At 72.0% G+C, this 56,619-nt stretch carries 50 protein-coding genes (1 of these 50 only partly in view); 21 read left to right on the top strand and 29 right to left on the bottom strand.

Annotation, left to right across the window (positions count from 1 at the left end):
- Positions 1-7, bottom strand: the beginning of a protein-coding gene (locus tag ACYF6T_RS32895) for a glycoside hydrolase family 18 protein (RefSeq protein WP_461701084.1). 1,088 nt of this gene lie to the left of the window's left edge; 7 of the gene's 1,095 nt are visible here — the first part of the coding sequence; its start codon is at positions 5-7; the stop codon falls past the left edge of the window.
- 64 nt (positions 8-71) lie between these two features.
- On the opposite strand from ACYF6T_RS32895, the gene ACYF6T_RS32890 reads away from it, so the two are divergent.
- A complete protein-coding gene (locus ACYF6T_RS32890; RefSeq protein ID WP_461701082.1) occupies positions 72-1,859 on the top strand; it encodes a hypothetical protein in 1,788 nt (595 codons plus the stop codon).
- On the opposite strand, the gene ACYF6T_RS32885 is transcribed toward ACYF6T_RS32890, so the two are convergent.
- The 8 genes from ACYF6T_RS32885 to ACYF6T_RS32850 all read right to left on the bottom strand — a co-directional run bounded on the left by ACYF6T_RS32885 (position 1,822) and on the right by ACYF6T_RS32850 (position 12,353).
- Positions 1,822-4,509, bottom strand: coding sequence for a SpoIIE family protein phosphatase (locus ACYF6T_RS32885; protein WP_461701081.1), 2,688 nt, complete (start codon positions 4,507-4,509; stop codon positions 1,822-1,824). The genes ACYF6T_RS32890 and ACYF6T_RS32885 overlap by 38 nt on opposite strands.
- Positions 4,510-4,812: 303 nt before the next feature.
- Complete coding sequence (locus ACYF6T_RS32880; protein ID WP_461701079.1) at positions 4,813-5,244, bottom strand: ATP-binding protein; 432 nt, start codon at positions 5,242-5,244, stop codon at positions 4,813-4,815.
- Positions 5,245-5,291: 47 nt separating this feature from the next.
- Positions 5,292-5,711, bottom strand: a complete 420-nt coding sequence (locus ACYF6T_RS32875) for a (deoxy)nucleoside triphosphate pyrophosphohydrolase (RefSeq protein WP_461701077.1) — start codon at positions 5,709-5,711, stop codon at positions 5,292-5,294.
- Between the two features lie 24 nt (positions 5,712-5,735).
- The gene (locus ACYF6T_RS32870; RefSeq protein WP_461701075.1) at positions 5,736-5,936 is read right to left on the bottom strand and encodes an SPOR domain-containing protein; all 201 of its coding nucleotides are present in this window, start codon (positions 5,934-5,936) and stop codon (positions 5,736-5,738) included.
- 329 nt (positions 5,937-6,265) lie between these two features.
- A complete protein-coding gene (locus ACYF6T_RS32865) occupies positions 6,266-7,018 on the bottom strand; it encodes a GntR family transcriptional regulator (protein ID WP_461701073.1) in 753 nt (250 codons plus the stop codon).
- A gap of 157 nt (positions 7,019-7,175) precedes the next feature.
- On the bottom strand, positions 7,176-8,345 hold the full coding sequence (locus ACYF6T_RS32860) for a DUF4190 domain-containing protein (RefSeq protein ID WP_461701071.1): 1,170 nt from the start codon (positions 8,343-8,345) through the stop codon (positions 7,176-7,178).
- A gap of 459 nt (positions 8,346-8,804) precedes the next feature.
- Entirely contained in the window at positions 8,805-10,988 is a 2,184-nt protein-coding gene (locus ACYF6T_RS32855; RefSeq protein ID WP_461701070.1) for a DEAD/DEAH box helicase, read from the bottom strand.
- Positions 10,989-11,528: 540 nt separating this feature from the next.
- On the bottom strand, positions 11,529-12,353 hold the full coding sequence (locus ACYF6T_RS32850; RefSeq protein WP_461701068.1) for an oxidoreductase: 825 nt from the start codon (positions 12,351-12,353) through the stop codon (positions 11,529-11,531).
- A gap of 80 nt (positions 12,354-12,433) precedes the next feature.
- Between ACYF6T_RS32850 and ACYF6T_RS32845 the strand changes: the two genes are divergently transcribed.
- The gene (locus ACYF6T_RS32845) at positions 12,434-13,342 is read left to right on the top strand and encodes a LysR family transcriptional regulator (protein ID WP_461701066.1); all 909 of its coding nucleotides are present in this window, start codon (positions 12,434-12,436) and stop codon (positions 13,340-13,342) included.
- Between the two features lie 18 nt (positions 13,343-13,360).
- Here the strand turns inward: ACYF6T_RS32845 and ACYF6T_RS32840 are convergent, their stop codons facing one another.
- A complete protein-coding gene (locus ACYF6T_RS32840) occupies positions 13,361-14,611 on the bottom strand; it encodes a hypothetical protein (protein ID WP_461701065.1) in 1,251 nt (416 codons plus the stop codon).
- Entirely contained in the window at positions 14,608-15,786 is a 1,179-nt protein-coding gene (locus tag ACYF6T_RS32835; RefSeq protein WP_461701063.1) for a HesA/MoeB/ThiF family protein, read from the bottom strand. Before ACYF6T_RS32835 ends, ACYF6T_RS32840 begins: the two co-directional genes overlap by 4 nt.
- Before the next feature lie 214 nt (positions 15,787-16,000).
- Between ACYF6T_RS32835 and ACYF6T_RS32830 the strand changes: the two genes are divergently transcribed.
- The 3 genes from ACYF6T_RS32830 to ACYF6T_RS32820 all read left to right on the top strand — a co-directional run bounded on the left by ACYF6T_RS32830 (position 16,001) and on the right by ACYF6T_RS32820 (position 18,564).
- Entirely contained in the window at positions 16,001-17,308 is a 1,308-nt protein-coding gene (locus ACYF6T_RS32830) for a M14 family zinc carboxypeptidase (protein ID WP_461701061.1), read from the top strand.
- A 600-nt stretch (positions 17,309-17,908) separates the two neighbouring features.
- Entirely contained in the window at positions 17,909-18,175 is a 267-nt protein-coding gene (locus ACYF6T_RS32825; protein ID WP_461701060.1) for a hypothetical protein, read from the top strand.
- Positions 18,172-18,564, top strand: coding sequence for a PIN domain-containing protein (locus ACYF6T_RS32820; protein ID WP_461701058.1), 393 nt, complete (start codon positions 18,172-18,174; stop codon positions 18,562-18,564). Before ACYF6T_RS32825 ends, ACYF6T_RS32820 begins: the two co-directional genes overlap by 4 nt.
- Before the next feature lie 352 nt (positions 18,565-18,916).
- Here the strand turns inward: ACYF6T_RS32820 and ychF are convergent, their stop codons facing one another.
- Positions 18,917-20,005 carry a redox-regulated ATPase YchF gene (gene ychF, locus ACYF6T_RS32815; RefSeq protein WP_461701056.1) on the bottom strand — a complete coding sequence of 363 codons (1,089 nt, stop codon included), beginning with the start codon at positions 20,003-20,005 and terminating at the stop codon, positions 18,917-18,919.
- A 212-nt stretch (positions 20,006-20,217) separates the two neighbouring features.
- Here ychF and ACYF6T_RS32810 point away from each other — a divergent pair, with 212 nt between their 5' ends.
- The gene (locus tag ACYF6T_RS32810) at positions 20,218-20,787 is read left to right on the top strand and encodes a DUF6542 domain-containing protein (RefSeq protein WP_461701055.1); all 570 of its coding nucleotides are present in this window, start codon (positions 20,218-20,220) and stop codon (positions 20,785-20,787) included.
- On the opposite strand, the gene ppgK is transcribed toward ACYF6T_RS32810, so the two are convergent.
- Together ppgK and ACYF6T_RS32800 are read right to left on the bottom strand one after the other, a co-directional pair.
- Positions 20,784-21,548 carry a polyphosphate--glucose phosphotransferase gene (gene ppgK / locus ACYF6T_RS32805; protein ID WP_461701054.1) on the bottom strand — a complete coding sequence of 255 codons (765 nt, stop codon included), beginning with the start codon at positions 21,546-21,548 and terminating at the stop codon, positions 20,784-20,786. The genes ACYF6T_RS32810 and ppgK overlap by 4 nt on opposite strands.
- 29 nt (positions 21,549-21,577) lie before the next feature.
- Entirely contained in the window at positions 21,578-22,588 is a 1,011-nt protein-coding gene (locus ACYF6T_RS32800; RefSeq protein ID WP_461701053.1) for a 4-hydroxy-3-methylbut-2-enyl diphosphate reductase, read from the bottom strand.
- Between the two features lie 107 nt (positions 22,589-22,695).
- Here ACYF6T_RS32800 and ACYF6T_RS32795 point away from each other — a divergent pair, with 107 nt between their 5' ends.
- From ACYF6T_RS32795 to ACYF6T_RS32780, 4 genes are all read left to right on the top strand, one after another.
- Positions 22,696-24,072 (top strand): APC family permease, encoded by a 1,377-nt coding sequence (locus ACYF6T_RS32795; RefSeq protein ID WP_461701052.1) that lies wholly within the window; start codon positions 22,696-22,698, stop codon positions 24,070-24,072.
- 62 nt (positions 24,073-24,134) lie between these two features.
- Positions 24,135-25,343 carry an exodeoxyribonuclease VII large subunit gene (gene xseA, locus ACYF6T_RS32790; protein WP_461701050.1) on the top strand — a complete coding sequence of 403 codons (1,209 nt, stop codon included), beginning with the start codon at positions 24,135-24,137 and terminating at the stop codon, positions 25,341-25,343.
- A gap of 9 nt (positions 25,344-25,352) precedes the next feature.
- Positions 25,353-25,592 (top strand): exodeoxyribonuclease VII small subunit, encoded by a 240-nt coding sequence (locus tag ACYF6T_RS32785; RefSeq protein ID WP_461701048.1) that lies wholly within the window; start codon positions 25,353-25,355, stop codon positions 25,590-25,592.
- A gap of 169 nt (positions 25,593-25,761) precedes the next feature.
- Positions 25,762-26,352 carry a malonic semialdehyde reductase gene (locus ACYF6T_RS32780; protein WP_461701047.1) on the top strand — a complete coding sequence of 197 codons (591 nt, stop codon included), beginning with the start codon at positions 25,762-25,764 and terminating at the stop codon, positions 26,350-26,352.
- 55 nt (positions 26,353-26,407) lie between these two features.
- Here the strand turns inward: ACYF6T_RS32780 and ACYF6T_RS32775 are convergent, their stop codons facing one another.
- A complete protein-coding gene (locus tag ACYF6T_RS32775; RefSeq protein WP_461701045.1) occupies positions 26,408-26,929 on the bottom strand; it encodes a DUF4245 domain-containing protein in 522 nt (173 codons plus the stop codon).
- A gap of 127 nt (positions 26,930-27,056) precedes the next feature.
- Here ACYF6T_RS32775 and glpX point away from each other — a divergent pair, with 127 nt between their 5' ends.
- The gene (glpX, locus tag ACYF6T_RS32770; RefSeq protein WP_461701044.1) at positions 27,057-28,091 is read left to right on the top strand and encodes a class II fructose-bisphosphatase; all 1,035 of its coding nucleotides are present in this window, start codon (positions 27,057-27,059) and stop codon (positions 28,089-28,091) included.
- Between the two features lie 89 nt (positions 28,092-28,180).
- On the opposite strand, the gene ACYF6T_RS32765 is transcribed toward glpX, so the two are convergent.
- Positions 28,181-28,558 carry a WhiB family transcriptional regulator gene (locus ACYF6T_RS32765; protein ID WP_461701043.1) on the bottom strand — a complete coding sequence of 126 codons (378 nt, stop codon included), beginning with the start codon at positions 28,556-28,558 and terminating at the stop codon, positions 28,181-28,183.
- Positions 28,559-28,721: 163 nt separating this feature from the next.
- Entirely contained in the window at positions 28,722-29,423 is a 702-nt protein-coding gene (locus ACYF6T_RS32760; RefSeq protein WP_461701041.1) for a DUF1707 domain-containing protein, read from the bottom strand.
- A gap of 156 nt (positions 29,424-29,579) precedes the next feature.
- Here ACYF6T_RS32760 and ACYF6T_RS32755 point away from each other — a divergent pair, with 156 nt between their 5' ends.
- From ACYF6T_RS32755 to ACYF6T_RS32740, 4 genes are all read left to right on the top strand, one after another.
- Positions 29,580-31,247: a fumarate hydratase gene (locus ACYF6T_RS32755; protein ID WP_461701040.1), complete on the top strand. Its 1,668-nt coding sequence runs from the start codon at positions 29,580-29,582 to the stop codon at positions 31,245-31,247.
- A gap of 355 nt (positions 31,248-31,602) precedes the next feature.
- Positions 31,603-32,988 (top strand): class II fumarate hydratase, encoded by a 1,386-nt coding sequence (locus ACYF6T_RS32750; RefSeq protein ID WP_461701038.1) that lies wholly within the window; start codon positions 31,603-31,605, stop codon positions 32,986-32,988.
- 72 nt (positions 32,989-33,060) lie between these two features.
- Positions 33,061-33,753, top strand: a complete 693-nt coding sequence (gene fomD, locus ACYF6T_RS32745) for a cytidylyl-2-hydroxypropylphosphonate hydrolase (protein WP_461701037.1) — start codon at positions 33,061-33,063, stop codon at positions 33,751-33,753.
- Between the two features lie 295 nt (positions 33,754-34,048).
- Positions 34,049-36,202: a SpoIIE family protein phosphatase gene (locus ACYF6T_RS32740; protein WP_461701036.1), complete on the top strand. Its 2,154-nt coding sequence runs from the start codon at positions 34,049-34,051 to the stop codon at positions 36,200-36,202.
- A gap of 48 nt (positions 36,203-36,250) precedes the next feature.
- On the opposite strand, the gene ACYF6T_RS32735 is transcribed toward ACYF6T_RS32740, so the two are convergent.
- On the bottom strand, positions 36,251-38,614 hold the full coding sequence (locus ACYF6T_RS32735) for a transglycosylase domain-containing protein (RefSeq protein ID WP_461701034.1): 2,364 nt from the start codon (positions 38,612-38,614) through the stop codon (positions 36,251-36,253).
- 333 nt (positions 38,615-38,947) lie between these two features.
- Between ACYF6T_RS32735 and ACYF6T_RS32730 the strand changes: the two genes are divergently transcribed.
- From ACYF6T_RS32730 to ACYF6T_RS32720, 3 genes are read left to right on the top strand one after another with little or no spacing between them, the layout of a single operon-like run.
- Positions 38,948-39,472: a PadR family transcriptional regulator gene (locus ACYF6T_RS32730; protein WP_461701033.1), complete on the top strand. Its 525-nt coding sequence runs from the start codon at positions 38,948-38,950 to the stop codon at positions 39,470-39,472.
- Positions 39,469-40,155, top strand: coding sequence for an ABC transporter ATP-binding protein (locus ACYF6T_RS32725; protein ID WP_461701032.1), 687 nt, complete (start codon positions 39,469-39,471; stop codon positions 40,153-40,155). Before ACYF6T_RS32730 ends, ACYF6T_RS32725 begins: the two co-directional genes overlap by 4 nt.
- Positions 40,152-42,485: an ABC transporter permease gene (locus ACYF6T_RS32720; protein ID WP_461701030.1), complete on the top strand. Its 2,334-nt coding sequence runs from the start codon at positions 40,152-40,154 to the stop codon at positions 42,483-42,485. The genes ACYF6T_RS32725 and ACYF6T_RS32720 overlap by 4 nt, the downstream gene beginning before the upstream one ends.
- A 45-nt stretch (positions 42,486-42,530) precedes the next feature.
- Here ACYF6T_RS32720 and ACYF6T_RS32715 read toward each other — a convergent pair whose 3' ends face one another.
- The 4 genes from ACYF6T_RS32715 to ACYF6T_RS32700 form a co-directional block, all read right to left on the bottom strand.
- Entirely contained in the window at positions 42,531-42,965 is a 435-nt protein-coding gene (locus tag ACYF6T_RS32715; RefSeq protein ID WP_461701029.1) for a hypothetical protein, read from the bottom strand.
- A gap of 4 nt (positions 42,966-42,969) precedes the next feature.
- The gene (locus tag ACYF6T_RS32710; protein ID WP_461701028.1) at positions 42,970-43,371 is read right to left on the bottom strand and encodes a roadblock/LC7 domain-containing protein; all 402 of its coding nucleotides are present in this window, start codon (positions 43,369-43,371) and stop codon (positions 42,970-42,972) included.
- 42 nt (positions 43,372-43,413) lie between these two features.
- A complete protein-coding gene (locus tag ACYF6T_RS32705; protein WP_461701026.1) occupies positions 43,414-44,328 on the bottom strand; it encodes a MarR family transcriptional regulator in 915 nt (304 codons plus the stop codon).
- Positions 44,329-44,509: 181 nt separating this feature from the next.
- Positions 44,510-45,463, bottom strand: coding sequence for a LysR substrate-binding domain-containing protein (locus ACYF6T_RS32700; protein WP_461701025.1), 954 nt, complete (start codon positions 45,461-45,463; stop codon positions 44,510-44,512).
- 136 nt (positions 45,464-45,599) lie between these two features.
- On the opposite strand from ACYF6T_RS32700, the gene ACYF6T_RS32695 reads away from it, so the two are divergent.
- On the top strand, positions 45,600-46,154 hold the full coding sequence (locus ACYF6T_RS32695; RefSeq protein WP_461701024.1) for a peroxiredoxin: 555 nt from the start codon (positions 45,600-45,602) through the stop codon (positions 46,152-46,154).
- A 6-nt stretch (positions 46,155-46,160) separates the two neighbouring features.
- On the top strand, positions 46,161-46,700 hold the full coding sequence (locus ACYF6T_RS32690; RefSeq protein ID WP_461701023.1) for an alkyl hydroperoxide reductase: 540 nt from the start codon (positions 46,161-46,163) through the stop codon (positions 46,698-46,700).
- A 33-nt stretch (positions 46,701-46,733) separates the two neighbouring features.
- On the opposite strand, the gene ACYF6T_RS32685 is transcribed toward ACYF6T_RS32690, so the two are convergent.
- From ACYF6T_RS32685 to ACYF6T_RS32670, 4 genes are all read right to left on the bottom strand, one after another.
- A complete protein-coding gene (locus tag ACYF6T_RS32685; protein ID WP_461701022.1) occupies positions 46,734-48,065 on the bottom strand; it encodes an AI-2E family transporter in 1,332 nt (443 codons plus the stop codon).
- Between the two features lie 137 nt (positions 48,066-48,202).
- Positions 48,203-48,886 carry an aggregation-promoting factor C-terminal-like domain-containing protein gene (locus ACYF6T_RS32680; protein WP_461701021.1) on the bottom strand — a complete coding sequence of 228 codons (684 nt, stop codon included), beginning with the start codon at positions 48,884-48,886 and terminating at the stop codon, positions 48,203-48,205.
- A 399-nt stretch (positions 48,887-49,285) separates the two neighbouring features.
- Positions 49,286-50,611 carry a PhoH family protein gene (locus tag ACYF6T_RS32675; protein WP_461701020.1) on the bottom strand — a complete coding sequence of 442 codons (1,326 nt, stop codon included), beginning with the start codon at positions 50,609-50,611 and terminating at the stop codon, positions 49,286-49,288.
- Positions 50,612-51,041: 430 nt separating this feature from the next.
- Complete coding sequence (locus ACYF6T_RS32670) at positions 51,042-51,815, bottom strand: isoprenyl transferase (protein ID WP_461701019.1); 774 nt, start codon at positions 51,813-51,815, stop codon at positions 51,042-51,044.
- 863 nt (positions 51,816-52,678) lie between these two features.
- Between ACYF6T_RS32670 and ACYF6T_RS32665 the strand changes: the two genes are divergently transcribed.
- Positions 52,679-53,836 (top strand): winged helix DNA-binding domain-containing protein, encoded by a 1,158-nt coding sequence (locus ACYF6T_RS32665; protein WP_461701017.1) that lies wholly within the window; start codon positions 52,679-52,681, stop codon positions 53,834-53,836.
- On the opposite strand, the gene ACYF6T_RS32660 is transcribed toward ACYF6T_RS32665, so the two are convergent.
- From ACYF6T_RS32660 to ACYF6T_RS32650, 3 genes are all read right to left on the bottom strand, one after another.
- Positions 53,833-54,642 carry a methyltransferase domain-containing protein gene (locus tag ACYF6T_RS32660; protein WP_461701016.1) on the bottom strand — a complete coding sequence of 270 codons (810 nt, stop codon included), beginning with the start codon at positions 54,640-54,642 and terminating at the stop codon, positions 53,833-53,835. The two genes, ACYF6T_RS32665 and ACYF6T_RS32660, sit on opposite strands and share 4 nt — an antisense overlap.
- 189 nt (positions 54,643-54,831) lie before the next feature.
- Positions 54,832-55,446 (bottom strand): nucleoside deaminase, encoded by a 615-nt coding sequence (locus ACYF6T_RS32655; RefSeq protein ID WP_461701014.1) that lies wholly within the window; start codon positions 55,444-55,446, stop codon positions 54,832-54,834.
- A 23-nt stretch (positions 55,447-55,469) separates the two neighbouring features.
- The gene (locus tag ACYF6T_RS32650) at positions 55,470-56,459 is read right to left on the bottom strand and encodes an LLM class flavin-dependent oxidoreductase (protein ID WP_461701012.1); all 990 of its coding nucleotides are present in this window, start codon (positions 56,457-56,459) and stop codon (positions 55,470-55,472) included.
- Positions 56,460-56,619 lie beyond the last annotated feature (160 nt).

Below are 56,619 nucleotides of genomic sequence, written 5' to 3'. Positions count from 1 at the left end.
TCTCCATCGCCGTCTCCCCCTCGGACGCACCCCGCTCGCGCCGTCGCTTTGCTGCCCATACGCTCCGGAATGTGACGTCTTCCCTGATACGGGGCCGGCCGCGACGGGCCGGCTCGCACATATCCGTGCGGGTCGCGCACGCCCTGCTGGGCGCGCTCGCCGGAGCGGTGTGGCTCGTGTTGCCAGGGATGACGATCACCGACGATCCCCCGGTTCCGGTCGCCCCCGCGGGCTCCGTCGCGAGCGCCGCCGCGCCGGAGCCGGACGAGACGTCGTCCACGAACCTGGTGCTGCCGCTGGTCGTGGCCGGCGCGGTGGTGGTGCTGGGCGCGTACGGCTACGTGCGGCGCACCCGGCGGGCGCGGACGCGGACGCGGACCACGCCGGGCGGCTCGGCCCCGCCGCCGCCCGGGCCGCCGCTGACCGAGGCCGACGACGAGGCGCGGTCCCTGCTGGTCGAGGCCGACGAATGGGTGCGCGCCAGCCGCGAGGAACTCGCCTTCGCCGAGGCCCGCTTCGGGACGGACGCCGTGGCGCCCTTCGCGCGGGCGCTGCGGGAGGCGGAGGCGGAGCTGTCGGCCGCCTTCCGGATGCGGCAGCGGTACGAGGACGGCGTACCGCAGGAGGAGACGGCACGGCGGCAGGCGCTGGCCGGGATCGTGGGGCGCTGCCGGGAGGCGGGGCGGCGGCTGGACGCGGAGGCCGGCGGGATGTGGCGGCTGCGGGGACTGGAGGGGGGTGTGGGCGAGGCGCTGGAGGTGGCGGAGGGGCGCTTCCGCGAGCTGACGGGGCGCGTCGGGGGCGCGGAGGCGACGCTCGCCGGGCTGGTGAGGCGGTACGCGCCGTCGGCGTCCGCCGCCGTCACCGGTCACGTCGAAGAGGCCACGGACCGCCTGGTGTCGGCCACGGCCCACCTCAACTCGGCCCGCCAGGCGGCCGACACGGGCCGCACGGACGAGGCGATACGTCACCTGCGCGCCGCCGAGTCCGCCATCGCCCGGGCCGACGTCCTCCTCACCGCCCTCGACCGTCTCGCCACCGACCTGAGAACGGCCGAACACCTGGTACCGGCAGCACTGACGGGCGCGGAGACCGACATCGCGGCACTGCGACGGCACTTGGCAGCCGCGAAACCGACGTCCGAGCAGCCGCCGGAGACCACGGGACCGGGCGGGCACGCGAGCGCCCGGACGGACGTAGAGCCAGCGTCCGAGCAGTCGCCGGAGGGTACGGAAGCAGGCGAGCGGGCGAAGGCGCGGATGCGCGCGGAGTCGGCGGCCGAGCAGCCGCCGGAGACCACGGAACCGGGCGGGCACGCGAGCGCGCGGACTGACGCGGAACCGGCGGCCGACCGGTTGCCGGAGGGTGCGGGAGTGGGCGGGCGGGCGAGGGCGTGGGCGGGCGCGGAGGCGGGCGATGGTCTTCGGGATGGTGTTCTCCACGCCGACGTCGCGCTGGGCACCGTGCGCAACGAGGTGACCTCCGGTCCCTACGACCCCCTGGCCGCCCTTCGGCGGATCGTGCAGGCGCTGGTGCCGCTGGGGGCGGGCAGGGCCGGGGTGCTGTCGGTCGCCGCGTCCCTCGTCGCGCGGCAGGCCGCCGACGCCGCCGCCGACTTCGTCGCCGTCCACCGGGAAGCGGTCGGCAGCACCGCCCGGACCCGGCTGGCCGAGGCCCGGTGGCTGCTCGGCGGCGCCGACCCGGAGGGGCTCCTCACCGCGGACGCCCTGGCCCGGCAGGCCCGTGAGTTCGCCGAGCAGGACGTGCGGATGCGGAGCGACACGGCCGCCGAGGTGCCGGCCGGCTTCGGCGGCCCCGGCGTCAGAAGAGGCTCAGCAGCGCCTCCGCCGGGTCCGTGAGCCCCGTCTCCCCGTCGGGCAGCGGGAGTTCGAACCACACCGTCTTGCCGCGCGGGGTGCGCCGCGAGCCCCAGGCCGCGCTGAGCAGCCCGACCAGTTGCAGGCCCCGGCCGCCCTCGTCGGTGTCGCGGGCGCGGCGGCGGCGCGGCTGGACCAGTCCGGAGTCCCAGACCTCGCACACCAGCGTGCGGTCCAGGAGCAGCCGGAGTCTGATCTCGCCCTCGCCGTAGCGCAGCGCGTTGGTGACCAGTTCGCTGACCAGCAACTCCGTGGTGTCGACGAGGGGTTCGAGGTCCCAGGACAGCAGCTGGCCGCGCGCGTACTCACGGGCGCGGCCCACACTGCGCGGTTCGCGCGGCAGCGTCCAGTCGCCCACGGAGTCGGCGGGCAGGCCCTGGACGCGGGCCATCAGCAGCGCGATGTCGTCCTCGCCGTGGTGGGTGTCGAGGGTGTTGAGGACGTGGTCGCAGACGTCCTCCAGCGGGCTGGAGGGGTCGGTGAGGGCGCCCACGAAGGCCTGCAGGCCCTCGTCGAGGGGGTGGTCGCGGGATTCGACCAGTCCATCCGTGTAGAGCGCGAGAAGGGCGCCTTCCGGCAGTTCGACCTCGACCTCCTCGAAGGGCTCCCCGCCGACGCCGAGCGGCATGCCCGGCGGCACGTCGAGCATGAGGGCGTCCTCGCCCGGTTCGACCAGGACGGGCGGCAGATGGCCCGCGTTGGCGAAGGTGCAGCGGCGGGTGACGGAGTCGTAGACCGCGTACACGCAGGTCGCCAGGTACACCTCGGACAGGTCGGCCTCGCGGGGGCGGCGCGCGGCGCGGGTGGCCTGCTGGACGCCGCCGGGGGCGCCGAGGCCGCGCGCGATCTCGTCCAACGCGCTGAGCACCTCGGCCGGTTCGAGGTCGAGCAGGGCCAGGGTGCGCACGGCGGAGCGCAGTTCGCCCATCGCCACCGCCGCGCGCAGTCCGCGGCCCATCACGTCGCCGACCACCAACGCCGTGCGGTGGCCCGGCAGTTCGATCACGTCGAACCAGTCGCCGCCGACCTCGCTGGGCCGGTCGGAGGAGGAGTTGCCGGGCAGATAGCGGCAGGCGATGTCCAGGCCGGAGGCGACCGGGTCGCCCGGCGGCAGCAGGGACCGCTGCAGGATCAGCGCCCGCTCGTGCTCCCGGCGGTACAGGCGGGCGTTGTCGATACAGACCGCGGCCCGCGCGGCCAGCTCCACCGCCAGATCGCGGTCCCGGTCCCCGAACGGCTCGCTGCCCTTGGTCCGCGCGAACTGCGCGAGTCCCACGACGGTGTCGTGGGCGACCATCGGCACGGCGAGCGTGGACTGCACCAGGCCGCCCTCCTCGCCGGGGACGAGCTGGGTGCGCATGGTGCGCAGGGCGTCCGCGCAGGGCGAGTTGAAGGGGTAGTGGTGGACGGCGCCCACGGAGACGGGCGCCCCGGTGCCGGCGAACGGCGCGTCGGAGACGGCGCTGGCGAAGGCCACCCGGCGCAGCTCGGCGCTGCCGTCGGCGAGCCCGGGCGGGGTCTCGTCGCCGGCCAGCAGGCCCTGGTAGAGGTCGACGGTGGCGAGGTCGCAGAAGCCGGGGACGACGACGTCGAGGAGTTCGCGGGCGGTGGTCTCCAGGTCGAGGGAGTTGCCTATGCGGGCGCCGGCCTCGTTGAGAAGGGCGAGATTGCGCCGCGCGGCGGCGGCCTCGCGGGCGGCGGCGCGGCGGGCGGTGATGTCGGTGGCGAGCCAGGCGATGCCGATGGGGCGGCCGGAGCCGCTGTGCACGCGGTAGAGGTTGATGGACCAGTGCCGGCGGTCGTCCGAACCCGGCAGGAAGCCCGTGACGTGCATGTCCGTGATGGAGTCGCCGGTCTCCAGGACCCGGCGCAGGGTGGCCGCGACCCGCTCGGCCTCGGGGCGGGGCAGGTAGTCCTGCACGGTCTTGCCGCGGTGGTCGTCGGGGGTGCCGCCGAAGAGGGAGGCGAACCGCTCGTTGGCGCGCCGGACCCGCAGGTCGGTGTCGATGAGCAGGAAGCCGAAGGGAGACTGACCGAAAATGGACTGCGAGGCGGCGAGGTCGGTCTCGATGCTGCGCAGGGTGCGTACGTCGACGACGATGCAGACGGCGGCCTTCTCGCCCTCCTCGGTCCGCGTCGGCATGACGTAGACCTCGGCGAGGCCCTCGCGGCCGCCCTCCTCCTCGGCCGTCCGGGGTGTGCGGAAGGGCACGACGCCGGTCCACTCCCGGCCGTCGAGGATCTCGGCCATCTTGCGCTGGCCCCGGTCGCGCAGGTCGGGGTCGATGAACGCCTCGATGGGGTCCATGCCGACGGCGTGCTCGGCCGGGATGCCGAAGAGCTGCTCGGCGCGCAGGCTCCACTGGTCGACGAGCCCGTCGGGGCCGATGGAGAAGGAGGCGACCTTGATGTAGTCGTAGATGGAGCCGGGCGGGCTGCTCTGCCAGACGGCCTCCCCGGGGGGCAGGTCGCCGAGTCCGGTGTCGCGGAGGGGCTCTCCGGAGGAGGGCAGCCCTGTCCGGCCCGTCGCGGTGTCGCGCGTAGCGTCCGCCGCGGCATCACCCGCGGCTCCTGTCCTCGCGCCGCCCGACGGGTCCTCGGACTCCGTGGCCTTCGCTGGTATCTCGCTCACGCGAACCGTCCCCTCCAGCTCACCGCGTCCGGTACCGGTCACCGGCGGCGGCTGCCCGCAGTATCCAGCACTACGGCGCCGCACAACACGGTGTTCACGATCACAGCACGGTCCCGGCGGTTTTCGGTCCCGGCCGTGAGAACACTTCCAGTCTTCTAACCAGCCGACACGTCGTCGAATCCCGCCCGCCGGCAACCGCCACTGGCCTGAACCAGGCAGTCGACAGACGCCGGCCGGCCGTACAGGGCGGGTGGGCGGTCACGACCCGCCTGTACACGGCGCACGCCGGGCGTGCGCGCGCCTTCAGCCGGGCACCGCCAGTTCGAACCAGACCGTCTTGCCCGTCTCACCGGGCCGGGTACCCCAGCGGCGGGCGGTGAGCGCGACCAGCCGCAGCCCGCGGCCGCTCTCGTCCTCCGGGCGGGCCTCGCGCTCCCGGGGCGGGTCCGGGAGCGGGTCGGAGACCTCCACCAGCAGGACGCCGGCGAGGTCCGCGGGGCGCACCAGGCGGACGCCGATGGGGCCGGTGGCGTGCCGCAGGGAGTTGGTCACCAGTTCGCTGACCAGGAGGGCGGTGAGGTCGGCGAGGGTTTCCAGGTGCCAGGTGTGCAGTTGGCCGCGGACCGCCGCGCGGGCGTCGCGCACGGCGCCGGGTTCCGCGGGGAACGTCCATGCGGCGCGGTCGTCTTCGGTGTCGATCACGCCGATCACTTCCCGGGCCAGCGACTGCCTCATGTCCGGATTCATGAGGTTACTGGGGACATACCCGATATCGAGGGCGCCTAAGAGCTCGCGGGGTTCGGGTCTGCCAGGCCGGCCACGGCTCGGACGGCCGGCACGTCCTGGTCGAGCCAGTCGACCTGCCACGGGTCGTCGCGCGGCAGCCAGCGCAGTTCGTCGTGGTCCTGGAGGGGCTCGGGGGGCGGCGAGTCGGGGCGCAGCGTCGCCGTCCACACCTGGAGGACGTACGGCGGTCTCAGCGGCCACTCCCCCGGGACCCGCTCCTTCACCTCCGCCTCCACGCCCAGTTCCTCGTGGAGTTCGCGGGCCAGGGCCGCCTCGGGGGTCTCGCCCTGTTCGACCTTGCCACCGGGCAGCTCCCAGCGGCCGGCCAGGTCCTCGGGGGCGCTGCGGCGGGCGGCGAGGAGGCGGCCGTCCGCGGCGAGCAGGGCGGCTCCCACCACCACGATCCGTTCCGTCATGCGCGGGAGCCTACGGCAGGCGGGTCAGTTGTCGGTGGCCGTGCCGCCCTGGCCGTTCTGTCCGATCCGCTCGACCCAGTAGAGCTGTTTGTGGCCGCGGTGGTCGAGGCTGTCCGCGATCTTCTGGGCCTCCGCGCGGGTGGCGTAGCGGCCCACGCGGTAGCGGTTGCCGTTGTCGTCCTGCCGTATGACGAGCCAGGGAAGAGTGATCGTGCCGTCGTTCATCGCCCCGCACCGCTCCTTCCCTCACCGGCCCGTCCGCCGTCCGCCAGCGGTTCGTGCCGTACCCCACCCGCTAAGGAAACCGCAATCCGCATATGCCCGAGCCTACGCCTAACCTTTACGGAGCGAATACGGCTTTTCACAAAGAGGTACGCAACCGGCCAGGACGCAGGGGGCGCACGGCGACGAACGCGCCGTATACGGGGGGCGACAGGTCCGGTCAGCGGCGTCTCGGGCAGGCCGGGACGACCTGCGAGAACGGCCAGAATCGAGCGGCGCGCGGCAGGTGCGCGCGCCGCTGGCGGGCGGGGCGGCGCCCGCAAGGGTGTGCGCTACTTCACCGGGAGGTGGTACGCGACCCGGTAGCGGTCGGCCGGGACGACGACGTCGGCCGTCTCGACCGGGCGGCCGGAGGCGTAGAAGGTGCGCTGGATGACGAGGACGACATGGCCGGGGACGCCGCCGAGGGCGAGCAGTTCCTCGGCGAGGCCGGGGCGGGCGCCGACCTCCTCGGTGACGTTGTCCACGACGACGTCGATCGCCGCCATGCGCTCGACGACGCCCATGCCGCCGAGGGGGCCCTCCTCGGGGAGCATCACGGGGGTGCGGCCGGTGACCGCGAGGGGCTCCCAGGAGGTGGAGAGCATCATGGCCTCGCCGGCCTCCCGGAAGACGTACCTCGTGCACATCACGCGGTCGCCGGGGCGGATGCCGAGCCGCTCGGCGACGGCGCCGCTCGCCTCGGCCTGCTCGCTGCTGGACTCCCAGGTGCCGCGCGCCTCCGCGTCGGCCTGCTCCTGCCGGAAGGGCGTGGCCCCGCCGTCCGGGCGGAAGCCGGAGCGGAAGACGCGCCGGGGGACGGGACGCTCGCGCACGTACGTGCCGGAGCCGGAGCGGCCCTCGACCAGGCCCTCGGCCATCAGCACCTTGCGCGCCTCCAGGGCGACGGTGTCCGAGACGCCGTACTCCTCGCGGATCCTGGCCTGGGACGGCAGGCGGGTGTGCGGGGGCAGTGAACCGTCGACGATCTTCTTGCGGAGATCACCCGCGACACGCAGGTACGCCGGCTGGTCACCGAAAGTCACTGGCCGCTCCCATCAGTTGTACAGACAGCAACAGCGTGGCAACCGTGGGTTCGACCATGCAAGCAAAGGCCAGGGAATCACCCGATGTGATGACTTGTGCGGGCCGGGGGCTTTACGCAGGCACTTTCTCCCCGCTATAGCCGCGCTCACACCTCGTTCACACCGCGAAGTCGCCGTCGCCGTCGCCCGGGTCGTCCGCGGGCGGGTCCGCGATCAGCCCCAGAGCCTTGCGCGTGGTGACCGCCTTCGCCGGGGACATCAGGGTCATGACGCGGTCGTAGTGCCGGTAGAAGGTGTCCGCGTCGGTGGCGGCGGCAGCGCGCGCCCACTCCTTCCGCGCCGCCTCCACGTCCTTGACCAGGCCCGCGACCGGCTGCTTCGCGTCGGCGGGCCAGGAGTGGGCGCGCAGCAGGCCGGCCTCCTTGGTGAGCGCGGCGGAGACGTCGCCCGCCCACTTCCGGTTGGCCGGCAGGTCGTCGTCGGGGGTGTCCTGGGGCTGCGTGTCCAGGGCCTTGTTCCCCACGTTCACGGCCTGGAGGTAGGCGAGCTGGTCGGCGTCCAGGCGGGTCGCGTCGTTGCGCAGGGAGCCGGTCAGGCCGGCCTTTTCGTCCGTGTTGCCGAACAGGCAGGTGACCTCGCGGTCGCCGAAGCGCCAGCTGTCCTCGGTCGGCGTCAGGTAGTAGACGTCGACGTCGGCGGGGACGGCCCAGCCGTCCATGGCGTAGTCGTAGCGCAGGGCGTAGCACCGGCTGTCGGCCTCCTCGGTGACCCGGTCGTCGCCGGGGTACGAGGTGAACCCCGTCAGCTTGAACTCGGCGAAGACCTCCCCGTCGTGCTCGCCCTTGCACGGCACCTTGTCGACGTCGTACGCCTCGCCCTCCAGCGACCCGCCGGGCTCGTCGAAGCAGTCGCCCTTGTGCAGGGTGTACGCGCTGCCGTCGTCGCGGGCCGCGTCCTTGACGCCGTCCCAGACGTCGAACTGCGCGCCGGAGACGAGGGCGAGCGTCCACAGCACCAGTCCCAGGGAGGACAGGACCGTCCCCGCGACGGCCATGCCCTTGCCGCGCTCTCCCCGCCTCCTGATCTGCCGCAGCGCGATCAGCCCGAGCACCAGGCCGACGGCCGGGACGAAGCAGAGGATGCCCAGAACCAGCGCGGCGATCGCGACGCCGTTGACGGGCGCCGGCCGGTTGTAGGGGCTGTAGCCCTGACCCCAGGGCTGGTAGGGGTACGGCGCGCCGTACGGGCCCTGGGCGTACGGCCCTTGGGGGTACGGACCTTGCGGCTCCTGGGGCTGGGGGGACCCGGGCGGCGGGGGTATGGACACGGCTTGCGTGCTCCTGGTTCAGGCGGGCGGTGGTTCGGGCGGGCGGTGGTCCCGGCGAGCGGTGACGTGGGCGGGCGGTGGTTCAGGCGGAATGTGGCGCACGGCGGTCAGACGGCTGGGCGCATGGTAAGCGCGGGGCGCGGGAGGAGGGTACGCGGGCGACGAATGCGACGATCCGGATGCCCCGGGGGGCGGGAGGCCCGGCGCCCGGGCGGGCCGAGAAGCGGGGCGGGCGGGCCGGCGGCCGGGAGGCAGGCTGGGGGCAGGCCGAGAGGGTACAGGAGGCAGGCCGGGAGGGCCGGGAAGCCGGGGGCAGGGTGGAAGGCCGGGAAGCCGGGGGCAGGCCGGGAAGCCAGACGGCAGGCCGGGAAGCCGGACGGCAGGCCGGGAAGCCGGGCGGGGGCCTTGCGGTGCTGTCTCGCGGTGGTACCCGCGCGGTGCTTGCCTCCCGCTGCCGTCTCAGTCGGCGGTGTCCCCCTGTTCGCCCGCCAGTCGGCGCTGTTCCTCCTCCACGATGCGGCGGGCCAGCCCGGCGTCCGAGACGTCTATCGCGTCCGGGGTGGCGTCGGCGGTGTCGCTGCGGCGGGCGTAGGCGTCGAAGAGGCGGTCCTTGTCGGCGAGGATGCGCAGCAGGCGTTCGTCCACGCTGTCGGGGGCGAGCAGGCGGTGCACCTGGACCGGGCGGACCTGGCCCATCCGGTGGGCGCGGGCCACGGCCTGGTGTTCCAGGGTCGGCTTGACCTGCGGCTCGCAGAGGATGACCACGGACGCGGCCTGGAGGTTGAGTCCCGTACCGCCGGCCTCGATCTGCGCGAGCAGCACCGCGTGGCCGTCGGCCGCGGTGAAGTCGTCGACGAGCCGCTGGCGCCGGGCGGCCGGGACGGAGCCCGAGATCGGGCCGAACACCGCATCGTCGCCCAGCACTTGGCGGACCGCGCCGAGCACGTCCCGGAAGTACGAGAACACCACCGCCTTCAGGTCGTTGCCCGCCGCCTCCTCGACCAGCTCGCGCAGCCGCTGCAGCTTGGCCGACTTCTCCGGCTCGGCGTACGCGGCCCTGCGCATGGCCATGAAGTTGCCCTCGGCGACGGCGGCCCGGTAGGCGTCCTCGTCCGCGGCGCTGAACTCCTCCCACTCGTCGACCTGCACCAGCGCGGGCAGCTCGGTGAGCACGTCCTCCTGGTTGCGCCGCAGATAGGCGGGCGCGACGGCCCTGCGGAAGGCGTGCGGTCCGGCGACCGCGTCGCTGTCGCGTATCTGCGGGAGGAGCTCCGGCTGGAGGTAGCGCACGAGGGTGCGGAACTCGGCGACGCGGTTCTCCATCGGGGTGCCGGTGAGGAACAGGACGCGCTCGCAGTGCCCGGTCCACACCGCGATCGCGCGGGCGCGCCGGGTGTCGGGGTTCTTCACGTAGTGCGCCTCGTCGACGACGACCATCCCCGGCGCGGTGCCGTCCGGTGCGGGCAGGGTGTGCAGCAGGTCGAAGGTGGTGAGGGCGACCCCGCCGCGCTCCCGCCACTCGGCGTGCGCGTCCTGCCGGTCCGGGCCGTGCACCGGGATCGCCCTGAGGGTGCTGCGGGCGCGGATCTCACGGGTCCAGTTGATGAGCACGCTGGCCGGGCACACCACCAGGAAGTGCGTGTGCCCCTCCGCGGCGAGATGGGCGAGCGCGGCGATGGCCTGGACCGTCTTGCCCAGACCCATCTCGTCGCCGAGGACGACGCGGCGCTGGGCGAGGGCGAACCGGGCGCCGAAGGACTGGTAGCCGCGCAGCGAGACCCGGCTGTGCGTGTCGTCGAGCGGCTGTGCGTGCACCCGCTCGGCCACCTCGGTGGGCAGGTGCCCCTCGGCGGCGGCCACGTCCGTACGATGCTCGGAGACGTCGGCCAGGCGGCTGTAGTACTCGGCCGAGCGCAGTTCGAAGTCGACCCATGCCTCGATCTCGGAGGCCGGTTCGCGCAGCAGGTCGGCGGCGGCCTGGGCGAGGTGGAGCCGGGTGCCCCGCGCCGCCGCCTCGGCCGTCAGCTCGCGCAGCCGGTCCGTCGCCGCGAGGGCGGCCTCCCGGCGGCGCCGGCCGGCCAGCGCGAGGCGGAGGCGGCCGGTGGCCGGGCGGGCCGCGGGCAGCAGCTCGGCGAGGTCGCGCCGCAGCCGTTCGGCGCTCTCCACGGCCTTGCGCAGCTCGGGGCCCGCCTCGACGAGCCGGTGCAGCGCCACGACCAGGGCGGTGGTGCGCGGTTCGGGCCGGTCGACGTCGATGCGCACCGTCACGCTCTCCTCGACCGCCCGGGCGATCTGGCGTGCGGCGGCCAGGGCCTGGTCCGCGGTCTGGGCGCCGACGCCGGGGATCTGCCGCAGCTCGTAGCGGCTCGCCTCGTACACCGCGCGCACCGAGGAGAGGCCGGCCGCCTCGATCGCCGCGAGCCGGAGCCGGCCCTCGGTGGCGTCCTTGAGCCGGGCGACCGGGATGGACCCCAGCTCCTCGGCGACCAGTTCGTCCCTGAGCGGTACGAGGGCGGAGCGCACGGCGTCGAGGGTGCGGGCGTGGTCGTCGAGGACGGTGCGGGCGGCGTCGTAGAGCCGCGTCCCCTCCGCGTACACCTCCCGGGCAGCCGGCCGCGCCACCCCCTCCTCGCTCCCCGCCATGCCGCCTCCTCCCCGCGCCGCGCTTCCCGGTCCGCACATCCTTGCACCGGGGTCCGACAGCGCGGGCGGCCTGTGGACAACCGGAGGACATCAGAACGGCCCTGTGGAAACCACCTGACATGCGACCGACAGCCCGCGGGTGCGTGAGCCTGTGGGACCGTGAGCAAGTGGGCCCGGGGACAAGTGGGCCGCGGGCCCGGGGCAAGTGGGCCGCGGGCCCGGGGCAATTGCGCAGAGGCAGGTACGCAGCCGAGAGGCGGGACGGGCCCGTGGCCGACGGCGCACACGCGGTCGACAACACGGCAGCCCCCGCCCAACCGGCCCTCCACACACCCCACAACACGCCAGCCCTCCCCCCAACCGGCCCCCCGCGCGACGCGCACCGCACACAGCCCGAGCCCGGCCCGCCTCCCCCCCAACCCGCGCGGTGCGCGCCCCCACACCTCGACCGCCCCGTAGCCGACCCCCGCCGCACGCGACCCCCCGTTCCGCCCGCCTATTCCCGACCCGGTGCTGACCGGCGGCGTGCGCAGGGTCGGCTCAGTCGTCGAACCCCGTTGCGCGGGTGCGCTTCTCCCAGGCCGCGATGTCCTCGCGTACCCGGTCGAGATGGTCGAGGACCGCGGTCACCCCGTCGTCGCCGAGAGGCAGGTGCAGCGGGGTGTGCTCCGCCTCCAGCGCGGCGCGGATGAGGGCCGCCGCCTTGGCCGGGTCGCCGGCCTGGTCGTCGAAGCCGGCGTCCACCATGCCCCGCGTACCGCTCACCGAGGCGTACGCGCCGGTGTCCGCGCTCGCACGGGTGCCGTCGTAGAGCGACGTGCGGAACGCGCCCGGCTCGACGACCAGCACCTTGATCCCGTACTCGGCGACCTCGCCCACGAGCGCCTCGGACATGCCCTCCAGGGCGAACTTCGACCCGCTGTACGCCGAGAACCCCGGGTACGAGACCTGCCCGCCCATGCTGCTCATCTGCACGATCGCGCCCGAGCGCCGCTGACGCATGTGCGGCAGCACCGCGCGCACCAGCGCCGCCGGCCCGAAGACGTGCACGTCGAACAGGTCGCGCAGTTCCTCGTCGGTCGTCTCCTCGAAGGCGCCGACGTGTCCCCGTCCCGCGTTGTTGACCAGGACGTCGATCCGCCCGTGCCGCGCGATCACGTCCCGTACGGCCGGCTCGGCGGCGCGCACGTCCGCGACGTCCAGCCGCAGCGCCTCCACCTGGTCGGGGTGCGCGGCCACGAGGTCGTCCAGCGCCTCGGGTCGGCGGGCCGCGCCGACCACCACGTCACCGGCGGCGACGGCCGCCTCGGCGATGGCCCGGCCGAGCCCGCTCGTCGCACCGGTCACCAGCCACACCTTGTTCATGTCACCCTCCGTCGTCCGTCCTTCGGCTACCAGGCTGCTGCCGTGGACCACCGCCCGTCCAAGACCTACGGTGACAACCGATGGCTATGACGACGGACGTCCACGTACGCGACCTGCGCTACTTCGTGGCGGTGGCCGAGGAACTGCACTTCACGCGCGCGGCCGAGCGGCTGTACGTCTCGCAGCCGGCGCTCAGCAAGCAGATCCGCGCGCTGGAGCGGCAGGTGGGCGTCCGGTTGCTGGACCGCGACCGGCACGGCGTCGCGCTCACCGACGCGGGCGCCGCCCTGCTGCCGCACGCACGGGCGGTGTTGGAGGCGTGGGCGCGGGGCGCGGCGGCGGTGGAGGCGGCGCGGGCCGCACAGCGCAGCACGCTGGTGGTCGGCATGAGCACCAGCCCCGGGCGCGGCGGCCTGCTCCCGGCGATCCGCTCCCGCTTCACCGCCGCGCACCCCCAGGCGGTCGTACGCCTGCGCCAGGTGAGCTGGGAGGACCCGACCGCGGGACTCGCGGACGGCGAGGCCGACGTGGCCTTCGTCTGGCTGCCGCTGCCGGACCGGGACCGGTACGCGTGGACGGTCGTGGCCGAGGAACCCCGTCTGGTCGCCCTCCCCGACGGCCATCCCCTCGCCGCGCGCGCCGAGGTCGACTTCGCGGACCTGGCCGACGAGCCCTTCCTCGCCCTGCCGCCCAGCGCGGGACCGCTGCGCGACTACTGGCTCGCGCTGGAGGAGCGGGACGGGCGGCCTCCGCGGATCGGCGCGGAGATCGCGAGCACGGAGGAGACGTACGAGGCACTGGTCGGCGGACTGGGGGTGTGCCTGCTGGCCGCGGGGAACGTGCCGCTGGTCACGCTGGGCGGGGTGGTGACGCGGCCGGTGCGCGGGGTGGCGCCGAGCCGGTACGTGCTGGCGTGGCGGAAGGGCGACGACAGGCCGCTGGTGCGCTCGTACGCGCAGGCGTGCCGGCAGGTGGCGGGGCGGGCGTGACCGGCTCTCGGACCGCTCTCAGACCACTCGCGCCGACCGCCGCCGGCGTCGTCGTTCACGCCACCAGGTGACCAGCCACAGGACGTTGACGCCGCCGAGGGTGACCAGCACGGCCGCCGAGTCGGCGTTGCCCGCGAGGCCGTGGCCCGGCCCCAGGCCCCGGACCGCGCGGGCGAGCAGGGTGATGTCGGCGGGGAGGGTGACGGCGGCCATGAACGCCAGGCAGAGCGCCGTGCCGACCACGAGGACGACGCTGTAGAGGCGGACGGCGCGGCGCTCGTGCGGGGGCAGGCGGATGCTCGGATCGGCGGCTGGGGTCGCCCGGCCGCCGGGGCGCAGGAGTCCGAGCGCTCGCCGGGCGGTGTGGCGGGCGTGGGCGAGGCCGTCGCCGTAGAGGTCGCGGCAGCCGGTGAGGTCCTGGAGGACGAAGTAGAGGTCGGTGCGGGTGAACACCATGCACTGGAACGGCAACGGCAGCAGCGCCAGCAGGAAGGCCGCGGCGAGCACGCGGTGGGCGGGGGTCGCGGTGTCCGTGACGGAGAGGACCAGGACGAGGGACGACGCCACCGACAGGTTGACGGCGACACCGGCCAGGTAGGCCGTCAACCGGTGGCGGCGGGGCGCGAGTTCGATGCCGCTGATGTCGGTCTGCATGACGAGGAACTGCAGCCGGGTGCCCAGCCGCATCCGGCCCGGCACGCCCGCGGCGCGCGCGGTGGCCAGGTGGGCCAGTTCGTGGGCCAGCACCAGCAGCCACCCGGCCGCCGCGCCGGTGAGCAGGACCAGGCTGCCGTGCGGGCTCCACAGCAGGTCCCGGTAGCCGGGCAGCAGGTCGGGGCGGCGGATCAGGACGGCGACGGCCGCCGTCAGCAGCACCGCGACGAGCACGGGAAGCGCCGGGTGCAGGGTGAACCGCACGTGCCGCGGGCGCAGCCACGGCAGGGACGCGCGCGGCGCTTCGGGGTCCGGGACGGGCTGGTCGCCGATCCGGGCGACGAAGCCGAGGGCGGTGAGGTCCCGGACGAAATCCGTGATCTCGAACTCCTCGCCCGTCTCGGCGCGCAGGGCCTGTGCCGTGCCGGCCACGGTCAGCCCCGCGCCGAGGAGTTCGACCGCGCGGGCCCCGGCGGCGGGCAGGGCGACGAAGGTCCGGGTGGCCATGCGGCCCACGATCCACTCGTCGCGGTCGCGGCGCATGCCGAGGTCGTGCAGCCGTACGCGGGTCGACGGGCCGATCCGGGGGCGGTCGTCGGCCGCGGTGTCCGTCACGAGGTCTCCCCCGGTCCCGGGGCCGCCGTCGCCGTGTCCGTGCCGCAGGCCGGGCAGTCCGGGCGGCGCCGCGCGCGCTGCATGACCGGGTCGCCGGGCCGCATCAGGTTGAGGCCGAACCGGCAGCCCGGGTCGATCGGCGGGATCCCGCACAGCAGGATGAGCGCGGCATGGGCCAGCAGGCTGCCGGACAGGCCGGCGGTCACGGCGTTGACGGGGTTCCACGGCATGCGGGGCGAGGCGACGTCCTCGTCGTGGCCGGGCGGGAGGCGCAGGTCGCGGCGCTCGATCTCGGTGCTGCGCAGGCACTCCCAGCACGCGCCCCGCCCCGGCGTGAAGACCCCGACGCTCACCAGGGGGCCGCGGTAACCGGCCTCCGCCCAGGGCGTGCCGGTGGCCAGGCAGACCTGGTTGGCCCAGCGGCGGATGACGGCGGGGCGGTCGGCGGCGAGGAGCAGGGCGTCGTAGGGTGCGGCGTCCGGGGGGCCGCCGGTCAGCAGGTCCACGAGATCCTCCGGCCCGCGTATCTCGCGGCGCTCGCCCGTGACCGTCGTGTCCGAGTTCAGGGCGCCCAGCGCGGTGAGCGCCGCGTCGATCTTGGGTGTGCCGAGGTCGCGCTCGCTGAAGAGGGTCTGCCGGTTGAGGTTGGACAGTTCGACGACGTCGGGTTCGACGCAGTGCAGTCGTCCCACCCCGGAGGCCACCAGGTCCCGTGCGGCGGCTCCGCCCGTGCCGCCGACGCCGATCAGCAGCACGCGGGCCCGGCGCAGCCGAAGTTGGGGCTCCCAGGGGCTCTGCCTCGGCCGGAGGTCCATCCAGCGCAGCAGGGTCATGCCCCTGCCGTACCGCTCGCGTTCCCGCTCCGACAGCTCCGCCGGCGGTGGGGCGCCGGCGTCCTCCACGTACCCGGCCTCGGTCAGGTCGGTCATCGCCCGGGCGATGTCCGGTTCCGGCAGCCGCAGTCCGGGGTGGCGGCGGGACACCTCGGCGACGACGTCCGCGGCGCTGCGGGTGCCGTCCATGGCCTCGACGAGCGTCCACACCCAGCCGTCGGGATCCCTGACCTCGGCGCCGATGCCGTGTACGACGCTGCCGATGCGCACGTGGCCGTCCACGGTGCGGTAGGCCCGGTGCTCCGGCTTGATCCGAGGCCGTCGCATCGCCGGCACCGTCATCTTCGCGCCAATCTAGTCAGCCCCAACCACCCGGATGACAACGGACGTTGACAAGACTCACGCACGGCACGAACCCTGGCAAGAGCACGACGACCACCGCACGCCACACTCACCACCGGAGGACAGGCATGCCGAACAGGATCGAGATCCGTCCGCTGGACAAGAAGGAGACCACCAGCGACAGCGGTGGCAACGGCGGCGCCTGACCGCGCCGATGACGGACCGTTATCCCACGGTCGCGGAAGTCACCGACGCGGCGCGGGAGTTGGTCTCCGGGTTCCCCGAGGTCTGCCGCCTGCGCCGGATCGGCACCTCCCGCGGGGGCCGCCCGATCCCGATGCTGTCCGTGGGACACGGTCCACGGCACGTCCTGGTCGTCGCCCGGCCGCATCCCGACGAGCCGGTCGGCGCGGCGACCGCCCTCGCCCTCGCCCGGCAACTGGTCGCCGGCGAAGGGGCGTTGACGGTGACCGACCCCGCCCTCGTCACCTGGGACCTCGTCCTCTGCCTGGACCCGGACGGCGCCGCCCTGAGCGAGGGCATCGAAGCCGCGACGGCCGGTCCCGGCCACACCCTGGAGCGCTACTTCCGCGCCGCCTTCCGCCCGGCCGCGGCGGAACAGCCGGAGTGGGCACCGATCGTCTCCCGGCAACTCCCCGAGAGCCAGGCGCTGTTCGGGGTGATCGACGAACTGCGTCCCTTCCTCCAGTGCTCGCTGCACGGCGTCGAGGCGGGCGGCACCTGGGTCCAGTCGACCCGCCACCTCCCCGGGCTCGCCGAGCCCTTCCGGGCCTCCGCCGCCGCACTCGGCGTCCCCGTCCAGCACGGCACCTTCGACGCCCTGTACTGGGACAACCCCGCCCCCGGCGTCTACGTCCTGCCGCCGCCGGACGGCACCGGACGGCTGGCGGCCGGGTCCGAGAACATCGGGTCGTCCACCTGGTGCGCGCCCCAGCGTTACGGCGGTGCCACCGCGATCGTCGAAGTGCCCATGTGGGCGAGCGACCTGGCCGACGACCCGACCCCGCATCCGGACGCCTCGCGCGCGCTGCGGGACCTGACCGGGCTGGTCCGGGACGGCGGACGGCAGGTGACCGCCGTACTCGACAAGGCACGCGCCTTCCTGCCGCCGCCGCAGGACGACCCGCGCCGGCGCGTGCTGGAGTGGATGGCCGACGGCCTCTACGACCTGGTCGCCGAGTCCTGGGAGCCGCTCGCCCGGCAGGCCGCCGAGGAGCCGCGCCGGCTCACCCGGGCCCAGGTCTGCGCCCTGGACATCGTGGCCCGCCGCCAGCCCCTGCGCGCCGCGGGCCTGCTGCTACGGCTGCTGCGGACGGCGGAGGACGCCGCCGCCCCCGGCCTCCACCGCGACCTGGACGACCTCTTCACCGCGTGGTGCGCGGACTTCGAAAGATCCCTGCGCCTGCGCTGGGTCCCGGTACCCCGCCAGACGGAACTCCAGGCCCGCACGGTCCTCGCGGCGGCCGAGAGCGCGCTGGTCGGACGGGCAGTCCCCCGGTGACGGTCTCGTGGCCCGCGCCTCGTCGAATCGCTACGGCCGAGCCACCCCTCGGAGTTGCGACGCGTCGACGCACCGATGACCCGTCGCTCCAGCCACTCCTGAGCCCAGGCCCACAACGGCACAAGCCCTCGTGCAGGATCGAAGCGAATGCCGGCCTTCTTGTCGTTCTCGACCTTGTCGGCGAAAGCGTCCGCACCATCCGAGCCCACCCGTCGGGGAAACGACCTCTCCCGCTGCCGCCCGCGCCTACCGCCCGGTTCCCGGTAGCTCACCGTCCACCCATGCCGACACCGCGGACGATCACAGGGAAAGTTCCGGTCCCGGACATCCCTCTTGCACCTCTGAAAAACGCTCGCCACCCAAGCCCCCGCGATCCTTCGCCCGGCCCGTGCTCGAAACCGTGCACCGCCGCCTCACGACTGAGCAAGACATCCATCACCAATCCGCCCTTTCCGGCGAATGTGGACCCAGCCCCCACCTGTAGCCCCGCAGGCCATCGAGTCGGCGAGACCTCCTCGCTAGATGCGCTCACGCCCTCCGCGCTCACGCCACGTGATCCGTGCATCAGCATCGAAGGCCATACCGCGCTATGGTTGATGTATGGCTACCAAGAAGGTGACTATCACTCTCGACGAATCCCTGGTCGAAGCCCTGGCCAGAGCCGCCGAGGAAGAAGGCATCCCCCTCTCCCGGCTCGTCGCCGGAGCAGCCGAACGCGAGCTGCGCCTGCGGGCCGGCCGGGCCGTCATCCAGGAGTGGCAGGCCGAACACGGCGCCTTCTCCCCGGAAGAGCTCGCCGCCGCCCGCGCGGACCTGGCCGCCGCAGACGCCGAGTACCTCAGCCGCTCGGGAGCCCCGGCCGCGTGAACATCCCCTACCTGTACGACGCCGGGGTACTCATCGCCATCGACAACGACGACCGACGCATGTGGGCCCGCCACAGCCTGGCCCTCGAAGATGGCCGGGACATCCACGTCCCGTCCGTCGTCGTCAGCCAGGCATGGCGGGACTCCCGCCGCCAGGTCAGACTCGGCAAGTTCCTCGCCGGCTGCCACGTAGTACCCGTCGGCCTCGAAACCGCCAAAACCGCAGGCATCCTCTGCGGCAAGGCCGGCACCTCAGACATCGTCGACGCCACCGTCGTGACCATGGCAGCCAGCCTGGGCGCGATCATCTGGACCTCGGACCCGGACGACATCCGCAGCCTCATCGACGCCCAGGACATCAAACCCGCCCCCGTCATCCGCACCGTCTGACCACCAATGATCTGTGACGACCAGCCTCTGCGTACCCAGATTTCGCAGGGATGGAGACAGGTGTGGCTACCTGATCGCATAGGGGTGGACGGCCAGCGTCAGGACCTCCCGACAGCGGGCTCACGCGCTGGGCAGCAGCATCTTGACGGAGTGATGACCCAGCCAGCGCGAGACCCCGCAAGCGGAACGCCGCTGTCACGGACCTCGCCCAGGCAAGTAGGTGAAAAGTCAGCGCTCGACGATTCATCTCACATAAGCACCCTCGGACCATCAAAAAAAGGGGTCCGCCTTAAAGGCGAACCCCTTCTGACCTGCACTTTCCAAAACCTCAGAAAAGTGGCTTGACTTTCAATTAAACATTGAAGCGGAACTCCACCACGTCCCCGTCCTGCATGACGTAGTCCTTGCCCTCCATCCGCGCCTTGCCCTTCGCGCGGGCCTCGGCGACCGAGCCGGTTTCGACCAGGTCCTCGAAGGAGATGACCTCCGCCTTGATGAAGCCCTTCTGGAAGTCGGTGTGGATGACTCCGGCGGCCTCGGGGGCGGTGGCGCCCTTCTTGATGGTCCAGGCGCGGGACTCCTTGGGGCCGGCCGTGAGGTAGGTCTGCAGGCCGAGGGTGTTGAAGCCGACGCGGGCGAGGGTGGCGAGGCCCGGCTCGTCCTGGCCCACCGACTGCAGGAGCTCCAGGGCCTCGTCCTCGTCCAGCTCGGCGAGGTCCGCCTCCAGCTTGGCGTTGAGGAAGATCGCCTCGGCGGGGGCGACCAGGGCGCGCTGCTCGTTCTTGAAGTCCTCGTCGACCAGTTCGTCCTCGTCGACGTTGAAGACGTAGAGGAAGGGCTTGGTGGTGAGCAGGTGCAGGTCGTGCAGGAGCTCGGCGCGCTCGGTGCCCTGGACGATGCCCTGGGAGAACAGCGTGTCGCCCTTCTCCAGGATCTCCTTGGCCTCCTCGACGGCCTTGACCTTCGGGGCCACGTCCTTCTTGATGCGCGACTCCTTCTGGAGGCGCGGCAGGACCTTCTCGATCGTCTGGAGGTCGGCGAGGATCAGCTCGGTGTTGATCGTCTCGATGTCATCCTTGGGCGAGACCTTGCCGTCGACGTGGACGACGTTCTCGTCCTTGAAGGCGCGGATGACCTGGCAGATCGCGTCGGACTCGCGGATGTTCGCCAGGAACTTGTTGCCCAGGCCCTCGCCCTCGGAGGCGCCGCGCACGATGCCCGCGATGTCGACGAAGTCGACGGTCGCCGGGAGGATGCGCTGCGAGGAGAAGATTTCGGCCAGTTTGGCGAGGCGCGGGTCGGGGACGCCCACGACGCCCACGTTCGGCTCGATCGTGGCGAACGGGTAGTTGGCCGCGAGCACGTCGTTCTTGGTCAGGGCGTTGAACAGGGTCGACTTGCCGACATTCGGCAGGCCGACGATTCCGATCGTGAGCGACACGTTGCGACTTCCCGTACGTGAGAGGACATCAGTGGCTGGGCTGGGGGCCCGGTCCTTCTTCGATGCGCGGGCTTCGATGCGCGGGCGGGCCGATCCACCAGTCTACGGCGTGTACGGCGCCGCCCCGGCTGCGGATCGAACGCATGGCCAAGCTCTGCCCATCGGCGTGTCCGAGGAGCGATTCGGCACATAAACCGACCTAAGTTGGTCCAGTGGAGCAACACAGGACGCGACCCTCGCACGACGGAACGCGACGAGGCACCCCGCCGCTGCCCCCGCAGGCGGCCCGCCGGGGCGGCGCGGGCGGTGCTGCGCGGCCTCAGCAGAGACGCCCCGCCGGCCGCCCGCCGGTACGGCAGCCCGGTCCGCCGGTGGTGGAGGCGGTACGGCGGCTGCCCAACCCGCGGCTGACGGGGCTGGGCGTGGGTCTGTTCAGCGGCGCGGTGATGTTCCTGCTGGGCTGCCTGGACGGGCTGCTGTTCGGCGCGTCGCTGACGGCGTACGGCGTGCTCTTCCTGCCGGTGTGCGTGCTGACCGCGGCCTGGGTGCGCCGCGGTGACCTGGCGACCGCGCCGATCGTCGTGCCGATCGCCTTCACGGTGGGCCTGGTGCCGGTGGCCGACGGCAGCGGGGGTGTGCTGGGCCGGCTGATGGGCCTGGTGACCGCCCTGGCCACCCAGGCCGGGTGGCTCTACGGCGGCACGCTCGTCGCCGGTGTGATCGTCACCGTGCGCCGGGTGCGCCTCATGCGGCGCCGGGCCGGACGCCGGCCGACGGCCTAGCCGAGCGGGGCGGGTCGGCCGTCTGTCGCCGCGCGCATCGCCGCGCCCACGATGCCCGCGTTGTTCTGCAGCTGCGCCGGGACGATCTCCGCCTTGATGCCCTCGATGAAGGGCAGGAACTTCTGCGCCTTGCGGCTGACACCGCCGCCGATGACGAACAGCTCCGGGGAGAACAGCATCTCCACATGGGCGAGGTACTTCTGCACCCGGTGCGCCCAGTGCTCCCAGGTCAGCTCCTCGTCGTCCTTGGCCTTGCTGGAGGCGCGCTTCTCCGCGTCGTGGCCGTGCAGCTCCAGGTGACCGAGCTCGGTGTTGGGCACCAGGACGCCGTCGACGAAGACGGCGCTGCCGATGCCGGTGCCGAAGGTGAGCAGGATGACCGTGCCCCTGCGGTCCCTGCCGGCGCCGAAGCTCATCTCGGCGACGCCGGCCGCGTCGGCGTCGTTGACCACGGTCGTCGGCAGGCCGCCCAGGCGGGCGGTGAACAACGCGCGCGCGTCCGTGTCGATCCAGCTCTTGTCGACGTTCGCCGCCGTGCGGATGGTGGAGCCGTCGGTGACCACGCCCGGGAACGTCAGCCCGACCGGGCCCGTCCAGCCGAAGTGCTCGACGACCTGGCGCACGCCGTCCGCCACTCCGTCCGGGGTCGCCGGGTGCGGAGTGAGCACCTTGAAGCGCTCCTCCGCCAGGTCGCCCTTGTCCAGGTCCACCGGGGCGCCCTTGATCCCGGAACCACCGATGTCCACACCGAAGATCTGCATGGCTCTACGTTACGACGGACGACTGACAGTCACGCCGGCGAGGTGCCCGTACGCTCGGCGATCAGCGCCGCCGCCTCCTCGCGCAGGTCGCGGCGCAGCTCCTTGGGCAGCGAGAAGGTGATGGACTCCTCGGCCGCCTTGACGATCTCGACGTCCTCGAAGCCGCGCTGCGCGAGCCACTCCAGGACCTGCTCGACCAGGACCTCGGGAACGGACGCGCCGGAGGTGACGCCGACCGTGCTCACGCCCTCCAGCCAGGCCTCGTCGATCTCGTCGGCGAAGTCCACGAGGTAGGCATCGCGGGCGCCGGCGAGCTTGGCGACCTCCACCAGGCGCTTGGAGTTGGAGGAGTTGCGGGAGCCGACCACGATGACCAGGTCCGCCTCGGCGCCCATCTGCTTCACGGCGAGCTGCCGGTTCTGCGTGGCGTAGCAGATGTCGTCGCTGGGCGGGGAGACGAGCTGCGGGAACTTCTCCTTCAGCGCGTCGACGGTCTCCATGGTCTCGTCGACGGAGAGCGTGGTCTGGGACAGCCAGACGACCTTGGACGGGTCGCGGACCTCGACCTTGGCGACGTCACCGGGGCCGTCGACGAGCTGGATGTGCTCGGGGGCCTCGCCGGAGGTGCCGATGACCTCCTCGTGGCCCTCGTGCCCGATCAGGAGGATGTCGTAGTCCTCCTTGGCGAAGCGGACGGCTTCCTTGTGGACCTTGGTGACCAGCGGACAGGTCGCGTCGATGGTGGCGAGCCTGCCGCGCTCGGCCTCCTCGTGCACGACGGGGGCGACGCCGTGCGCGGAGAACATCACGATGTTGCCCTCGGGGACCTCCTCTGTCCGTTCGACGAAGACGGCGCCCTTCTTCTCCAGGGTCTGCACGACGTACTTGTTGTGCACGATCTCGTGCCGGACATAGATCGGAGCCCCGTACTGCTCCAGGGCTTTCTCGACGGCGATCACGGCGCGGTCCACACCCGCGCAGTAGCCCCGGGGGGCGGCGAGCAGGACACGGCGGCCAGGCGAAGCGGTCATGCGAACCATCGTAAGGCCGCGTCCGGCGGGCCGAAGATCACGGTTTTGGGCAGACTGGCGCAGGAAGGGGGAGGGCTGGGGAAGGACGCGACGGGCGAGGCGGCTGCGGAGGCACGATGTCCGAGACCGGCACGGCGGCACGGCCCGCCGAAGTCGACCGTGACCTGCGGCGCAGCCTGGGCTTCCGGGATCTGGTGGTCTACGGCCTGCTGTTCGTCGCGCCCATGGCGCCCGTCGGCGTGTACGGCGCGCTGGACGCGAGGTCCGGCGGGGCGGTGGCGCTGGTCTACGTCGTGGCCACGGTCGCGATGGCCTTCACCGCTTTCAGCTACGCGCAGATGGTGCGGGTGGTCCCCCGCGCGGGGTCGGTGTTCGCCTACGCGCGCGTGGGGCTCGGTGAGGGGGCGGGGTTCGTCGCGGGCTGGATGGCGATGCTGGACTACCTGCTGATCCCCGCCGTGGCGTACCTCTTCTCGGGCATCGCGATGAACGCGCTCGTGCCGGAGGTCTCGCGCTGGGTGTGGACGGCCCTGGCCGTGGTGGTCACGACGGTGCTCAACCTGTGGGGTGTACGGGCGGCGGCGCGGGCCGGCTTCCTGGTGCTGGCGATGGAGCTCGTGGTGCTGGGCGTCCTCGTCGTGGCGGCGGTGGTGGTGCTGGCCCGGGACGGCGCCGCGCGGGGCTGGCTGTCGCCGCTGTCCGGGGACGGCACGCGCGGCGCCCTGGCGCTGTCGGCGGTGCTCGGGGCGGTGTCGGTCGCCGTGCTGTCGTACCTGGGCTTCGACGCGATCGTGTCCTTCGCGGAGGAGGTCACGGGCGGCTCGGAGAAGGTCGCGCGGGCGGTGCTGTTCTGCCTGGCGCTGGCGGGGGTGCTGTTCGTGGCGCAGACGTACCTGGTGGCGCTGTTGCAGCCGGCGTCGTCGGCGCGGCTGGCGGCCGATCCGGGCCTTCAGGGGTCGGCGTTCTACGACGCCGTGGACGCCTCCGTGGGGTCGTGGCTGCACGATCTGGTGGCGGTGAGCAAGGCGGTCGGGGCGGCGTTCGCGGCGCTCGCGGGGCAGGCGGCCGCGGGGCGGCTGCTGTTCGCGATGGGACGGGCCGGACGGCTGCCCGGGGCGCTGTCCCGGACGGATGCCGGGGTGCCCCGGGTGGCGTTGCTGAGCGCGGCCGTGATCACGCTGGCGGCGGCGGTATGGGCGGCCTCGCGGGACGACGGGATGGACCACCTGGTGTCGGTGGTCGACATCGGGGCGCTGAGTGCGTTCACGCTCCTGCACGCGAGCGTGGTGGGCTGGTTCGTGGTGCGGCGGCGGGGCGGGCGGGTGGTGTGGTGGCGGCACGCGGTGGTGCCGGTGGTCGGCGCGGCGATCACCGTCGCCGTGATCGTGGCGGCGTCGGGGGCGGCGCAGGTGGTGGGGGCGGTGTGGCTGGCGGTGGGGCTGCTGGTGTGGGCGGGACGGCGGGGGCGGGCGGGGTGTCCGGAGACCGGCTGAGGTGACGGTGGGTGGGCCGGTGCGGACCTTGGGTTGTCGGTGCCGGCCGTTACGCTCGCGGCATGGGTCTCAACACGTCCGCAGAAGCGCCGCTGCCCGTCGGCGAGGTGTCCCGGCTGATCGGGGGGTGGATCGACCGGCTGGGCGCCGTGTGGGTCGAGGGGCAGATCACGCAGTTGTCGCGGCGGCCCGGCGCGGGGGTCGTGTTCCTGACCCTGCGGGATCCCTCGTACGACATCTCCATCAGCGTGACCTGTTACCGGCAGGTGTTCGACGCCGTCGCCGACGTGGTGAGCGAGGGCGCGCGGGTCGTCGTGCACGCCAAACCCGAGTGGTACGCGCCCCGGGGGCAGCTGTCCCTGCGGGCCGCCGAGATAAGGCCCGTGGGCGTGGGCGAACTGCTCGCCCGGCTGGAGCAGTTGAAGAAGGCGCTCGCCGCCGAGGGGCTGTTCGCGCCCGAGCGCAAGAAGCCGCTGCCCTTTCTGCCGCAGCTCATCGGGCTGGTGTGCGGGCGGGCCTCGGCGGCGGAGCGGGACGTGCTGGAGAACGCCCGGCACCGCTGGCCGGCCGTCCGCTTCGAGGTGCGCAACGTCGCGGTGCAGGGCGTGCACGCCGTCTCCCAGGTCGTGCAGGCCGTCAAGGAGCTCGACGAGACCGACGACGTGGACGTGATCATCGTCGCGCGCGGGGGCGGGAGCGTGGAGGATCTGCTGCCCTTCTCCGACGAGCAGCTCGTCCGGGTCGTCGCCGGGTGCCGGACCCCCGTCGTCTCGGCCATCGGGCACGAGCCGGACAACCCGCTGCTCGACTACGTCGCCGACCTGCGCGCCTCCACCCCGACCGACGCGGCCAAGAAGGTCGTACCGGACGTGGGCGAGGAGTACGAGCGGGTGCGGTTGCTGCGGGACCGGGCCCGGCGGTGCATGGCGGCCTTCGTGGAGCGGGAGGAGCGGGGCCTGGCGCACGCGCTCGCCCGGCCCTCGATAGAGGATCCGCACCGCATGGTCGACGTCCGGGCCGACGAGGTGGCGGCCGAGCTGGAGCGGGCGCGGCGGTGTCTGCGCCACCAGCTCGACCGCGCCGACTCCGAGCTGGCGCACACCCACGCGCGCGTGGTGGCCCTCTCGCCGGCCGCGACGCTGAAGCGGGGGTACGCGGTGCTGCAGCGGGCCGACGGGCACGTGGTGCGCGCACCGGGCGAGGTGACGGCGGACGAGGCCCTGCGGGCACGGGTGGCCGAGGGCGAGTTCACGGTACGGGTCGATGGTTAGGGTGGGCGGATGACCAGCAAGGCGGTGGACGAGGCGCTCGGCTACGAGCAGGCCCGGGACGAGTTGATCGAGGTCGTACGGCGGCTGGAGGCGGGCGGTACGACGCTGGAGGAGTCCCTGGCGCTCTGGGAGCGGGGCGAGGAGCTGGCCAAGGTGTGCCGGCGGTGGCTGGACGGGGCGCGGGCCCGGCTGGACGCGGCGCTGGCGGAGGAGGAGCGGGAAGAGGCCGCGGAAGGCGGCGAGGAGTAGCCGTACCGGCGGGCTCGGCGGTAGCCGTACCGACGGACCGCTGTGAAGCGGATCACCAGGCCCCGTTTATTGTTGAACCTTGAACCTTCCTGGCGTACCTTCGTCACGTCAGCCGATCCGGACCGCGGTCCGGTACCGGACACGGACGTACCCCCGAGGAAGTTCACGCATGTCTCTCGTTCTTGACCCCGCCGCCCAGGACCTGCTGTTCCGCGAGGCCCGCACCGCGAACACCTTCACCGACGAGCCGGTGACGGACGAGCAGGTCCAGGCGATCTACGACCTCGTCAAGTACGGTCCGACCTCCATGAACCAGTCGCCGCTGCGCATCACGCTGGTCCGCTCCCCCGAGGCCCGCGAGCGCCTCGTGCAGCACCTCGCCGAGGGCAACCAGAAGAAGACCGCCGCCGCCCCGCTGGTCGCGATCCTCTCCGCGGACAACGAGTTCCACGAGGAGCTGCCGCAGCTCTTCCCGCACTTCCCGCAGGCCAAGGACCTCTTCGCCGGCAGCCGCACCGCCCGCGAGAACAGCGCCGCGCTGAACGCCGCCCTGCAGGCCGCGTACTTCATCATCGGCGTGCGCGCCGCCGGACTCGCCGCCGGCCCGATGACCGGCCTGGACTTCGAGGGCGTCCGCAAGGAGTTCCTGGACGACGACCACACCCCGCTGATGGTCGTCAACATCGGCAAGCCGGGCGAGGATGCCTGGTTCCCGCGCTCCCCGCGCCTGGCCTACGAGGACGTCGTCACCACCGTCTGAGCCGAGCACACAGGCACGGAAAGGCCCCCGTCCAGGGGGCCTTTCGCATAGGCGCTCACGCCATCTTCAGCGCCTGCGCCAGCTGCGTCAGCTGCTTGAACGAGCCCGTGCCCGCCACCACCGTCGTGGAGTGCTCGCCCGTCAGCACAAGGGCGTCGTAGCGGCCGCCGGTGTAGCGCGTCCACGTCCGGCCGTCGATCGTCTGGGTGACCTTGGTCGCCCGTGCGCCCTGGCTGGCCTCGTCGATGAAGACGGCCGGCTTCTGAGTCGACTGCTCGATCTGCACGTACTGACCGTCGGGGGCGTGGAAGCCCAGGTGCCAGGCGTCGAAGTGGTCGCCCTGGAAGCGGACGGAGGTCGCCTTCCAGCTCCTGGACAGGCCCTCGGGGGCGGCCACCGGGTAGTCCGCGGCCCGGCGGGCCGTGAGCAGTTCGACGCGGTAGTCGACCCGCGGGATGTCCGGAGCCGAGTCGTCGTGCGGGATGAAGACGTAGATGAGCGCCGCCGCGATCCCGATCAGGCCCAGGGAGAGAACCATGTCCCGGACCGTCTTCTGCTTGCCGTTCGAACCTGCCACGTCCCCTATCGTCGCAGGTGCCCGGTCCGCTCATCCGTGGGGTCCCCTGCTCATTTTGTCGGACTGACGATAGAGTCGAGGGTCGAACCCTCATCCGGCCGTCGTCGTATCAGAAAGGTGCGCCTCGATGACCGAGCACCATCACCTGCCGTCCGAACTCGAAGTCCCGAGCGAAGCCCCCGACCGCAACCTCGCCCTGGAGCTCGTCCGGGTGACCGAAGCAGCCGCGATGGCCGCGGGCCGCTGGGTCGGGCGGGGCGACAAGAACGGCGCCGACGGTGCCGCGGTGCGCGCCATGCGGACCCTCGTCCACACCGTGTCGATGAACGGCGTGGTCGTCATCGGCGAGGGCGAGAAGGACGAGGCGCCGATGCTCTTCAACGGCGAGCGCGTCGGGGACGGGACCGGGCCCGAGTGCGACATCGCCGTCGACCCGATCGACGGGACCACGCTGACGGCGAAGGGCATGCCCAACGCCATCGCCGTGCTGGCCGCGGCCGACCGCGGGTCGATGTTCGACCCGTCCGCCGTCTTCTACATGGACAAGCTGGTCACCGGCCCCGAGGCCGCGGACTTCGTCGACATCAACGCCCCGGTGTCCGTGAACATCCGGCGCGTGGCCAAGGCGAAGCGGTCCACGCCGGAGGACGTGACCGTGGTGATCCTCGACCGGCCGCGGCACGAGGGGATCATCAAGGAGATCCGGGAGGCCGGGGCGCGGATCAAGCTCATCTCCGACGGCGACGTCGCCGGGTCGATCTACGCGCTGCGCGAGGGCACCGGCGTCGACATGCTGCTCGGCATCGGCGGAACGCCCGAGGGGATCATCTCGGCCTGCGCGGTGAAGTGCCTGGGCGGCACGATCCAGGGCAAGCTGTGGCCGAAGGACGACGAGGAGCGGGCGCGGGCGATCGAGGCCGGGCACGACCTGGACCGGGTGCTGATGACCGACGACCTGGTGGCCGGGGAGAACGTGTTCTTCGTCGCCACGGGCATCACCGACGGCGAGTTGCTGCGGGGCGTGCGCTACCGGTCGGAGACCGCGTTGACCGAGTCGATCGTGATGCGGTCGAAGTCGGGGACGGTGCGCAGGATCGACTCCGAGCACCGGCTGAGCAAGCTGCGGGCGTACAGCGCGATCGACTTCGACCGCGCCAAGTAGGTCCCCGTCGCGCCGAGCGCGCTCCCCGGTCGCGAGAAGTGGGCGCCCCCTGGTGCGGTAGGGGGCGCCCACTTCGTATGCCTGCGGGGTCAGCCCGCCGCCGCTATGCGGCCCTGCGCCCGCGCCGCCTTCTTCAGCTCCATCTCGCGGCGGCGCCTGCGGGCCAGCACCACCCGGCGCTCCGCGGCCGTCAGGCCGCCCCACACGCCGTAGGGCTCGGGTTGCAGGAGTGCGTGCTCGCGGCACTCGACCATGACCGGACAGCGGGCGCAGACCCGCTTGGCGGCCTCCTCGCGGGAGAGGCGTGCGGCGGTGGGCTCTTTGGAGGGTGCGAAGAACAGGCCGGCCTCGTCGCGCCGGCACACCGCCTCGGTGTGCCAGGGTGCGTCTTGGTCCCTGTCCCGCACTGGCACCCGCTGGGCCGGAACGGCAGCTACCTGCAGGGACGAATGCGGCGGTTGCAGCACGGTCTACTCCTGACGACGGCTTCGCGAGCGAGAGACGATGCAGCAAGCCCTACCCGCTGTGCGCGGGCCTATGCACTGAGTTCCGAACCGCTGGCTTTCGGGGCCTCTTGAGGGTTGTTCCCGGCGGACGCGTCCCTTCCGGTGGCCGTCGTGTTCACAACCGTCAACGATCGAAGTGTTTCCGCAAATTCCTGTCCACCTTGCGCTGAACCCGATCGAGAATGTCCGCCACGAGTTTGCCGCGCTTCGGTCGCCCCTCGACGTTCCCCAGGACCGCCCATCCGTCGACGTACACCACCGGGGCGTCGGCCTCCGCCGAGTCCAGCGCGTGGACCTCGAAGTTGCCCAGCACGCCGCCACCGGTGCCGCGCAGCGACACGTTCTCCGGGACGCGGATCTGGACGTCGCCGAAGACCGAGATCGCCTTCACCATGACGTGCTGGTACTCGAAGATCGCCTCGCTGAGGTCTATCTCCACACTGCCGAAGATCGCGTACGCGTGGATACGGCGGCCCGCGCGCCAGCGGCCCTTGCGGACGGCGGCGCTGAAGACCGCGACGACGTTGTCGTCCGGGTCGGCCGGGACCGCGCCGAAGGCCGGGCGGTCGGGGGCCGAGGCGTAGGCGGGGGCGCCTCGGCGCTGGTGGGCGGCCGGCAGGTCCTGGACGAGGGGCTCCAGCTGGCCGACGGTCTTGGCGCGGTACACCTCCTCGACCCGCTCGGCGTGCTCCTCGGCGGTCAGGCGGCCCTCGGCGAGCGCCTCGCGCAGGATGTCGGCGATGCGGTCGCGCTCGGCGTCCGAGGCGCGCAGCTCGGCGGCGGGCGACTCGGTGACGCGCGCTTCGGTGTGCTTCTGAAGGTCCACGGCAGCAGCGTACCGAAACGCGATAGATCGCGACCAGGTCTGTGGACAACCAACTGAGCCTTACCTCACAACCCTCCGGGCTTGGACAGGTTCTAGGCTGGTGAGGCCCGCCGGCGTCGGCGGGCGGCCGTCCGTCAGAGTGAGGAATGGGCTGAGATGCCTGAGTTCGCGTACACCGATCTGCTCCCCCAGGGAGAGGACACCACCCCCTACCGGCTGGTGACCTCCGAGGGTGTCTCCACCTTCGAGGCCGACGGGCGGACGTTCCTCAAGGTGGAGCCGGAGGCGCTGCGCAAGCTCGCCGAGGAGGCCATCCACGACATCCAGCACTACCTGCGGCCCGCCCACCTCGCCCAGCTGCGCCGGATCATCGACGACCCCGAGGCGTCCGCCAACGACAAGTTCGTGGCGCTGGACCTGCTGAAGAACGCCAACATCGCGGCCGCCGGCGTGCTGCCCATGTGCCAGGACACCGGTACCGCGATCGTGATGGGCAAGCGCGGCCAGAACGTGCTGACGCGGGGAGGCGACGAGGAGGCCCTCTCGCGCGGCATCTACGACGCGTACACCAAGCTCAACCTGCGCTACTCGCAGATGGCTCCGCTCACCATGTGGGAGGAGAAGAACACCGGCTCCAACCTGCCGGCCCAGATCGAGCTGTACGCCACCGACGGCGGCGCCTACAAGTTCCTGTTCATGGCCAAGGGCGGCGGCTCCGCCAACAAGTCGTTCCTGTACCAGGAGACGAAGGCCGTCCTGAACGAGGCCTCCATGATGAAGTTCCTGGAGGAGAAGATCCGTTCGCTGGGCACGGCCGCCTGCCCGCCGTACCACCTGGCGATCGTCGTCGGTGGCACGAGCGCCGAGTTCGCCCTGAAGACGGCGAAGTACGCCTCCGCGCACTACCTGGACAACCTGCCCGCCGAGGGCTCGCCGCTCGGGCACGGCTTCCGGGACAAGGAGCTGGAGGAGAAGGTCTTCGAGCTGACGCAGAAGATCGGCATCGGGGCGCAGTTCGGCGGCAAGTACTTCTGCCACGACGTGCGCGTGGTGCGGCTGCCGCGGCACGGGGCCTCGTGCCCGGTGGCCATCGCCGTGTCCTGCTCGGCCGACCGGCAGGCGCTGGCGAAGATCACCGCCGAGGGTGTCTTCCTGGAGCAGCTGGAGACGGACCCGGCGCGGTTCCTGCCGGAGACGACCGACGAGCACCTCGACGAGTCGGCGGACGTCGTGCGGATCGATCTGAACCAGCCGATGGAGTCGATCCTCGCCGAGCTGACCAAGTACCCGGTCAAGACGCGGCTGTCGCTCACCGGGCCGCTGGTCGTGGCCCGGGACATCGCGCACGCCAAGATCAAGGAGCGGCTGGACGCGGGCGAGGAGATGCCGCAGTACCTGAAGGACCACCCGGTGTACTACGCCGGTCCCGCGAAGACCCCCGAGGGCTACGCGTCCGGCTCCTTCGGTCCCACGACCGCCGGGCGCATGGACTCCTACGTCGAGCAGTTCCAGGCCGCCGGGGGCTCCAAGGTCATGCTGGCCAAGGGCAACCGCAGCAAGCAGGTCACGGACGCGTGCCGGGCCCACGGCGGCTTCTACCTCGGCTCCATCGGCGGCCCGGCCGCCCGGCTCGCCCAGGACTGCATCAAGAAGGTCGAGGTCGTCGAGTACGAGGAGCTCGGCATGGAGGCCGTCTGGAAGATCGAGGTCGAGGACTTCCCGGCGTTCATCGTGGTGGACGACAAGGGCAACGACTTCTTCCAGGACCCGGCACCCCAGCCGACCTTCACGTCGATTCCGGTGCGGGGTCCGGGGCTGGCGTGACCCGGCCTTGACCGGCCTGCGGCGTGCGGGCTGATCGCGGGCAGCGCGCCGGGCTCGCAACCGGTGACCGGCCGTCCGGTCACCGTGCCGAGCCCGGCCCGCGCCTTCACCCTCCGGGGGCCAGCCCGAGACGTCGGTCGGGAGGGTCGTGCCATCGGAGAACCGGAACAGCACGGCGGCGCCGCCGTCGTTCCCGGCGGTCTTCCTCCTCCCGGCGGCCCGCGCCCGATGGTTCGCCCCGCCCGGCCTCACGACCAGCACCGTGCCACCGCCTGCGACGACGCCGGGACCGCACTCGTTCGAGGGACACGACCGGGGTTCGGAACATCCGTGCTCGCCCGATCGCTATACGGGTATGAGCGAATTCCGGATCGAGCACGACTCCATGGGCGAGGTACGCGTTCCGGCCGAGGCCAAATGGCGGGCCCAGACGCAGCGTGCCGTCGAGAACTTCCCCATCTCCGGCCAGCGCATCGAGCGCGCGCACATCGAGGCGCTCGCGCGCATCAAGGGCGCCGCGGCGAAGGTGAACGCGCGGCTGGGGGTGCTCGACAAGGACGTCGCCGAGGCGATCCAGGAGGCGGCGGCGGAGGTGGCCCGGGGCGACTGGGACGAGCACTTCCCGATCGACGTCTTCCAGACCGGTTCCGGAACCTCGTCCAACATGAACACCAACGAGGTCATCGCCACGCTGGCGAGCGAGCGGCTCGGCCGGGACGTCCACCCGAACGACCATGTGAACGCGTCCCAGTCCTCCAACGACGTCTTCCCCTCCTCCATCCACATCGCCGCCACCGCCGCCGTCACCCGCGACCTCATCCCCGCCCTGGAGCACCTCGCCGGCTCCCTCGCCCGCAAGTCCGAGGAGTTCGCGGACGTGGTGAAGTCGGGGCGCACGCACCTGATGGACGCCACGCCCGTGACGCTCGGCCAGGAGTTCGGCGGTTACGCCGCCCAGATCCGCTACGGCGTGGAGCGGCTGCACGCCTCCCTCCCCCGCCTCGCCGAGCTGCCCCTGGGCGGCACCGCCGTCGGCACCGGCATCAACACGCCCCCCGGCTTCTCCGCCGCCGTCATCGAGGAGGTCGCCCGCGTCACGGGACTGCCGCTGACCGAGGCCCGCGACCACTTCGAGGCGCAGGGCGCGCGGGACGGCATCGTCGAGACCAGCGGACAGCTCAGGACCATCGCGGTCGGACTGACGAAGATCGCCAACGATCTGCGCTGGATGTCGTCGGGTCCGCGCACCGGCCTCGCCGAGATCAGCCTGCCCGACCTGCAGCCCGGTTCCTCGATCATGCCCGGCAAGGTCAACCCGGTCATCCCGGAGGCCGTGCTGATGGTCGCCGCCCAGGTCGTCGGCAACGACGCGACGGTGGCCACCGCGGGAGCCGCCGGCAACTTCGAGCTCAACGTCATGCTGCCGGTCATCGCCAAGAACGTACTGGAGTCGATCCGGCTGCTCGCCAACGTCTCCCGCCTGCTCGCCGACCGGACCGTGGACGGCATCGTCGCGCACCGCGAACGGGCCCGCGAGTACGCAGAGTCGTCACCCTCCGTGGTCACCCCGCTGAACAAGTACATCGGGTACGAGGAGGCCGCGAAGGTCGCCAAGAAGGCGCTGGCCGAGCGGAAGACGATCCGCCAAGTCGTCCTGGACAGCGGGTATGTGGAGCGCGGCGACCTCACGGAGGAGCAGCTCGACGAGGCGCTGGATGTCCTGCGGATGACGCGTCCGTAACCTTTCGGCGCGCGAACGCGAACCGTGACGCGCGCCGCAGCGTCGTATGCCTGTGACACCTAATATCTGTGCATGGCAGACGGCGGAGCGGTGAGAGCAGACGTGGCGGGCGGTACGACGGCTTACTGGGCGCCCGGGAGCCAGATCCTGTGGCGGTACCGGGAGAACGCCGGCGCGCGTTTCCACATCGCCCGTCCCGTCACCGTCGTCCGCGACGACGCCGACCTGCTCGCCGTGTGGATGGCGCCCGGCACCGAGTGCGTCCGGCCGGTGCTCGCCGACGGCCGCCCGCTGCACCAGGAGCCGCTGGACTCCCGTTACACCACGCCGCGGACCGTCCGGCTGGACCGCTGGTTCGGCACCGGGGTGCTGAAGCTGGCCCGGCCGGGCGAGCCCTGGTCGGTGTGGCTGTTCTGGGAGCCGGGCTGGCAGTTCAAGAACTGGTACGTCAACCTCGAGGCGCCGCTGACGCGTTGGGCGGGCGGTGTCGACTCCGAGGACCACTTCCTCGACATCTGCGTCTACCCGGACCGCAGTTGGGACTGGCGCGACGAGGACGAGTTCGCGCAGGCCCAGCGGGACGGTCTGATGGACGCCGAGCTGGCCGAACGGGTGCGGCGGGCGGGCCGGTCCGCGGTGGAGGTGATCCGCGCCTGGGGCCCGCCGTTCTCCGAGGGCTGGCAGCACTGGCGCCCGGATCCGTCCTGGGCTGTACCGTCGTTGCCGAACGACTGGGACCGTACGCCCGCGCACGTGTCCGCATGAGACCCTTGATGCGCCCCCGGTCCACAACCGTAGGATCGTCCTCCGCAAGGGTGCGCAGTGGCAACTCCCGGAGCATGCGCTGGGCTTGACCGAACGTCACCGAGGGGCGGCAGGACGTGAGCGAGGGTTACGAGGGCAACACGGTGGCGGACCTCGGTGGGTTTGCCGGTGGCACAGGTACAGCCTCTGACCACGCGGGAATTCCGTTCCGGGGACACGTATTCCGGGTATCGGGATTCCTGCGGGACGAACTGCACGCACGGCGCGCAGCCTGGGACGGACGGATTCGAAACGCGTGACGGAGCAGCCCATCTCCTTCGAGCGCCCGCAGCCGGGCGTCGACCCCGCGGATCCCCGCGGGGCGCTCCTGCACACCTCGACGCAGGTGTCACCGCCGCCCGGTGCCACCGCCTTACCGGTGCAGGCGCGCACGGGCGAGACGCCCTCGACGCCGGACACGGCCACGCCCTGCGGCAAGGGCAAGCAGCCCGCGCAGGACACCGGCACCGGCACCGAGCACTCCCAGCCGGCCGCCGACGAGCCGCTGGGCTCGCCGCCCGCGGGAGCCAAGCCCAGCCTGGGCGAGCACCGGCCACGGCCGCTGCCGGAGGGCATCCCGGCCCAGCCGGGCGCCCAGCAGGAGAACCAGGGGAGCGTGGTGGAGGCTGCTTCCGGCCAGGAGCGGCGGACCGGCCAGGGGCTGCCGCCGGGCCGGCCCACGCCCATGCGGCGGGACGGGGACCGGCTGCGGTTCGTCGGCGCGGCGACGCGGCGGATCGCGCGCGGCATCGACCTGGACGAGATCGTCATGGGGTTGTGCCGGGCCACCGTACCCACGTTCTCGGACGCGATCCTGGTCTATCTGCGCGACCCGCTGCCCGTGGGCGACGAGCGGCCCACCGGCCCGCTGCTGCTGCGGCTGCGGCGCACCGACCGGATTCCCGCCGAGCGGGACACCGAGGGCGGCTTCTCGCCGGCGCTGCAGCCGGAGCCGGCGGAGTTCTCCGAGTTCTCGGAGCTCGACGCGGTCGGCGCCGAGCTGTGCGAGGTGCGCCCCGGCAGCGCCCTCGCGGAGGTGCTGCGCGGGGTCCGCCCGGTCTTCACCGACTCCCCCGCCGCCCGCGCCGCCCTGCCCGAGCTGCTGGGCGAGGACGGCGAGTTCACCGTGCCCGGCGGTCAGCGGGCGATCCTCGCCCCGCTGCGCGGCCGGCGCCGTGTGATCGGTGCCGCGCTGTTCCTGCGCCGCCCCGAACGCATCGCCTTCGAACCCGACGACCTGCTGGTGGCCGCGCAGCTCGCCACGCACAGCGCGCTGGGCATCGACAAGGCGGTGCTGTACGGGCGCGAGGCGTACATCGCCGACGAGCTCCAGCGCACCATGCTGCCCGAGACGCTGCCGCGCCCCACGGGCGTACGGCTGGCGTCGCGCTATCTGCCCGCCGCGGAGACGGCACGGGTGGGCGGCGACTGGTACGACGCGATTCCGCTGCCGGGCAGCCGGGTGGCGCTGGTCGTGGGCGATGTCATGGGGCACTCCATGACCTCGGCGGCGATCATGGGGCAGCTGCGTACGACCGCGCAGACGCTGGCGGGGCTCGACCTGCCGCCGCAGGAGGTCCTGCACCACCTCGACGAGCAGGCGCAGCGGCTGGGCACGGACCGCATGGCGACCTGCCTGTACGCCGTCTACGACCCGGTCTCGCACCGGATCACCATCGCCAACGCGGGCCATCCGCCGCCGGTGCTGCTGCATCTGGGCGGGCGGGCCGAGGTGCTGCGGGTGCCGCCCGGGGCGCCGATCGGCGTCGGCGGGGTCGACTTCGAGGCGGTGGAGCTGGACGCGCCCGCCGGGGCCACGCTGCTGCTGTACACCGACGGGCTCGTCGAGTCGCGGCTGCGGGACGTGTGGACCGGCATAGAGCAGCTGCGCGAGAAGCTCGCCGCGACCGCGCAGCTGACCGGGCCGGACCATCCGCCGCCGCTGGAGGCGCTGTGCGACGAGGTGCTCGACATGCTCGGGCCGGGTGACCGGGACGACGACATCGCGCTGCTCGCCGCCCGCTTCGACGGGATCGCGCCCAGTGACGTCGCGTACTGGTTCCTGGAGCCGGAGGACGCGGCGCCCGGCCGGGCCCGGCGGCTGGCGCGCAGGGCGCTGGCCCGGTGGGACATGGAGGAGCTGTCGGACTCCGTGGAACTGCTGGTGAGCGAAGTGGTCACCAACGCGGTGCGGTACGCGACACGGCCGGTGACCTTGCGGTTGCTGCGGACCGATGTGCTGCGGTGCGAGGTGGGCGACGACGTGCCCCAGTTGCCGCGCCTGCGCCAGGCCCGGGCGACGGACGAGGGCGGTCGCGGGCTGTACCTGGTGAACCGGCTGGCGCGGCGGTGGGGCGCGACGCGTCTCAGCACCGGGAAAGTGGTCTGGTTCGAGCTGAACCGGGGATGACCCGACCATCGGGGGCGCCCTGCCGACCCAGGGCGCCCTTCGCCGTCGCTAGCCGCCGGACGTGTCCAGCGGGTTCTGTATGCCGTCCGTCGGTGTCTCCGTGGGGGTCTCCGACGGGGTTTCCGCCGGCTCCGACGTCGTCGGCGTCTGAGTGGGCGTCTGCGTCGGCGTCTGGGACGTCGGCGTCTCGCTGGGCTCCTGCGACGTCGGGGTCTCGCTCGGGGTCTCCGACGCGGTCGCCGTCTGGGTGGGCGTGTACGTCGGCTGGACCGCGGCGCCCTGCGTGGTGTCCAGGTCGAACTTCAGGCCCGTCCTGGAGGCGCTGAACATGTACGCCGCCCAGACCTGCGCCGGGAAGCCGCCGCCGTTGACGCGGTCGTAGCCGCCCGCGTGGTACATCGAGACCTGCGCGCCGGTCTTGTGGTCCTCGCCGAACAGGCCGACCGAGGTGACCAGGTCGGGCGTGAAGCCGGTGAACCAGGCCGAGCGGTTCTCGTCGGACGTACCCGTCTTGCCGGCGACCTTGCGGCCGTCACGGTCGGCGTTGTCCCGTACCGACACCTTCGCCGTACCGTCGTCGACCACGCCCGTCAGCACCGAGGTGACCGTGTCGGCGGCCTCGCGGCTGATGACCTGGTCGCCGATCGGGTTCGGCAGGGTGACCGAGTGCTGGCTGCTCTCGACCGACTTCAGGATGGACGGCGTGACCTGCTTGCCGTGGTTGTCGAGGGTCGCGTACACGCCGGCCATCTGCCACGGGCTCGCACCCATCGTGCCGAGGGTCTGCGCCGGTACGGCCTTCAGGTCGGCGGTGTCCATGCCCATCTGGCTCGCGACCTTCAGCACCTTGTCCATGCCGACGTCGACGCCCATCTGCGCGAAGACGGAGTTGACGGAGTAGTTCATCGCCGTCTGGACGGTGATGTTGCCGTAGTTCTGGTCGTCCTCGTTCTCGGGCGCGAAGCCGACCTTGGTGCCGTCGTCCACGACCTGGCGCTTGCTGGTGCCGGAGTAGACCGTGTTGGCGCTGATCGTCTTGCCGTCCTGCGTCTTGGCGCCCTCGTCCAGGGCGGCGGCGAGGATGACCGGCTTGAACGTCGACGCCGGCTGGTAGTCGGTGCGGGTCGCGTTGCTGCGGTAGTGCTTGTAGTAGTCCTGGCCGCCGTAGAGGGCCACGACCGCGCCCGTCTTCGGGTTCACGGAGACCGCGCCGGCCTGGACGTTCGCGTCGACCGTGCGTTTCTTCGTGTTCAGCTTGCTGGTCAGCTGGGTCTTGGCGGCCTTCTCCAGCTCCGCCTGCTTCTTCTTGTCGATGTTGAGCGTGATGGTCCAGCCACCGGCCTTGACCATGGTCAGCGCGTCGTTCAGGTCGTCGGCGGTGCCCTGTGCCACCAGCTGCTTCGCCAGCTGGTTGTTGGCCGCGTCCACCAGGTAGCCGACCTGGCCGCCCATGCCGGGCGCCGCCTTGGGCGCCTTGGGCACCGGGAACGTCAGCTGCGCGCGCTTGGCCTTGTCCAGCCAGCCCTCCTCGACCATGTTGTCCAGGACGTAGTTCCAGCGGGCCTTCACCAGCGCCTTGCCGGTGTCGGAGGCGACGGCCCAGTCGTACTGGCTGGGCGCCTGGAGGAGGGCGGCGAGATAGGCGCCCTGCGCGACCGAGAGGTCCTCGGCGTCGACGCGGTAGTAGGCCTGGGCGGCGGCCTGGATGCCGTAGGCGCCACGGCCGTAGTAGCTGGTGTTGATGTAGCCGGCGAGGATGTAGTCCTTGGACTTCTCCCGGTCCAGCTTCAGCGAGATGACCAGTTCCTTCAGCTTGCGCGAGACGGTCTGGTTCTGGGTCAGGTAGAAGTTCTTGACGTACTGCTGGGTGATCGTCGAACCACCCTGGGTGCCCTTGCCGGAGAGCGTGTTGAGCAGACCGCGCGCGGTGCCCTTGAAGTCGACGCCGGCGTCCTTGTAGAAGGTCTTGTTCTCGGCGGCGACGAAGGTCAGCTGGACCTTCTTGGGCACCTTCGCGAGGTCGACGATCTCGCGGTTGCGCTCGCCGTCGCGGGTCATGAGCGAGCCGTCGCTGTACTTGTAGACGTTGCTCTGCAGGGTCGCGTCGGCGTTCCCCTTCGGGATGTCGATCATCATGTACAGCACGATGAAGGCGCCCATGCCGAGCAGGACGAAGCCGAAGAACGCGCCGACGATCTTCTTCCAGGTGAACATCCGGCGCAGCAGGCTCCTGCCGTCCTTGCCCTTGCCCTTGGCCCGGCCACGCCCCTTGGCCGCCTTGCGGGCCGCGGCCCGCCCGCCTATGACGGTGGGCTCCTCGGTCCCGGAGGACTCCATCCGGGACGAGCGCGTCGGGGGCGCCGCGCGGCGGCCACCACGCTGTCGCGCTCGTCTCTCTTCCGCCCGTCCCATTGGTCCGATCCGCTCCGCTTCGCTCATGTGTGCTCGGAGGTCACACAGATTCGCCGCTCAGGTCAGCTCAGAAAGCTAACACCGGGAGATGTGACAAAGGCCGGTCGATCACGCCTTTTGCGGACGTGAGAATCAGCACCCGTCCGTATGGAACCGACGGCTGAGAGGCGCGGAGGGTTGCCCGGCGGGCGGCAGACACCGGCGCCGGTGCTGTTGCAGAACCATGACAATCGACCCTGACCTGGCCTCCCGCAAGGTCGCGGCACGGTCTCGGCATGGTCTACACACTCCGCGTATACATGTGGCGTATACACCGCGTGTAGAGTCCTCGCCATGTCCATCGGTCACACCCTTCTGGGCCTCCTGGAGTCCGGGCCGCGCCACGGTTACGACCTCAAGCGGGCCTTCGACGAGAAGTTCGGTCACGACCGGCCGCTGCACTACGGCCAGGTCTATTCGACGATGTCCCGCCTGCTGAAGAACGGCCTCGTCGAGGTCGACGGCATCGAGCCGGGCGGCGGCCCCGAACGCAAGCGGTACGCCATCACCGACGCCGGCATCACCGACGTGGCGCGCTGGCTCGCGACGCCGGAACCGCCGGAGCCGTATCTGCAGTCGACGCTGTACACGAAGGTCGTCCTGGCGCTGCTCACGCACCGCAACGCCGCCGACATCCTCGACACCCAGCGCGCCGAGCACCTGCGGATGATGCGCATCCTGACCGACCGCAAACGCAAGGGCGACCTCGCCGACCAGCTCATCTGCGACCACGCCTTGTTCCATCTGGAGGCGGACCTGCGGTGGCTGGAGCTGACCGCCGCGCGCCTCGACAAGCTCGCCGAGGCGGTAGCCAAGTGACTCCTGCCGGTTCCCTGCTGGTCGCCCAGGACCTGCGCAAGGCCTACGGCCCCACCACCGCGCTCGACGGCGCCGACTTCTCCATCCACCCCGGCGAGGTCGTCGCCGTGATGGGCCCGTCCGGGTCGGGCAAGTCGACACTGCTGCACTGCCTCGCCGGAATCGTGACGCCCGACGCGGGCTCGATCACGTACAACGGCCGCGAGATGGCGACGATGAGCGACGCCGAGCGCAGCCGGCTGCGGCGCTCGGAGTTCGGGTTCGTCTTCCAGTTCGGGCAGCTGGTGCCCGAACTGACCTGCGTCGAGAACGTGGCGCTGCCGCTGCGGCTGAACGGCACCTCCCGCAAGGAGGCCGAGAAGGCGGCGCTGACCTGGATGGAGCGGCTGGAGGTCGACGACCTGCGCAAGAAGCGGCCCGGCGAGGTGTCCGGCGGCCAGGGGCAGCGGGTGGCGGTGGCGCGCGCGCTGGTGACCGGCCCGCGCGTGCTGTTCGCCGACGAACCGACCGGCGCGCTGGACTCGCTCAACGGCGAACGGGTGATGGAGCTGCTGACGGACGCGGCCCGGTCCACCAACGCGGCGGTCGTGCTCGTCACGCACGAGGCGCGGGTGGCGGCCTACTCCGACCGCGAGATCGTCGTACGGGACGGCCGGTCCCGGGACATGGAGCGGATTGCATGAGGGCGGGGCAGTCGGCCAGGGATCTGGCCATGGGGGTGCGGTTCGCCTTCGCGGGCGGGCGTGAGGGCTGGACACGGGCCCTGCTGACGGCGGTCGGCGTGGGGCTCGGCGTGGCGCTGCTGCTGCTGACGACCGCGCTGCCGAACGCGCTGGCGGCGCGGGACGAACGGGGGATGGCGCGCTCCGACATCACGTACAGCAGTACGCCGATGCCGAAGGCGGACGACACGCTCGTCGTCGCGGTCCTGGACACGACGTACCGGCAGAAGGACGTCCGCGGCCGGGCGCTGGAGCCGGAGGGGCCCAGGGCGCCGCTGCCGCCGGGGCTGACGAGGTTCCCGGCGAAGGGGGAGATGATCGTCTCGCCCGCCCTGAAGAGGCTGCTCGCGTCGGACGCCGGGAAGCTGCTGCGCGAGCGGCTGCCGGACCGGATCGTCGGCACGGTCGGCGAGAGCGGGCTGATCGGCTCGCAGGAGCTCACCTTCTACCGGGGCGCCGAGAACCTCGCGGCGAGCCTGGAGAGCGGTCGCGTGGAGCGCATCGACCACTTCGGGGAGCGGCAGAACACGTCCGAGCGGATGGACCCGGTGCTGCTCCTGCTGATCCTCGTGGTCCTCGTGGCGCTGCTGATGCCGGTCGCGGTGTTCATCGCGGCGGCCGTGCGGTTCGGCGGGGAGCGGCGCGACCGTCGGCTCGCGGCCCTGCGGCTGGTCGGCTCCGACAGCCGGATGACCCGGCGGATCGCGGCCGGCGAGGCGCTGGCGGGTTCGGTGCTCGGACTGGTCCTGGGCGCCGTCTTCTTCCTGATCGCACGTCAGATCGCGGGCTCGGTCGAGGTGTTCGACGTCAGCGTCTTCCCGAGCTACCTCACCCCCTCCCCCGTGCTCGCCCTGCTGGTCGCCCTCGCGGTGCCGGCGGCGGCCGTGCTGGTCACGCTGTTCGCGCTGCGCGGGGTCGTCATCGAGCCGCTGGGCGTGGTGCGCGCGGCCAGGCCCGCGCGACGCCGGCTGTGGTGGCGGCTGCTGCTGCCGCTGGGCGGGCTCGCCCTGCTCTACCCGATGATCGGGCAGGGCCGCACCAACGGGGACTTCAACCAGTACCTCGTCATCGGCGGGGTGATGCTGCTGCTGGTCGGCGTGACCGCGCTGCTGCCGTGGCTGGTGGAGACGGTCGTCGCCCGGCTGGGCGCGGGCGGGGTGGCCTGGCAGCTGGCCGTGCGCAGGCTGCAGTTGAGCAGCGGGACGGCGGCCCGGCTGGTCAACGGGATCGCGGTGGCGGTGGCCGGGGCGATCGCGCTGCAGATGCTGTTCGCCGGCGTGCAGAGCGACTACACCAAGAGCTCCGGGCACGACATGGACCGGGCGCAGATGCAGGTGGCCGTCCCGCACCGGGTGCCGCTCGCGCGGGCCGCCGCGCAGTTCCGGCAGACCAAGGGGGTGCGCACGGTGTACGCGTACTCCGAGGGGTACATCGGCGACCGGCGCGCGGACCCGGAGTACTCCGCCGCCTTCACCGTCGGCGACTGCACCGCCCTGCGCCAGCTCGCCCGGCTGACCAAGTGCCGGGACGGTGACGTGTTCGCCGTGCCGCGCGGCGACTACAGCAGCGACACACCGCGCCTGGCCAAGCCCGGGCGGACCCTGTACCTCGACGCCTCCTACGAGGGCGCGCCCAAGGGCAAGGAGATCCCCTGGACGGTGCCGGCCGGCCTGAAGCAGGCCGTGGGGCGCAAGGACATGGACGGGTACGTCCGCGGCGGCTTCCTGCTGACGCCGAAGGCGGTGACCGCCTCCGTGAGCGCCGGACTGACCGGGCAGGTCTACCTCGACCTCGACAAGTCCGTGCCCGACGTCGACGACCTGGTGCGCAACACGGCCGCCGCCGTGGACCCGCTGGCGTACCCGACCACCTGGACCTCCACCGACCAGTCCCGCAAGTACACCTCCATCCGCACCGGCCTGCTGGTGGGCGCCGCCTGTGTGCTGGCGCTGATCGGCGCGAGCCTGCTGGTGTCGCAGCTGGAGCAGTTGCGCGAGCGCCGCAGGCTGCTGTCGGCGCTGGTCGCCTTCGGCACCCGGCGGCGCACGCTGAGCCTGTCGGTGCTGTGGCAGACGGCGATCCCGATCGCACTGGGCCTGCTGCTGGCGTCCGCGGTGGGCCTGACGCTGGGCACGGTGCTGCTGAAGATGACGTCGACCCCGGTCCGCGTCGACTGGGCCGGCGTCGCCTCGATGACCGGCGTCGGCGCCGGCGTCGTCCTCGCCGTGACCCTGCTCAGCCTGCCGCCGCTGCTCCGGCTGATGCGCCCGGACGGGCTGCGTACGGAGTGACCACCGGGCCCCTCCCCCTGCGACGGGGAGGGGCCCCGCGCCGTTTCAGAGACTGTGCTCGCGCACCACGCGCCGTACCTGGGCGAAGAGCATGCCCACGTTGACCGACTTGCGGCAGACGACGACGGCGACCACGTCCTGCTGCTCGTTCATCCGCACGAACAGGTGCGTGACGTTCTCGCTGTTGACCAGGATCTCCTGGAAGAAGTGGGTGTCGCCGCCGGGGCTCTGCCCCCGTCGCTCCTTCCACAGGTCCTCGATCATCACGACCGTGCGGCCCTGGAAAAGGTCGAGGGTCGCGCCCGCCAGCAGGTCCAGGACCTCCGGCGGGTGGTTGTCGACGGTCTCGTACGCCAGCAGCATGCCGGTGGACATGTCGACCACACCGGACGCGACGCACTCGGGCGCCTCGGTGCGCAAGGACTTGACCAGGCTCATCACCTGGTCGGAGAAACCGGTGGTCATACGCTTCGTCGCCATCCTTTCAGACTCCTTCTGCCGTCTTCACGGCCTTGTCCGGCCCGGTGAGGATCGAGCCGATCCGGTCGAGCGCCGGCAGGGTCGCCCGGTGCAGACGGTCCACGTCCATGCCCTCGTCGCCGAGTACGACCATCAGGGCGGCGTCCCCCACGGCGTAGAAGGCGGCACAGCCGTGGCTGCCGTAGGTCACCGTCTGGCGCAGCGCACCGCGGGAGGTCGCGGCGGCGGTGCGCCGGGCGAGGCCGAGACCGGCCGCGGCGAGCGCGGCGAGGCCCTCCGGATCGATCGAGTCGGCCGTGTCGGCGGCGATCAGCAGTCCGTCACAGGCCGCGACCGCGGTGTCGGTGATTCCCGTCACCTGTTCGCGCAGTCCGCGCATCTCCAGCGCCAGGGCTTCGTGATCCATGTACTCAACTCCCCGAATTCTTTTCGTGTCTGTTCGGCTTCTTCATTTCGCGGTTCCGTTTCGAAGGCGGAAGAACCCTTTCCAACTCGCCCCGTTCTTGTGCGGGGTGAGGGCTTCGGTGATGCCGCTGGCGCCGGGGCTGCGGCGGGGCAGCACGGCGGGGACGGGGAGCGGCCCGGGCGGGGGTGGCGGCGGGGGCGGTTCGCGGTGCCGTACGGGGGAGACCTCGGGCGGCACCACGACCGGTATCGGCACGGGGGCGTCGGGGCACTCCAGGAGGCCCTCGGCGAGCATCCGGGCGACCTCGACGGTGACGGTGTAGACCCCGCGGCCGGCGAGGAAGGCGAGGTCGCGGGCGGTACGGCGGCCGTCGGCGTGGGCCAGCAGCTCCTGCTGGAGTCCGGTCAGGCGCCGGGCGGGCTCCGACCCGGTGGCCGGTACGGGCCGTTCGCGGTCGGGGTGGACGGGGCGGGGCAGCGCGGCGACGGCGGCGAGCTTGCGGCCGGCGTCCTGCAGCAGGCGGCCCGGCGGTTCGCCGACGGCGACCGGGGCGTACGGGTCGGCTCCGGTGACGCGCTCGCAGTCCTCGACGCGTCCGGCGACGATCGCGAACACGGCGTCGAGCAGCGCCATCACGCACACCACCCGCAACTGGGCGGCGCCCGCGTACCCGTGGGCGATGAGCGCGGTGGCCGGCCAGCGCGCGCCGCCGGACTCCCGCACCAGCTGCGCCCACTGCTCGCCGTCGACCCGCCCGGAGCGCATCAGCAGCACCTCGGGGCCGGGCGCTCCCGGGCTCTCCGCCGAGACGACGAGCCCGCGGTGCAGGTGCAGCACGCCGCCCGGCACCCCGGCCACCCGCAGCCGTCCGGTGAACTCCTCGCGCCCGCACGAGATCAGGGCCCGTGCCAGCCGGTCGTAGCGGTCCCGGTCGAGGGAATCCCGAAAGCCAGACATCACTCCCCTTGACCTTTCGCACACACGCCTGACGCGTCGCACTGATGGGGGTCTGTGTATCAGCCGGGAGGCATATGCAGACCGGGGATTTCCGACCTGTCTTCAGTTGACGGGAGTTGATGTCCGCTGGCCGTTCAAAGCGCTTTGTTCGGCGGTCATTTGAACGATTCCGCGCCGTGGTTCAGGCGTCCAGGACCCGGACGGGCAGCGGCCGCAGCGCCTGCCGCAGCGCCGCCGCCAGCTCCTCGTACTCCGCGCCGCGCGCCGCTCCCGTGCGCATGGCGAGGGCGATGCGGCGGGTGGGGGCGGGCTCGGCGAAGGAGCCGGTGAGGAGCTGGTTGCTGCGGCTGGTCTCGACCTTGACGGCGGTGCGCGGCAGCAGGGTGCAGCCCAGGCCGCCGGCGACGAGCTGGACGAGCGTGGACAGCCCGGCCGCGGTGGTGGTCACGGGGGCGTCCTCGCGGCCGGCCTCGCGGCAGATGTCGAGGGCCTGGTCGCGCAGGCAGTGTCCTTCGTCCAGGAGCAGCAGGTTGAGCTCCTTCAGCGCCTCGCGCGGGATGCCCTCCCGGCCGCCGAGCCGGTGGCCGAGGGGGGTGACGAGCACGAAGTCCTCGTCGAAGAGCGGCAGTTCGACGACTCCGGGCACGCCGAGGGGGACGGCGAGCAGCAGCAGGTCGAGGCGGCCGGTGGTCAGGCCCTCGACGAGGGTGGCGGTCTGCTCCTCGTGCACCTGGAGGTCGAGGTGCGGGTAGCGGCCGTGCACCAGGTCGATGACGGTGGGCAGCAGATACGGCGCCACGGTCGGGATGACGCCGAGCCGCAGCACGCCGGTGAAGGGGGCCCGTACCGCCTCGGCCTCCTCCAGCAGCGTCCCGACCGCGTCCAGGACCGCCTTGGCGCGTACGGCGAGCCGTTCGCCGGCGGGCGAGAGGAGCACCTTGCGGGTGGTGCGCTCCAGCAGCGTGACCCCGAGGGCCTCCTCCAGCGCCGAGACGGCGCCGGACAGGGCGGGCTGGCTCATGCCGATCGCGGCGGCGGCGTCCCGGAAGTGGAGGTGCTCGGCGACGGCGGCGAAGGCGCGCAGCTGGGCGAGACTGGGCTGGCGCCGCCGGATACTCGTATTACTCACGGTCACTTATAGCCACCTCCGATCAACGCGACCGAGTGTAGCTATTTCCGTAATCAATGCACGCTGTGCCAGGATCGGGAACCGTCCAACCCATGGGAGACATCCGACAAAATCGGGTGTCTCTTCGCTGCAAGGAGAGCGTGTGCTCACTGTCGGTGACAAGTTCCCCGAGTTCGAACTGACCGCCTGCGTCTCACTGGAGAAGGGCCGGGAGTTCGAGAAGATCAACCACAAGACCTACGAAGGCAAGTGGAAGGTGATCTTCGCCTGGCCCAAGGACTTCACCTTCGTGTGCCCCACCGAGATCGCCGCCTTCGGCAAGCTGAACGAGGAGTTCGCCGACCGCGACGCCCAGATCCTGGGCTTCTCCGGCGACTCGGAGTTCGTCCACCACGCCTGGCGCAAGGACCACGACGACCTGCGCGACCTGCCGTTCCCGATGATGGCCGACTCCAAGCACGAGCTGATGCGCGAGCTCGGCATCGAGGACGAGGAGGGCTTCGCCAAGCGGGCCGTCTTCATCGTCGACCAGAACAACGAGATCCAGTTCTCCATGGTGACCGCCGGCTCCGTCGGCCGTAACCCCAAGGAGGTCCTGCGGGTCCTGGACGCCCTGCAGACCGACGAGCTGTGCCCCTGCAACTGGAGCAAGGGCGACGAGACGCTGGACCCGGTCAAGCTGCTGGCCGGGGAGTGAGCTGAGATGTCCCTCGACACCCTCAAGTCCGCGATACCGGACTACGCCAAGGACCTGAAGCTCAACCTGGGCTCGGTCATCGGCAACTCCGAGCTGCCGGCGCAGCAGTTGTGGGGCACGGTGCTGGCGACCGCCATCGCCTCCCGCTCCCCCCTCGTGCTGCGCGAGCTGGCGCCGGAGGCGAAGGCGAACCTGTCGCCGGAGGCGTACACCGCGGCCAAGTCCGCCGCGGCCGTCATGGCGATGAACAACGTCTTCTACCGCACCCGGCACCTGCTGTCCGACCACGAGTACGGCAGCCTGCGCGCCGGTCTGCGGATGAACGTGATCGGCAACCCGGGCGTCGACAAGGTCGACTTCGAGCTGTGGTCGTTCGCCGTGTCCGCCGTCAACGGCTGCGGCATGTGCCTGGACTCGCACGAGCAGGTGCTGCGCAAGGCGGGCGTCGAGCGCGAGGTGATCCAGGAGGCGTTCAAGATCGCGTCGGTGATCCAGGCGGTGGGCACCACCCTGGACGCCGAGGCCGTCCTGGCCGACGTCGAGTAGGCGGTCGCCGCACGGCACCGCCAGGGGCCTCGCTCACTTCTCGTGGGCGAGGCCCTTCGCGTCCTCCACGGGAGCCTCCACCACGGCGTCGCCCACCGGTGCGGACACCAGCGCCCGGCGCCGGGCCTGCTCCTCCGAGTACGTCTTCAGATAGCTGACCACCGTGTTCGTCACCGCCACCAGCGGTACGGCCACCACCGCGCCGCCGATGCCCGCGACCATGCCGCCGGCGGTGACCGACAGGACGACGGCGAGCGGGTGGACGCGGACCGCGCGGCCCAGGATGAACGGCTGCAGGATGTGGCCCTCGATCTGCTGCACGGCGAGGATCACCGCGAGCGTCATGCCGGCGGTGAACACGCCCTGGGTCACCAGCGCCACGACCACGGCCAGCGCACCGGAGGCGACCGCGCCGACCAGGGGGATGAACGAGAACAGGAAGATGAACACGGCCAGCGGTACGGCCATGGGCACGTCGAGGAAGTAGATGCCCAGGCCGATGAAGATCGCGTCGATCAGCGCCACCAGCACCGTGCCGCGGACGTAGGCGGTGAGCGTGCGCCAGGCGCGCGGACCGGCGCCGGCGACGCCCTCGCGGGCCGCCGCGGGGACCAGCTTCAGCGACCACTGCCAGATGCGCTCGCCGTCGTAGAGCAGGAACAGCGTCGAGAAGAAGACGAGCAGTATCCCGGTGAGCGCCTCGACGACGACCTGCACGCCCTCCAGACCGGTGGAGGTGATCTGGTCGGCGTTGGCGCCGATCGCCTCGCGCAGGTTCTTGGCGATCTGGTTGATCTGCTTGTCGGTGACGTGGAAGGGGCTCTTCAGCAGCCAGTTGCGCAGGTCGTCGATGCCGTTCTGGATCTGGTTGGAGAGCGCGTCGATGTTCTCCATGACCTGCCAGGTCACGAACCAGCCCAGCAGGCCCAGCAGGATGAAGCCCAGGATCACGGTGAGCGCGGTGGCGGGGCCGCGCGGCACGCCGTGCCGCCGCAGCCGGGCGACCGTCGGCTGGAGCAGCGCGGTCAGCAGCAGCGCGATGACGAAGGCGAACACCACCAGCTGTACGGCGCTGATGATCCGCATCAGCACCCACACCGTGCCCGCGAGCACCAGCAGCCGCCAGCCGGCCTCCGCGGCCACCCGTACGCCCCACGGCACGGCCTGTGCGGGGTCGGGCCGGGCCGGGACGACGGTGACGTGGTCGGGGAGCGGCGAGAGGTGGTCCCGGTCGACGGGGGCGGGCGGGGCCGGCTCGGGTTCGGTGCTCTCCCGCTCCACCTCGGCCCGGCGCTCGTCCAGCCGCTCACTCACCTCGGTCAGGCCCGCGCCGATCCGACCGAGCCACCCTGGCACTCGCGACATGATCCGTCCTCTTCCCCCGTCTCGCCCCACCACTCCCCCCGGAGTCGTCGCGTCCGACCGTACAGGGCGAAAGCCCCTCCCCTAGGACGGGGAGGGGCTTCACAGGGTTGAGAGACCGGCTCGGGTGTTCCCGCGGCTCAGTACCAGTGGTTGGCCGACCAGAACGACCAGGCGTCGCAGGGACTGCCGTAGCGGCTGTTCATGTAGTTCAGGCCCCACTTGATCTGCGTGGCCGGGTTCGTCTGCCAGTCGGAGCCGGCGGAGGAGTACTTGGAGGCCGGAAGGGCCTGGAAGAGGCCGTACGCTCCGGAGGAGGCGTTGACCGCGTGGTAGTTCCAGCTGGACTCGTGGTCCACGATGTTGCTGAAGCACTGGAACTGGCCGCTCGGCACCATCTGCCGCGCCATCGCCTGGATCTGGGCGACGGTGTACGAGCTCTGCACCGGGAAGTCGGCGGAGGACCTGCTGGCGGCGGTCTTGGCCTCCGCGCGCTCCTTGGCCTCCTTGGCCGCCTTCTCCGCGGCTTCCTTCTTCGCGATCGCCGTCTCGGCCGCTGCCTTGCGGGCGGCCGCCTCGGCGTCCTTCTTGGCGGTGGCGTCCGCGGCGATGGCCTGGGTGGACGCCTGCTGCGTCAGCGAGGCGGTCTGCACCTGGGCCTGCTGGCCGACGGGTATGTCCGCAAGAAGCGTCGCGTCTCCTGCCGTCGCTTCGGCGTCGTTGGTCTGAGCGACGCTGCCCGAGGCAACGCCCACAACGCTTCCGACGGCGGTGACCGCGGTGGCCGAAGCCACTGCGAACCCCCGGACCGAAATCCGGCTCACACGGTTTCCTTCCAGCATCGCCCGCTTCGGTGACCCTGGCGGACGCAATCGTGCCCCTGACACTGGCCTCCCACCTACGGGGTCACGGGAGACACGGGCCCGGTGGACAACTCCCGCGGAGGGAGCGCCGCATGGTGCTCGGGCGGCATACGACGACGCTATGGAGTTGGCGGTGACGCTTCTGTGGTGCCGTACCGCTGGGGGTACAGATGTGTCGCATGCGGGGCCTGACAGGAGTGAGACTCTGCCGTAACCGGACGCCGGGTGGCAATTCCGAGTTGCGTGTGAAAGCTCACATCCCGTTTGACCCCCGGGATTTCGCGAAACAGCCACACGCGAAGACGCCGCCCCGCTAGGCTCACAGCCTTTGCGGGACGGCGCCAACTGGCCCTCGGACCGTCAGATTTGACCGTCTTCCAGCATTTCGGTCACAAGGGCCGCGATCTGGGACCTCTCGGACCTCGTCAGCGTCACGTGCGCGAAGAGCGGGTGTCCCTTCAGCTTCTCCACGACCGCGACGACACCGTCGTAGCGCCCTACGCGCAGATTGTCCCGCTGTGCCACGTCATGGGTGAGAACCACCCGTGAGTTGGCGCCGATCCGGGACAGCACGGTCAGCAGGACGTTCCGCTCCAGCGACTGCGCCTCGTCCACGATCACGAACGCGTCGTGCAGCGAGCGGCCGCGGATGTGGGTGAGCGGCAGGACCTCCAGCATCCCGCGCGCGGTGACTTCCTCGATGACCTCGCGGCTGGTGACCGCGGACAGCGTGTCGAAGACCGCCTGCGCCCAGGGGCTCATCTTCTCCGCCTCGGTGCCGGGCAGATAGCCGAGCTCCTGCCCGCCCACCGCGTACAGCGGACGGAAGACCATCACCTTCTGGTGCTGACGGCGCTCCAGGACCGCCTCCAGCCCCGCGCACAGGGCCAGCGCCGACTTGCCGGTGCCGGCCCGGCCGCCCATGGACACGATCCCGACGTCCGGGTCGAGGAGCAGGTCGAGCGCGATGCGCTGCTCGGCGCTCCTGCCCTTGATGCCGAAGGCCTCGCGGTCGCCCCGCACCAGCCGGACGTTGCCCTCGGCCGTGACCCGGCCGAGGGCCTTGCCGCGCTCGGAGTGGATCGTCAGGCCGGTGTGCACCGGAAGGTCGCCGGCCTCGGGGACGTACACGTGTCCTTCCTCGAAGAGGATGTCCACCTGTTCGCCCGGCAGGGTCAGTTCGGACATGCCGGTCCAGCCGGAGGAGTCCGTGATGGCGAGCTCGGCGCGGTACTCCTCGGCGAGGAGGCCCACGGAGGAGGCCTTGATCCTGAGCGGCAGGTCCTTCGACACGACGGTGACGTCGAACCCCTCGGCCTGCAGGTTGCGGGCCACCGCGAGGATGCGGGAGTCGTTGTCCCCCAGGCGGTAGCCGGTCGGCAGAACGCTGGGGTCCGAGTGGTTGAGCTCGACACGGACGGTCCCGCCCAGCTCCCCGATCGGGATGGGGGCGTCGAGGCGGCCGTACTTCACCCGGTAGTCGTCGAGCAGGCGCAGGGCCTGCCGGGCGAAGTAGCCGAGTTCGGGATGGTGCCGCTTCGCCTCCAGCTCCGTGACCACCACGATGGGGAGCACGACCTCGTGCTCCTCGAAGCGGGTCAGGGCGTTCGGGTCGGCCAGCAGGACGCTGGTGTCGAGAACATAGGTGCGCCGGTCTGGCTTGTGGCGCTTTGTGCTGGTCACCACGGAAGGACGTACCCCCTCGGATGAGGTCGGGGAGCGACGGAGTGGAGCTGGACCGGTCGACGGCCGCGATGCACGGGCCGGTGACCGGCCCTCCGCCTGGTCTTCCGTGCTGGAACCGCACGGTCGGGCTGGTGCAAAGGGCCTCCCGGGCGGACGGCCCCGTGCCGTCCGCTGAGATCCGACACCCGTGGTTCGGGTGTCGACCTGCTTGGCTTATGCCCTCGAACATGCGTCACCATGCCGACGCATATGACGGCGCCCTGGTGAACTCCTTGTTACTTCCGCCCCAAATGGGGTAGTCGCAGAGGCCCTGGGGTTACGTGCGCCCGCGGTACGGCCCGTGGGTGTTACGCGCGCCCACGCTGGGGCCCGTAGGTGTTACGTGCGCCTGCGGGCGGGATTGCGGGGCCCCTCCGGCAGGCGACGACCCTCAGCCGCCGTACCGCCGGTGGCGTGCGGCGTAGTCGCGCAGGGCGCGCAGGAAGTCGACCTTGCGGAAGGCCGGCCAGAAGACCTCGCAGAAGTAGTACTCGGAGTGCGCGGTCTGCCACAGCATGAAGCCGGACAGCCGCTGCTCGCCGCTGGTGCGGATGACGAGGTCCGGGTCGGGCTGGTCGCCGGTGTAGAGGTGACGGCCGATCATGTCGACGTCGACGGTCTCGGCGAGCTCCTCCATGGAGGTGCCCCGTTCGGCGGCGCCGAGCAGCATCGAGCGGACCGCGTCGGCGATCTCCTGGCGGCCGCCGTAGCCGATGGCGACGTTGACCAGTATTCCGTCGATGTGGGCGGTGGCCTCTTCCGCCTCCTTCAGGGTGCGCTGCATCCCCGAGGGCAGCAGGTCGAGCGCGCCGACGTGGTGCACGCGCCAGCGGCCGTCGGCGGCGAGGGACCGGACGGTGTCCTCGATGATCTTCAGGAGCGGGACGAGCTCCTCCTGCGGCCGGCCGAAGTTGTCGGTGGAGAACAGCCACAGCGTGACGACCTCGACGTCCGTCTCGGTGCACCAGCCGAGGAACTCCTCGATCTTGTCGGCCCCGGCCTGGTGGCCCTGCGCGGTGGTCGAACCCGCGGCCTTCGCCCAGCGTCGGTTGCCGTCCATGATGACGCCGATGTGCTTGGGCACCTGGGCGTGGTCCAGGTGGCCTTCCACCCGGCGTGCGTACAGCCTGACGAGCAGGCTGCGCAGCTTGTCGCGCAGGATCACGTGATGTTCAGCCCCTCCGTGCGGATGCGGTCCCCGCGGGCTGAGCCTACCCGGGCCTGTGGCCGCCGTGTGTTGCGGGGTTCGGCGGGCTGGGCGCCAACTGTGGGGGATGCCACGCCCCTTACGGCGTCGCCGCGCCCCGCGGCCCGGAAGGCACCCGGCCCGGACAACCGCGGCCCGGAAGGCGCCTCGCCCGGACAGCAACACGGGCCGGTCCGTGCGAACAGCAATACGGGCCGGTCCGTACGAACAGGAAAACGGGCCGGTCCGTGGGGGGGAGACGGACCGGCCCGAGGGGGGGTTTCCACCATAACCCTTCGTAAGTGATGCTGCGTGCATCGGCGTGCCACAACTACTCTCCGGATTCGCGCGGCGACGGCGAGGTGGTCTCGGGAGGCCCTTCTCGTGGGGGTCTCATGGCCGGAACACAGGGGATTCCCAGGGCGAACGGGTGGGATACGGGGAGATGTGCGGGGGATGCGGGCGGATGCACTGCGTTTGCCACGCCTTGTGCCTCCGTGCGCCGAGTTGCCCCCCTGTCGCCCAGGCGGGTGACGCGACCGGGGAACGCCCGCTTGACGGCTCGGAGCCGAGGGAGCGAGGGAAACCCGGGGTGCGAGTAAGGCGAAGAGGGAAGACGGCGCCGCGCAGCCCCCTCCACTGCGCGGTGCCGTCCCGCGCAGCTTTGCTGACGCGAATTACCTTGGTCTGAACTTACGGGAAGACATGGCCGCGAAGCGAGCCGGCCTCGATAACAATGTGGAAACCGCGGTCTGACCTGCGAATGCGAGGACGGACACCCGGCGAACTCGACGGCACGTCAGCGGACAGGATCTGACCTCCTCGCGGCCTACCGTCGGGACATGACCGTGGGAATCACATGGGACCAGGCGAGCGCGCGTCGGCTGGAGCGGCAGTTCCTGGCCACGCCCGCCGCGGAGGACACCTCGGTGGCCGAGGTCGTCTCGGCGATGGCCGGCGCGCACGCGCAGGTGCCGTCGGCGGGTGAGGTGTCGGTGGGGGTACGCACGACCGCGCGCACCCGGGCCGACGTACGCGCCGCGCTGTGGGGCGAGGAGCGCTCACTGGTGCGGACGCACGGCCCGCGCGGGACCGTCCATCTGCTGGCGGCGGATGAACTGCCCTGGTGGTGCGGTGCGTTGCCCGCGGTGGCGTCCGGCGCGAGCGGCTTCGCGCCGGGCGTACGGGTGACGGAGGAGCAGGCCCGGCTGATCGTGGCGGCGGTCGGGGACGCCCTGGAGGGTGTGTGTCTGACGATCGACGAGCTGGACGAGGCGGTCGTCGCACGGACCGGCCCTTGGGCCGGGGAACGGGTGATGCCCGCGTTCCAGGCCCTGTGGCCGCGCTGGCGGCAGGTGCTGCACCGGGCCGGCCAGTCGGGCGCCCTGTGCTTCGGCCCGAACCGCGGCCGCAAGGTGACGTACACCCGCCCGCCGCACTTCACCCCGTTGCCGCCGGAGCGGGCATTGCGCGAGCTGACGACCCGTTATCTGCGGGCGTACGGTCCGGCGCGACCGGACCACTTCGCCAAGTGGCTGGCGGCGAAGCCGGGTTGGGCGGTCGAGCTGTTCGGGAGGCTGGCCGGCGCCGGGGAGATCGAGGAGGTCGCCTTCGAAGGAGAGGCCGGGTGGTGGGTCGCGGCCGGGGACACGGTGTTCCCGGACCGGCCCGTGCGCGGGGTGCGGTTGCTGCCGTACTTCGACGCGTACGGCATCGCCGCGCAGCCCCGCGAGAGGCTGTTCCCGGGTGCCGCGTACGGGCGCGCGCTGGCAGGTGGCCAGGCGGGCAACTTCCCCGTCCTGCTGGTCGACGGGGTGGTGGCGGGGGTGTGGCACCAGCGCCGCCGGGGCCGTCGTACGACGGTGACCGTGGAGCCGCTGCTCCGGCTGACGGCGCGGCAGGAACGGGAGTTGGCGGCGCGGGTGGCGCGGGTGGGGGAAGTGCTGGAGGCGGAGGCGGAGTTGGTGATCGGGGAGGTGGGGGCGGGCCCGCATGCCTAGGGTGTCGGCGCCGTGCTGGAGAGGGCCGGGCGGCGGGCCTCGACGAGGTGCCGGGTGCTGTGCGCGACGAAGGGGCCGTCGGTCACGATCCGCTCGTGCAGGGCGCGGAGTTGAGGCTCGTACGCCTCGACCGTGAAGCCGGGGACCATCCAGATCACCTTGCGCAGGAAGTGGACGACGGCGGCGATGTCGTGGAACTCGACGCGCAGGCGCTCGGCGCGCAGGTCGACGATCTCCAGGCCGGCCGCCTCGGCGCCGGCGCGCTCGCGGTCGGGGTGGCGGGCACTGCGGACGGCCTCCGGCTGGGGGCCGAGGAAGAGCTCGACGAGTTCGAAGACGCTCTTCGGCCCGACGTGCTGGGCGAAGTAGGTGCCGCCGGGGCGCAGGACGCGGGCGATCTCCTCCCAGTGCGGGGTCACCGGGTGCCGGCTGCTGACGAGGTCGAAGGCGCCGTCCGCGAAGGGCAGCGGGGCGTCCTCGGGCGCGGCGACGACCACGGTGCCGTGCGGGTGGAGCAGGGTGGTGGCCTTGGCCACGTTCGGCGGCCAGCCCTCGGTCGCCGCGCTGACCGTGGGCCTCTTCGCGGCCCGGCGCAGGGCGAAGTCCAGCACCTCCCCTCCCCCGGTCTGCACGTCCAGCGCGGCGTCGGCGGCGGCCAGCCGGCCGGCGAGGGAGACGGCGTACCCCCAGGAGGGCCGCTCCTCCGTGGCGCGCCCGTCGAACCAGGAGAAGTCCCATCCTTCGGTCGGAACGGAGACGCCTTCCGCGACGAGATCCTCGAAGGTGCGGGGGTGGTTGTCGGCCATGGGGTGATCGTGACAGGGGGAGGCGGCGGAACGGTACTGGATTACCGCATTGCCGCCGAGGGCCTCGGCTACGGGCGGCGGGGTCGTGGAGGTGGGGGGCGTGGGGGTGGAGGTGGGCGGTCATGGAGGTGGGGGGTCGTGAGGGTGGGGGCCGTGGAGGTGGAGGTGGGCGGTCATGGATGTGAGCGGTCATGGATGTGAGCGGTCATGGATGTGGGGGTGGAGAAGGTCGTACGCCGCCTGGGCCGTGGGGGCGTCGAGGAGACCGTCGATGGCGACGAGCCGTAGCGCGGTGGACGCCGGAGTGGCGCCGTCCGGTTCGTGCAGCGCGCTCCACATCTGCATGAGCAGGGCGCCGAAGGTGGCGAGCGGTCCCTGGAGGGGGCCTTCGCGGCGGGCCCAGCGGTCGGCGATGAGCCCGCCGACGCCGGGCACGTCCTCGATGCCGCGCCATGCCGGGTCGGGAGCGGCGTACACGACATGGCGGACGTGACTGTGAATGAGGGCACTGCTGCACAGCAGGCAGGGTTCGAGGGTGGTGTAGAGCCGGAAGCCCTCGGTGGAACGGCCGGTCGGCAACTGGGCGAGGGCGTTGATCTCGGCGTGGGCGATGCTGGTGCCGGCGAGCTGCCCGGGCGGGGCGAGGGATTCCTCGCTGCGGTTGCGGCCGACGGCGACGACAGCGCCGTCACGGTCGACGACGACGGCACCGACGGGACGACTGCCGGCCCGGAAGGCTTCCCAGGCGAGGGCGAAGGGGAGGCGCCAGGGGGTGGGGATGGGGTGGCTCGGTGTGGGGACCATGGGGGGTGGCTTCGGACGGGCCGTCACGTACTGGACGTACTGGACGCACTGGGCGCACCGGTGGCACTGGCCGCACCGGCCGTATTGGGGGCCATGTTGGGGGCCGTATTGGGGGCCGTGTTGGGAACGACGAGCGGCCTGACGCCCTCCGCCACGAACCGCACGAACCCCTCCGGGTCGGGCTCGTCCCCCGTCGGCTGGAGGATCACCCGGTCGGCACCGGCTTCGGCGAGACGCTGTACGGCCTTGGCGACGGCACCGGCGTCTCCGGCGACGCCGAGGCCGGGGACGTCCTGGAGTCCCTCGGCGACGAGTTCGGCACGGAGGCGGGCGGCGGCGTCGGGTCCGGTGGCGGCGAGCAGGTACACGATGACGTCGTGCGGTTCGCTGTCCGGCCTCCCGGCGGACGCCCGCCCCTCGTCGATGAGTTGCCGGGCCCGCCGTACGCCGTCGGCGGAGGTGGCGGCCGTGAGGATCGTGCCGTCGGCGGCTTCGCCGGCGAGCCGGAGCGTACGGGGTCCGGTGGCGCCGACGAGAACGGGAACGCCCCCGTCCCGGTCCCCGTCGGGCGGCCAGTCGAGGGCGACGTCGTCGAGACGGACGTACCGCCCCTCCGTGCTCACCCGCTCGCCGCGCAACAGCGCCCGGAGGGCGACGAGATGCTCGCGGAGGAGTGTGAGCGGCGAGGCAACGCGGGCCCCGACCTGCCCCATCCAGTCCTGCACGCCGTGCCCGACGCCGACGACGGGGCGTCCCGGGAACATCCGGTGCAGCGCGGCGACCTCCATGGCGGTGATGGCGACGTTCCGCAACGGCACCGGCAGCAGCCCCACGCCGACCCGCACCCGCTCGGTCCAGGCGAGCGCGGCGGCGGCGGTGGAGACACCGCCCTCACGGAAGCAGTCCTCCCACAGCCACAACTCCTCCAACCCGGCCGCATCGGCAAGCCGGGCAACGTCACGGAGCCGTTCTGGGGGCAGCTGAGGACGGAAGACAGCACCGAGTCGGGTCATGCAGCCTTCCTACCCACGACGCCACCACCGATCAACACCTGCCGCTTCAGGTCTACGGAACGCGGGCAGCGACGAAGACGCCCGGTTCGCGGTCTGTGCTGATACCGGTAGCCTCCCCGAACGGTTGAGCCGACAAGTCGTCGGCGTGGGGCACCTCTAC

The sequence above is a fragment of the Streptomyces sp. 7R007 genome, assembly GCF_054850255.1.
This window is presented reverse-complemented; position numbering and strand designations above follow the sequence as displayed.

Coding starts and splice junctions, on each gene's coding strand:
- ACYF6T_RS32880 (WP_461701079.1), bottom strand. CDS start 5,244: ATGAGGCAGTCGCTGGCCCGGGAAGTGATCGGCGTGATCGACACCGAA.
- ACYF6T_RS32875 (WP_461701077.1), bottom strand. CDS start 5,711: ATGACGGAACGGATCGTGGTGGTGGGAGCCGCCCTGCTCGCCGCGGAC.
- ACYF6T_RS32870 (WP_461701075.1), bottom strand. CDS start 5,936: ATGAACGACGGCACGATCACTCTTCCCTGGCTCGTCATACGGCAGGAC.
- ACYF6T_RS32855 (WP_461701070.1), bottom strand. CDS start 10,988: ATGGCGGGGAGCGAGGAGGGGGTGGCGCGGCCGGCTGCCCGGGAGGTG.
- ACYF6T_RS32850 (WP_461701068.1), bottom strand. CDS start 12,353: ATGAACAAGGTGTGGCTGGTGACCGGTGCGACGAGCGGGCTCGGCCGG.
- ACYF6T_RS32845 (WP_461701066.1), top strand. CDS start 12,434: ATGGCTATGACGACGGACGTCCACGTACGCGACCTGCGCTACTTCGTG.
- ACYF6T_RS32835 (WP_461701063.1), bottom strand. CDS start 15,786: ATGACGGTGCCGGCGATGCGACGGCCTCGGATCAAGCCGGAGCACCGG.
- ACYF6T_RS32830 (WP_461701061.1), top strand. CDS start 16,001: ATGACGGACCGTTATCCCACGGTCGCGGAAGTCACCGACGCGGCGCGG.
- ACYF6T_RS32825 (WP_461701060.1), top strand. CDS start 17,909: ATGGCTACCAAGAAGGTGACTATCACTCTCGACGAATCCCTGGTCGAA.
- ppgK (WP_461701054.1), bottom strand. CDS start 21,548: ATGCAGATCTTCGGTGTGGACATCGGTGGTTCCGGGATCAAGGGCGCC.
- ACYF6T_RS32800 (WP_461701053.1), bottom strand. CDS start 22,588: ATGGTTCGCATGACCGCTTCGCCTGGCCGCCGTGTCCTGCTCGCCGCC.
- ACYF6T_RS32795 (WP_461701052.1), top strand. CDS start 22,696: ATGTCCGAGACCGGCACGGCGGCACGGCCCGCCGAAGTCGACCGTGAC.
- xseA (WP_461701050.1), top strand. CDS start 24,135: ATGGGTCTCAACACGTCCGCAGAAGCGCCGCTGCCCGTCGGCGAGGTG.
- ACYF6T_RS32785 (WP_461701048.1), top strand. CDS start 25,353: ATGACCAGCAAGGCGGTGGACGAGGCGCTCGGCTACGAGCAGGCCCGG.
- ACYF6T_RS32780 (WP_461701047.1), top strand. CDS start 25,762: ATGTCTCTCGTTCTTGACCCCGCCGCCCAGGACCTGCTGTTCCGCGAG.
- glpX (WP_461701044.1), top strand. CDS start 27,057: ATGACCGAGCACCATCACCTGCCGTCCGAACTCGAAGTCCCGAGCGAA.
- ACYF6T_RS32755 (WP_461701040.1), top strand. CDS start 29,580: ATGCCTGAGTTCGCGTACACCGATCTGCTCCCCCAGGGAGAGGACACC.
- ACYF6T_RS32750 (WP_461701038.1), top strand. CDS start 31,603: ATGAGCGAATTCCGGATCGAGCACGACTCCATGGGCGAGGTACGCGTT.
- fomD (WP_461701037.1), top strand. CDS start 33,061: ATGGCAGACGGCGGAGCGGTGAGAGCAGACGTGGCGGGCGGTACGACG.
- ACYF6T_RS32735 (WP_461701034.1), bottom strand. CDS start 38,614: ATGGGACGGGCGGAAGAGAGACGAGCGCGACAGCGTGGTGGCCGCCGC.
- ACYF6T_RS32730 (WP_461701033.1), top strand. CDS start 38,948: ATGTCCATCGGTCACACCCTTCTGGGCCTCCTGGAGTCCGGGCCGCGC.
- ACYF6T_RS32720 (WP_461701030.1), top strand. CDS start 40,152: ATGAGGGCGGGGCAGTCGGCCAGGGATCTGGCCATGGGGGTGCGGTTC.
- ACYF6T_RS32715 (WP_461701029.1), bottom strand. CDS start 42,965: ATGGCGACGAAGCGTATGACCACCGGTTTCTCCGACCAGGTGATGAGC.
- ACYF6T_RS32710 (WP_461701028.1), bottom strand. CDS start 43,371: ATGGATCACGAAGCCCTGGCGCTGGAGATGCGCGGACTGCGCGAACAG.
- ACYF6T_RS32705 (WP_461701026.1), bottom strand. CDS start 44,328: ATGTCTGGCTTTCGGGATTCCCTCGACCGGGACCGCTACGACCGGCTG.
- ACYF6T_RS32690 (WP_461701023.1), top strand. CDS start 46,161: ATGTCCCTCGACACCCTCAAGTCCGCGATACCGGACTACGCCAAGGAC.
- ACYF6T_RS32685 (WP_461701022.1), bottom strand. CDS start 48,065: ATGTCGCGAGTGCCAGGGTGGCTCGGTCGGATCGGCGCGGGCCTGACC.
- ACYF6T_RS32665 (WP_461701017.1), top strand. CDS start 52,679: ATGACCGTGGGAATCACATGGGACCAGGCGAGCGCGCGTCGGCTGGAG.
- ACYF6T_RS32660 (WP_461701016.1), bottom strand. CDS start 54,642: ATGGCCGACAACCACCCCCGCACCTTCGAGGATCTCGTCGCGGAAGGC.
- ACYF6T_RS32655 (WP_461701014.1), bottom strand. CDS start 55,446: ATGGTCCCCACACCGAGCCACCCCATCCCCACCCCCTGGCGCCTCCCC.
- ACYF6T_RS32650 (WP_461701012.1), bottom strand. CDS start 56,459: ATGACCCGACTCGGTGCTGTCTTCCGTCCTCAGCTGCCCCCAGAACGG.